At 39.5% G+C, this 57,671-nt stretch carries 48 protein-coding genes (1 of these 48 running past the window's edge); 33 read left to right on the top strand and 15 right to left on the bottom strand.

All coding sequences use genetic code 11. The features are described 5' to 3' along the window. Positions 1-604 carry the 3' portion of an efflux RND transporter periplasmic adaptor subunit gene (locus E7L28_RS06755; RefSeq protein WP_316711547.1) on the top strand. It extends 461 nt beyond the left edge of the window, so the window shows 604 of its 1,065 coding nt (coding positions 462-1,065); its start codon lies beyond the left edge, outside the window; its stop codon occupies positions 602-604. After that, a complete protein-coding gene (locus tag E7L28_RS06750) occupies positions 601-3,663 on the top strand; it encodes an efflux RND transporter permease subunit (RefSeq protein WP_278473080.1) in 3,063 nt (1,020 codons plus the stop codon). Before E7L28_RS06755 ends, E7L28_RS06750 begins: the two co-directional genes overlap by 4 nt. A gap of 209 nt (positions 3,664-3,872) precedes the next feature. Here E7L28_RS06750 and E7L28_RS06745 read toward each other — a convergent pair whose 3' ends face one another. From E7L28_RS06745 to dnaA, 9 genes are all read right to left on the bottom strand, one after another. Next, on the bottom strand, positions 3,873-4,190 hold the full coding sequence (locus E7L28_RS06745; RefSeq protein WP_004692937.1) for a YbjQ family protein: 318 nt from the start codon (positions 4,188-4,190) through the stop codon (positions 3,873-3,875). Between the two features lie 200 nt (positions 4,191-4,390). Beyond that, on the bottom strand, positions 4,391-5,872 hold the full coding sequence (locus tag E7L28_RS06740) for an amino acid permease (protein WP_004698078.1): 1,482 nt from the start codon (positions 5,870-5,872) through the stop codon (positions 4,391-4,393). Positions 5,873-5,882: 10 nt separating this feature from the next. Then, the gene (gyrB, locus tag E7L28_RS06735) at positions 5,883-7,784 is read right to left on the bottom strand and encodes a DNA topoisomerase (ATP-hydrolyzing) subunit B (protein WP_004698069.1); all 1,902 of its coding nucleotides are present in this window, start codon (positions 7,782-7,784) and stop codon (positions 5,883-5,885) included. Between the two features lie 77 nt (positions 7,785-7,861). Continuing rightward, positions 7,862-8,110: a DUF370 domain-containing protein gene (locus E7L28_RS06730; protein ID WP_077707873.1), complete on the bottom strand. Its 249-nt coding sequence runs from the start codon at positions 8,108-8,110 to the stop codon at positions 7,862-7,864. Between the two features lie 13 nt (positions 8,111-8,123). Further along, a complete protein-coding gene (locus E7L28_RS06725) occupies positions 8,124-9,026 on the bottom strand; it encodes a DciA family protein (protein WP_077707872.1) in 903 nt (300 codons plus the stop codon). Beyond that, positions 9,013-10,113 carry a DNA replication/repair protein RecF gene (gene recF, locus E7L28_RS06720; RefSeq protein ID WP_077707871.1) on the bottom strand — a complete coding sequence of 367 codons (1,101 nt, stop codon included), beginning with the start codon at positions 10,111-10,113 and terminating at the stop codon, positions 9,013-9,015. The genes E7L28_RS06725 and recF overlap by 14 nt, the downstream gene beginning before the upstream one ends. A 3-nt stretch (positions 10,114-10,116) precedes the next feature. Continuing rightward, a complete protein-coding gene (locus tag E7L28_RS06715) occupies positions 10,117-10,350 on the bottom strand; it encodes an RNA-binding S4 domain-containing protein (protein WP_077707870.1) in 234 nt (77 codons plus the stop codon). Positions 10,351-10,603: 253 nt separating this feature from the next. Further along, complete coding sequence (gene dnaN / locus E7L28_RS06710) at positions 10,604-11,716, bottom strand: DNA polymerase III subunit beta (protein ID WP_024061177.1); 1,113 nt, start codon at positions 11,714-11,716, stop codon at positions 10,604-10,606. A gap of 326 nt (positions 11,717-12,042) precedes the next feature. Then, positions 12,043-13,617: a chromosomal replication initiator protein DnaA gene (gene dnaA / locus E7L28_RS06705; RefSeq protein WP_316711546.1), complete on the bottom strand. Its 1,575-nt coding sequence runs from the start codon at positions 13,615-13,617 to the stop codon at positions 12,043-12,045. Between the two features lie 1,058 nt (positions 13,618-14,675). Between dnaA and rpmH the strand changes: the two genes are divergently transcribed. From rpmH to rsmG, 8 genes are all read left to right on the top strand, one after another. Then, positions 14,676-14,810, top strand: coding sequence for a 50S ribosomal protein L34 (gene rpmH, locus E7L28_RS06700; protein ID WP_004692946.1), 135 nt, complete (start codon positions 14,676-14,678; stop codon positions 14,808-14,810). 79 nt (positions 14,811-14,889) lie between these two features. Beyond that, positions 14,890-15,249 (top strand): ribonuclease P protein component, encoded by a 360-nt coding sequence (rnpA, locus tag E7L28_RS06695; protein ID WP_004692947.1) that lies wholly within the window; start codon positions 14,890-14,892, stop codon positions 15,247-15,249. 48 nt (positions 15,250-15,297) lie between these two features. Next, complete coding sequence (gene yidD, locus E7L28_RS06690) at positions 15,298-15,519, top strand: membrane protein insertion efficiency factor YidD (RefSeq protein ID WP_012865047.1); 222 nt, start codon at positions 15,298-15,300, stop codon at positions 15,517-15,519. Between the two features lie 170 nt (positions 15,520-15,689). Beyond that, on the top strand, positions 15,690-16,355 hold the full coding sequence (locus E7L28_RS06685; RefSeq protein ID WP_287506706.1) for a YidC/Oxa1 family membrane protein insertase: 666 nt from the start codon (positions 15,690-15,692) through the stop codon (positions 16,353-16,355). An 11-nt stretch (positions 16,356-16,366) separates the two neighbouring features. Beyond that, on the top strand, positions 16,367-17,164 hold the full coding sequence (jag, locus tag E7L28_RS06680) for an RNA-binding cell elongation regulator Jag/EloR (RefSeq protein ID WP_287517434.1): 798 nt from the start codon (positions 16,367-16,369) through the stop codon (positions 17,162-17,164). Between the two features lie 181 nt (positions 17,165-17,345). Next, positions 17,346-18,731, top strand: a complete 1,386-nt coding sequence (mnmE, locus tag E7L28_RS06675) for a tRNA uridine-5-carboxymethylaminomethyl(34) synthesis GTPase MnmE (protein ID WP_287506703.1) — start codon at positions 17,346-17,348, stop codon at positions 18,729-18,731. A gap of 50 nt (positions 18,732-18,781) precedes the next feature. Further along, positions 18,782-20,653: a tRNA uridine-5-carboxymethylaminomethyl(34) synthesis enzyme MnmG gene (mnmG, locus tag E7L28_RS06670; RefSeq protein ID WP_123138247.1), complete on the top strand. Its 1,872-nt coding sequence runs from the start codon at positions 18,782-18,784 to the stop codon at positions 20,651-20,653. Between the two features lie 119 nt (positions 20,654-20,772). After that, entirely contained in the window at positions 20,773-21,525 is a 753-nt protein-coding gene (rsmG, locus tag E7L28_RS06665; RefSeq protein WP_123138246.1) for a 16S rRNA (guanine(527)-N(7))-methyltransferase RsmG, read from the top strand. A 172-nt stretch (positions 21,526-21,697) separates the two neighbouring features. Here the strand turns inward: rsmG and E7L28_RS06660 are convergent, their stop codons facing one another. From E7L28_RS06660 to E7L28_RS06650, 3 genes are read right to left on the bottom strand one after another with little or no spacing between them, the layout of a single operon-like run. After that, positions 21,698-22,555, bottom strand: a complete 858-nt coding sequence (locus E7L28_RS06660) for a methylenetetrahydrofolate reductase (protein WP_123138245.1) — start codon at positions 22,553-22,555, stop codon at positions 21,698-21,700. 21 nt (positions 22,556-22,576) lie between these two features. Next, positions 22,577-25,012, bottom strand: coding sequence for a homocysteine S-methyltransferase family protein (locus E7L28_RS06655; RefSeq protein ID WP_316711545.1), 2,436 nt, complete (start codon positions 25,010-25,012; stop codon positions 22,577-22,579). Between the two features lie 47 nt (positions 25,013-25,059). Next, positions 25,060-25,827, bottom strand: a complete 768-nt coding sequence (locus E7L28_RS06650; RefSeq protein WP_004698043.1) for a hypothetical protein — start codon at positions 25,825-25,827, stop codon at positions 25,060-25,062. Positions 25,828-26,749: 922 nt separating this feature from the next. Between E7L28_RS06650 and E7L28_RS06645 the strand changes: the two genes are divergently transcribed. The 10 genes from E7L28_RS06645 (at position 26,750) to E7L28_RS06600 (ending at position 35,600) form a co-directional block, all read left to right on the top strand. After that, positions 26,750-27,520, top strand: a complete 771-nt coding sequence (locus E7L28_RS06645; RefSeq protein WP_004698040.1) for a ParA family protein — start codon at positions 26,750-26,752, stop codon at positions 27,518-27,520. 179 nt (positions 27,521-27,699) lie between these two features. Beyond that, complete coding sequence (locus E7L28_RS06640) at positions 27,700-28,629, top strand: ParB/RepB/Spo0J family partition protein (protein WP_120055203.1); 930 nt, start codon at positions 27,700-27,702, stop codon at positions 28,627-28,629. Between the two features lie 287 nt (positions 28,630-28,916). Continuing rightward, a complete protein-coding gene (gene hydF, locus E7L28_RS06635; protein ID WP_021148796.1) occupies positions 28,917-30,182 on the top strand; it encodes a [FeFe] hydrogenase H-cluster maturation GTPase HydF in 1,266 nt (421 codons plus the stop codon). Between the two features lie 223 nt (positions 30,183-30,405). After that, the gene (locus E7L28_RS06630) at positions 30,406-30,927 is read left to right on the top strand and encodes a DUF4446 family protein (RefSeq protein ID WP_004694397.1); all 522 of its coding nucleotides are present in this window, start codon (positions 30,406-30,408) and stop codon (positions 30,925-30,927) included. 9 nt (positions 30,928-30,936) lie between these two features. Continuing rightward, the gene (locus tag E7L28_RS06625; protein ID WP_021148795.1) at positions 30,937-31,893 is read left to right on the top strand and encodes a M23 family metallopeptidase; all 957 of its coding nucleotides are present in this window, start codon (positions 30,937-30,939) and stop codon (positions 31,891-31,893) included. 129 nt (positions 31,894-32,022) lie between these two features. Further along, positions 32,023-32,601 carry a cob(I)yrinic acid a,c-diamide adenosyltransferase gene (locus E7L28_RS06620; protein ID WP_004694402.1) on the top strand — a complete coding sequence of 193 codons (579 nt, stop codon included), beginning with the start codon at positions 32,023-32,025 and terminating at the stop codon, positions 32,599-32,601. A 29-nt stretch (positions 32,602-32,630) separates the two neighbouring features. Beyond that, complete coding sequence (locus tag E7L28_RS06615) at positions 32,631-33,770, top strand: hypothetical protein (RefSeq protein WP_278604939.1); 1,140 nt, start codon at positions 32,631-32,633, stop codon at positions 33,768-33,770. Positions 33,771-33,847: 77 nt separating this feature from the next. After that, positions 33,848-34,225, top strand: coding sequence for a GerW family sporulation protein (locus tag E7L28_RS06610; protein ID WP_004698027.1), 378 nt, complete (start codon positions 33,848-33,850; stop codon positions 34,223-34,225). Between the two features lie 280 nt (positions 34,226-34,505). Further along, positions 34,506-34,964: an OmpH family outer membrane protein gene (locus E7L28_RS06605; RefSeq protein ID WP_004698051.1), complete on the top strand. Its 459-nt coding sequence runs from the start codon at positions 34,506-34,508 to the stop codon at positions 34,962-34,964. Positions 34,965-35,072: 108 nt separating this feature from the next. Further along, positions 35,073-35,600, top strand: a complete 528-nt coding sequence (locus E7L28_RS06600; RefSeq protein ID WP_195213402.1) for a nitroreductase family protein — start codon at positions 35,073-35,075, stop codon at positions 35,598-35,600. Positions 35,601-35,637: 37 nt separating this feature from the next. Here the strand turns inward: E7L28_RS06600 and E7L28_RS06595 are convergent, their stop codons facing one another. From E7L28_RS06595 to E7L28_RS06585, 3 genes are all read right to left on the bottom strand, one after another. Next, positions 35,638-35,925 (bottom strand): cupin domain-containing protein, encoded by a 288-nt coding sequence (locus E7L28_RS06595; protein ID WP_155085745.1) that lies wholly within the window; start codon positions 35,923-35,925, stop codon positions 35,638-35,640. Between the two features lie 345 nt (positions 35,926-36,270). Further along, a complete protein-coding gene (locus E7L28_RS06590; protein WP_287510771.1) occupies positions 36,271-36,936 on the bottom strand; it encodes a hypothetical protein in 666 nt (221 codons plus the stop codon). A 1-nt stretch (position 36,937) separates the two neighbouring features. Continuing rightward, the gene (locus tag E7L28_RS06585; protein WP_287501394.1) at positions 36,938-37,894 is read right to left on the bottom strand and encodes a DUF1858 domain-containing protein; all 957 of its coding nucleotides are present in this window, start codon (positions 37,892-37,894) and stop codon (positions 36,938-36,940) included. Between the two features lie 395 nt (positions 37,895-38,289). On the opposite strand from E7L28_RS06585, the gene sfsA reads away from it, so the two are divergent. The 13 genes from sfsA to E7L28_RS06520 all read left to right on the top strand — a co-directional run bounded on the left by sfsA (position 38,290) and on the right by E7L28_RS06520 (position 55,506). Then, positions 38,290-39,555, top strand: a complete 1,266-nt coding sequence (gene sfsA / locus E7L28_RS06580; RefSeq protein WP_128114273.1) for a DNA/RNA nuclease SfsA — start codon at positions 38,290-38,292, stop codon at positions 39,553-39,555. A gap of 222 nt (positions 39,556-39,777) precedes the next feature. After that, positions 39,778-40,581: a hypothetical protein gene (locus E7L28_RS06575; protein WP_287510769.1), complete on the top strand. Its 804-nt coding sequence runs from the start codon at positions 39,778-39,780 to the stop codon at positions 40,579-40,581. A gap of 252 nt (positions 40,582-40,833) precedes the next feature. Further along, on the top strand, positions 40,834-42,009 hold the full coding sequence (locus E7L28_RS06570) for a hypothetical protein (RefSeq protein WP_024062478.1): 1,176 nt from the start codon (positions 40,834-40,836) through the stop codon (positions 42,007-42,009). An 11-nt stretch (positions 42,010-42,020) separates the two neighbouring features. Beyond that, positions 42,021-43,301 (top strand): DNA cytosine methyltransferase, encoded by a 1,281-nt coding sequence (locus E7L28_RS06565; protein ID WP_024062477.1) that lies wholly within the window; start codon positions 42,021-42,023, stop codon positions 43,299-43,301. 231 nt (positions 43,302-43,532) lie between these two features. Then, positions 43,533-46,001, top strand: a complete 2,469-nt coding sequence (gyrA, locus tag E7L28_RS06560; protein WP_316711544.1) for a DNA gyrase subunit A — start codon at positions 43,533-43,535, stop codon at positions 45,999-46,001. Positions 46,002-46,081: 80 nt separating this feature from the next. After that, on the top strand, positions 46,082-46,453 hold the full coding sequence (locus E7L28_RS06555) for a hypothetical protein (RefSeq protein WP_004694430.1): 372 nt from the start codon (positions 46,082-46,084) through the stop codon (positions 46,451-46,453). A 420-nt stretch (positions 46,454-46,873) separates the two neighbouring features. Further along, positions 46,874-47,917 carry a Fic family protein gene (locus tag E7L28_RS06550; RefSeq protein WP_101928896.1) on the top strand — a complete coding sequence of 348 codons (1,044 nt, stop codon included), beginning with the start codon at positions 46,874-46,876 and terminating at the stop codon, positions 47,915-47,917. 94 nt (positions 47,918-48,011) lie between these two features. After that, positions 48,012-48,386, top strand: a complete 375-nt coding sequence (locus tag E7L28_RS06545; protein WP_004694437.1) for a hypothetical protein — start codon at positions 48,012-48,014, stop codon at positions 48,384-48,386. Between the two features lie 437 nt (positions 48,387-48,823). After that, complete coding sequence (locus E7L28_RS06540) at positions 48,824-50,254, top strand: [FeFe] hydrogenase, group A (protein WP_316711543.1); 1,431 nt, start codon at positions 48,824-48,826, stop codon at positions 50,252-50,254. A 488-nt stretch (positions 50,255-50,742) separates the two neighbouring features. After that, positions 50,743-51,891: a glycoside hydrolase family 3 N-terminal domain-containing protein gene (locus tag E7L28_RS06535; RefSeq protein ID WP_316711542.1), complete on the top strand. Its 1,149-nt coding sequence runs from the start codon at positions 50,743-50,745 to the stop codon at positions 51,889-51,891. Between the two features lie 462 nt (positions 51,892-52,353). After that, a complete protein-coding gene (locus E7L28_RS06530) occupies positions 52,354-53,418 on the top strand; it encodes an AAA family ATPase (protein ID WP_316711541.1) in 1,065 nt (354 codons plus the stop codon). A gap of 293 nt (positions 53,419-53,711) precedes the next feature. Continuing rightward, positions 53,712-54,578 (top strand): sigma-70 family RNA polymerase sigma factor, encoded by an 867-nt coding sequence (locus tag E7L28_RS06525; RefSeq protein ID WP_278451873.1) that lies wholly within the window; start codon positions 53,712-53,714, stop codon positions 54,576-54,578. Positions 54,579-55,050: 472 nt separating this feature from the next. Then, a complete protein-coding gene (locus tag E7L28_RS06520) occupies positions 55,051-55,506 on the top strand; it encodes a hypothetical protein (RefSeq protein ID WP_316711540.1) in 456 nt (151 codons plus the stop codon). The last annotated feature ends 2,165 nt before the right edge of the window (positions 55,507-57,671 follow it).

Below are 57,671 nucleotides of genomic sequence, written 5' to 3'. Positions count from 1 at the left end.
AGCACAAGCAAGCCTTAATTTGAGCAGCAATCAAAATAGCTATACTAATTTGACGGCTCCTGATACAGGTATTATTACAGCTTTCAATATTGAAGCAGGACAAGTCGTAGCAGCCGGTCAAAGCGTTGGTACCTTAGCGGCCGGTCACGATCCAGAAGCAGTCATTGCCCTTCCTGAACAAGAATTGAGTAAAATTCATGTAGGTAGCCCTGCTACTATTACCTTCTGGGCCTTACCAGATGTAACAGTACAAGGCGTAATACGTGAAATTTCACCAGTTCCTGACCCTGTAGCCAGAACGTATACCGTAAAAATTACCTTGCAAAATGCACCTAAAGAGGTACAACTAGGTATGACGGTCAATGCTAATCTATCTACTACAGATAGTACCAATATTTCTATTCCGTTAACGGCTCTTGTAAAAGACTCTAACGGCAATAATGCGGTCTATATCATCCGCGATAAGAAGGCTCATCTCGTGCCTATCAAAACTGGTGAGTTCGGTAAGAACTCCGTCATCGTCACATCTGGTTTAGCTAAAGGTGACATTGTCATCACCGCAGGTACCCAACAATTACAAGAAGGGACGGCGGTTAGTCAATGAAACAATTTAACTTAGCCGAATGGGCTCTTAAACACAAGTCCATTATCTACTACTTCATGGCTGTGCTCCTCACCTTCGGTATCTTCTCATTCACCCATATGGGACGCATGGAAGATCCTGATTTTACGATGCGCACCATGGTGGTCGGTGTTGCTTGGCCGGGGGCTTCTCCACAAGAAATGTCGGATCAGGTAACGGACAAACTCGAAGAAAAACTACGCGACCTTCCTGGTGTAGATTATACAAAATCTTTCACAGATGGCAGTAAATCCGTTATTTATATCAATTTAAGAGAGGATTTGCCATCCGATAAGATTCGTCCCGCTTGGGAAGAAGCGCGGAATATGATCAACGACGAATGGAAATCATTGCCTGCAGGCGTTCAAGGACCGACCATCAACGACAGGTTCGACGACGTATATGGCATTATCTATGCCATCAGCGGTGATGAGTATTCGTACGAAGAAAAACGACAACAAGCAGAAGACCTAAAACGTCAGCTTTTATCTGTGCCTAATGTTAAGAAAATCAGCCTCATTGGAGTTCAACAGCAAACCCTCAATGTAACCATAAACAAGGATAAACTCGCATCCTATAAAGTCAGTACACAACAGCTGTTAACAGCGCTTAAACAGCAAAGTATGATGGTTCCAGCTGGTGTGATTACAACAGATACAAACAATGTATATCTCCGCGTCAACGGCCTATTCGATAGTCCTCAAGCGGTGCGAGATATGCCGATCCGCATCAATAATCAAACGTTGCGCCTCGGTGACATGGCTGATGTAACCATGACCTACCAAGACCCTAGCGATCCACAGTTCTATTACAAAGGTAAGCCAGCCATTGGCATCGCTATCTCCATGGATGCAGGGGGCAATAATATCGAATTCGGCGAAGCCATCGACAAAAAACTCGGGGAATTACAGAAAACGATTCCTGCCGGCCTCGAACTCAATCAAGTATCGAATCAACCGCATATCGTTAAGGAATCCATCGGCGATTTCTCTCAATCCTTATTTGAAGCCATCGCCATCGTATTGCTCGTAAGCTTTGCATCTCTCGGCTTACGAACCGGTATCGTTGTAGCCCTCACCATTCCAGTCGTTGTGTCTACAACGTTCATCTTGATGTATGAAAGCGGCATCTATCTACATAAGGTTAGCTTAGGTGCCTTAATCCTAGCTTTAGGCCTCCTCGTAGACGATGCCATCATCGTTGTAGAAATGATGAGCGTTAAGCTCGAAGAAGGATGGGGTCACTTTAAATCGGCTACCTTTGCTTACGAATCGACAGCATTCCCTATGCTATCTGGTACACTCATTACTTGTGCAGGCTTCTTGCCGTTAGCACTAGCACAAGGCATGGTAGCAGAGTTTACAAAATCCCTATCCATCGTTGTATTTATGGCACTTATTCTATCTTGGTTTGCCTCTGTTCTCGTCAGCCCTGTATTGGGTTATAAAATCATCGAAAACAAGGCTCCCAAGCCGGAATCGGAATGGACTAAACGAGACCGTATCATGCACAAGCTCAATGTGACCTTCTATGATAAGTTTGAAAAACTATTACATTGGGCTCTAGGACATCACAAGATAGTCCTACTGGCCACATTAGGAGCTTTCGTTTTATCCTTGCTTTCACTACCATTGATCAAACAGGAATTTTTCCCATCATCAACGCGTAATGAAATCATTATATCCATGCAATTTCCTCAAAGCTCATCTATCGAATATACTGCTAACCAAGCAAAACTCATCGATGAACATTTGAAAGACGACGAGCGCATTGCAACCTTCACCTCCTACATTGGACAAGGTTCTCCACGTTTCGTCCTCACCTTGGAACCGGAATTGCAACGGAACAACTTCTTGCAATATGTAATTGTTACAAAATCCTTAGAGGATCGCGATAAACTCTATGCTGAATTGACTCCGTATTTAAACGAGCAATTCCCATCGGCCCTTGTAAATACGCAATTCTTACAAATCGGTCCACCATCCAAATTTCCGGTCATGCTTCGCGTTACTGGCCCTGATCAAAAGGTGGTAAAAGAAATTGCAAATCAAGTAAAAGCTAAAATGCAAGACGATAAAGACTTACAAAATATCGCCTTTGACTGGCCAGATACAGAACCTGTAGCCAATATTCACATCGATCCAAACAAGGCACGTTTACTCGGCATCGATAGCTATGCTGTATCCTTGCACTTGCAAAGTCTATTGTCTGGTACTAAATCTGGTGAATACTATGAAGGGAACCAAACCATTCCTATTACCTTCCGTTTAGGTGACAATGAGCAACATAACTTAAGTGCTCTTTCATCCTTGCCAATTCAAACAGGAAATGGCTCCTATGTACCACTTAGCCAAATTGCAACCATTACCATGACACAAGAGGATGGTATTATCTGGCATCGCAATATGATGCCAACCATTAGTGTGCATGCCAATGTAAAAGCAGGTGTATTGGGTAATGCGAAAACGAAAGAGGTTTACAAATCCTTACAAGACATTCGCGATTCCTTGCCTACAGGCTATTCTATTGACCTAGACGGCGCCGCTGAAAAGAGTGAAACAGCCGTTCAAAAGCTATTAACACCAATGCCAATTATGCTCTTTGTAATCATGACAATCCTCATGTTCCAATTAAAGCGTATCGCCCTCATGATAATGGCTCTACTCACTGCTCCATTGGGACTAATCGGTGTTGTATTAGCACTCAATATTACGAGAACGCCATTAGGCTTTATGGCTATTCTAGGGATTATCGCCCTCTCGGGTATGATCATCCGTAACTCCATTATCTTGTTAGACCAAATCGAAATTCACAAGGCAGAAGGTCAAGAACCTCGTGAAGCGATTATCAACTCCGCTACACTTCGTTTCCGCCCTATCATGCTTACGGCTATCGCAGCGATTTTAGGCATGATTCCGCTCATGGGATCTGTATTCTGGAGCCCATTGGCCATCGCCTTCAGCGGCGGCTTACTAGTGGCAACGGTTCTAACACTCATCGTATTACCTGTCATGTATGCAAGCTGGTATAAGGTAAAATAGGATACCATAAGACAAGATAAGATAAAACACAATACAAAAACCCCCTTAAAAAAGTATTAGAAACTTTTATAGGGGGTTTTTAATAAATATCATATAAAAAAACAGCAGGGCTTTCCCCTGCTGTTTTTTTAGTCACAATAATACATTACGACTTACTTATTTCCCTTAGGATTATATTAATAATTATATCTGACTTAGTCTATTATTTATTAAACTACAACGGCTGTACCATTGCATGTAATCATAAGCATGCCATTTTGTGCACCTACTGTGCTGTATTGGAAGGATACGCCAATAATAGCATTAGCACCCAATTTAGAAGCTCGTTGAGACATTTCATCGAGAGCTGCTTTGCGCGCATTCATCAAAGAATCTTCATAGCTGCCACTACGACCACCAACGATATCGCGAATGCCAGACATGAAATCTTTCACAAAGTTACGGCCTTCTACGACTTCACCAAATACAATACCTTTGTACTCTTGTACAGGTTTGTTTTCAATATGCATAGTTGTAGTAATAATCATAATTGTATCCTTTCTAATTGATTACAATATATTTTAATTTATTATAACAAGACTTTTAGATAAAAACAAATATAGCTTTCACATAAAACAATTACATAGTATATCTCCAAAAATTACATACTATATATCAAAAATTTACATATTATACATCAAAAAAAGACCTGTTCACTACTTTCATAATGAACAGGTCTAATTTTATGTTATCTATCGAAGTCACGATCAAGGTTAACTTCTTTCAACGGCACAACTTTAGTTTTGTTGATGTATTTGTAACCAAGGTACACTGCGAAGAAGATTGGTAAGCCAATGTAGGCAACGGATACGCCGTACCAGTCGATGGTATCACCTGTGAAAGCGGAGTAGTTTTGACCACAGATGATGATGACGCAAAGAATGAACGCCAAGATTGGGCCAACTGGGAATAACCACGCTTTGTATGGCAATTCACTAAGATCTCTGCCTTGTGCGATGAAAGCACGGCGGAAACGATAGTGAGATACTGCGATACCAACCCATGCGATGAAACCACATAAACCAGAGATATTAACAATCCATGTATAAGCTGTACCTTCACCGATAAAGCTTGTTAGGAACGCAAATAAACCGATTGCTGTCGTTAAGATTAACGCAGGCACTGGAACACCGCGTTTATTTAACTTAGCAAAAATTTGAGGTGCTTGACCTTCCTTAGCGAGTGCGTACAACATACGCGTAGAAGAGTACAGACCAGAGTTACCAGCACTCAATACAGCTGTTAAGATGATAGCATTGATAAAGCTAGCAGCAAAGGCAAAACCAAAGCGGTCAAATACGAGTGTAAATGGAGAAATAGATACGTTCTCTACACTAGAGTTCAACAAATTTGGATCTGTGTACGGAATCAAGAAACCGATAACCGTGAAAGCACCGATATAGAATAATAGAATACGCCAGAAGATTGTATTAATCGCTTTTGGCACATTCTTTTCAGGGTCTTCCGCTTCACCAGCGGCTACACCGATCAGTTCAGTACCTTGGAAGGAGAATCCTGCCACCATAAAGATAGCAAGAATAGATTCCCAGCCACCTACAAATGGAGCTTCACCTACAGTCCAGTTTGCAAATCCTGGAGATGTGCCACCAATGCCAAAGATGAGCATAAAGCCACAGAATAGGAATACAAATACGGTAATCACCTTGATGCTAGAGAACACATATTCACTTTCACCAAAGGAACGAGTAGATAAATAGTTCAAGCCGAATAAAATGAGCAAGAACAGAGCAGACCATACGATGGCAGGTACATCAGGGAACCAATATTTCATGATGAGCGCCCCTGCTAATACTTCAGCAGCCAAAGTAATAGCCCAATTAAACCAGTAATTCCAACCTAAGGCAAAACCAAAGGCAGGATCTACATAGCGTTTTGCGTAAGTCCCGAAGGAACCTGGAATTGGCAAGTATGTAGCCATTTCCCCAAGAGATGTCATGAGAAAATACACCATGATACCAATGAGGCCATAAGCTACAAGAGCACCACCAGGGCCAGCTGTACTTACCACTTCACCACCAGCAACGAATAAACCTGTACCGATAGCACCACCTAAAGCAATCATATTCATATGACGCGCTTTTAAGGACCGTTTTAGGTGTTGATCTTTGTTAGACGTAAACTCTACGTTACTATTATGATTTTCAGACATGGGTCACCTCTTACAAATCTAGATTACGCACGTATTTCGCGTTATCTTCAATAAATTTACGACGAGGCTCTACCTTATCACCCATGAGGACTGTAAAGATTTTGTCAGCTTCGATAGAATCTTCTAAGCTAACTTGTAAAATCGTACGATTATCAGGGTTCATTGTAGTTTCCCATAATTGTTCAGGATTCATTTCACCTAAACCTTTATAACGTTGAATTGTAGTACCATCGCGACCTACTTCATCAAGTTTAGCAGTCAACTCTGCATCAGAGTATACATACCAGTGAGATTTACCCTTCTTGATTTGATACAAAGGTGGTTGAGCAATATAGATATGGCCTTCCTCTACCAATGGTTTCATATAGCGGTAGAAGAATGTTAATAACAAGGTACGAATGTGAGCGCCGTCAACGTCCGCATCTGTCATGATGATAATCTTGTTATAACGGGATTTTGTAATATCGAATTCATCGCCAATACCTGTACCAAAAGCGGTAATCATGGAGCGAATTTCGTTATTAGCCAAAATCTTATCTAGACGTGCTTTTTCCACGTTGAGGATTTTACCACGCAATGGCAAAATCGCTTGGTAACGACGATCGCGACCTTGTTTTGCAGAACCACCTGCAGAATCACCTTCCACAAGATAAATTTCAGTCATAGATGTATCTTTTTCGGAGCAGTCCGCCAATTTACCAGGAAGGCTAGATACTTCCAACGCATTTTTACGGCGTGTTAAGTCGCGGGCTTTACGAGCAGCCTCACGAGCACGGCTCGCCATCGTTGCTTTTTCGATGATTTTCTTCGCATCTTGAGGATGTTCTTCGAAGAATGTTTTAAGACCTTCTGTAACGATAACGTCTGTAATACCTTTAACTTCGCTATTGCCAAGTTTAGTTTTTGTTTGGCCCTCAAATTGAGGTTCCAACACTTTTACAGATACGACAGCTGTCAAACCTTCACGTACGTCTTCACCGGAAAGATTAGACTCACTTTCCTTGATCAAACCAGATTTACGGCCATAATCATTGAGGGTACGAGTCAAGGCAGCACGGAAACCAGATAGATGTGTACCACCGTCAATCGTATTGATGTTATTTACGAAGGACAACAAGTTTTCGCTATAGCTATCGTTATATTGCAATGCTACATCTACCACAACATCGTCTTTTGTATTTTCAATGTTGATAACAGTTGGATTAATTGCTTCTTTATTTTCGTTCAAGAAGGTAATGAAAGAAACCAAACCACCTTCATAGTGGAAGCTTTCAACACGAGGTTCCTCTAAGCGCAAATCGCTCAATGTAATGCGAAGGCCTTTGTTAAGGAATGCCAATTCTTGTAAACGCATTTTCAATGTATCAAAGCTAAATACGGTAGTTTCAAAGATTTCTGCATCTGGCTTGAAAATAACTGTAGTACCAGTGCCTTCGGCCTTGCCAATTTCGTGCAACTCGGAAGTTTTATGACCACGAGCAAAGGAAATCTCTTGAACAATACCATTTTGAGATACTTGAACCTTAGTCCATTCACTCAATGCATTAACTACGGAAATACCTACGCCGTGAAGACCACCAGATACCTTGTAGCCGCCACCACCGAATTTACCACCGGCATGCAATTTCGTTAATACTAGCTCTACCGCAGACATACCAGATTCATGCATCCCTGTTGGGATACCACGACCATCATCGACAACGGTAACACTATTATCTGGATTGATGGATACTTCGATATGTGTAGCATAACCAGCAAGCGCTTCGTCTACAGAATTATCTACAACTTCGTATACGAGGTGATGCAAACCACGCGCAGACGTACTACCAATATACATCCCTGGGCGTTTACGCACCGCGTCTAGACCCTCAAGAACCTGAATATTCTGAGCGCCATAATTTTGTTCAGGCATGAAACAAACTCCTCCTAACAATCTATCATACTGCACTTGATTGAAATAAAGTAACAAAACATGTACAGGATTAAACTTTATCTCTTTATTATACTATAAAACTCATCAATCCGTCTCATTAAAGTCTTAATACTGATACCAGATCCATACACACAATCATCTGTGACCACATAAGTCTTGATTTGCTCCTCTGGCACCATGGCGATATATTCTAGTGTTTCATAGTAATGAATAGGACTTTTATGGGACTTTCCACCCTTAGCATGCACCATCGTAATAATGGATTCTATGGGCACGGAAATGGTATCTCCAATATGAACGTACATAAGAATGCCCCCTCTACTTATCTAATGTCCCATTAAAGGCATCGATTTTGCGCTGTTCCTCTTCAGCAAGGAACTTTGATCGATATTTATTACACAAATTAATAACGTGCTGATCCGTCAACTCATCAGGCTTTTTGTGAGTGATGAGCATGGCCACCATAAACATATGACGGCGATTGATAGATCCTTTATAAATCTTATCAAGGTAAAAGTATATGGATTCTCGCATCGCTTCTGCAAAGTCTGAAAAACTACACTGTATAAATTGCTGGCAGTCGCTATATTTAAAGTACGGATACTTTCTAATAACCGCCTTAATCTCCTTGATATGAGCCCGATGCAATTCATATTCACAGGTTGGACAAATTTCCTTTTTAGATTTCATATGCATGCCACATCGTTTACAACGATGGTATCCATGCTGCTCTAAATAAATTTCTCGCTTTCGAGCCGTAATCTGTACTTTTCGGAAAGCAGCTTTTAATGCTTCGTTATCCGTTTGTTTCAACGATGTATCGATGGCGTCTACATCCTCTTTTGAAAGCACGATATCTGCAAAATTAATACGTTTTGTAATAATTTGTTCATCAGGAATCGTGAGAGATGTGTTAGTTTCTACTTTCACATAGCTTTGACGTTTCATGATGAAGCGAATATCAGTGATTACATCTTGGCGATAATACTTGTTGATAGCCTCGATAATACGTCGTTTTTGCATCTGTAATTCCTGCATCCACATGGAATTATCTGCACTAATAACCATATTTGGAGGCTTGATGGACACAATTTTTGTATGATCCGCAATGACATCACCTACTACATCACGCCACTTGTGAACAAGGGTATTTAATTTATATTGTTCCAGTAAATTCAGTTCTGCTAAGGCCTTTGGTAAACAAAGATCAAGGCTGTCCATACTGAACTTGTCCCCCTTCACAAGAAATAAATTGAACGGATTTCAAATCTTTAAAATCGTGAATATCTGTAGTGGTAATAAATGTTTGAATTCGTTTATGAATAAACTGCAATAAATTCGTTCGTCTCGACTCATCAAGTTCGCTCAATACATCATCCAAGAGAAGAACTGGATATTCTCCTACCTCTGACTTGATAAACTCAAGCTCACTCAACTTTAAGGACAATACAGCGGTTCGTTGCTGACCTTGCGATCCAAATTTCTTTAAATCCATAGCATCGGAAAAGAATCTTAAATCATCGCGATGAGGACCTACACTAGTGCTCAAACGATGACGATCTTGCGGCAACGCTGCTTTGATGCGTTCGTAAAAGCCTTCCTTTGTATATTCTAGTGAACCAATGTCCATATACGGCTGTTCATAACCGATGGTCAAATTCTCGAGTCCACCCGTCAATTTACGGTTCATCAAATCGATGAGCAGATTAATTTTCTTTAAGCTTTCTAATCGTTTCTTTACGATAAAGCTCGCCATATCTGCTAGCTGCAAATCCCATTCTTCAAGAGGAATAGTATTCTTTCCTCTATATTCTTTTAGGACTGCATTTCGTTGCTGTAACAGCCGATTGTACTGCATCAATTGATGATAGTATATAGCACTGGTCTGAGAGATTTCCATATCGAGGAAACGCCTACGTCCAGACGGAGTCCCCTTGATGAGCTGTAAATCTTCAGGACAGAAGATAACTGTATTTAATGTACCAATCAGTTCTTTTTGAGATATTTTTGTGTCGTTTAATCGAATATCCTTAGGGCCCTGACGGAATAATTTAATATTTACCTTTTGAGGCGTATCTTTTTTCTCGAATTTTACAACTATGCCTGCTTCTTCGGCATTGAACATGAGCATATCTGACGTATCGTTCGTACGATGGCTTTTACCAATCGTACCAACATAGATAGATTCGAGGATATTCGTCTTACCAGCCCCATTAGTGCCATATAGAACAATAATCTCAGGATTAAACTGTATCTGTACATCCTTATAATTACGAAACTGAAATAACTGCAGTGAGTCAATTCTCACCGATTATGCCTCCTCTTGTTTAATCACGAGGTCTACATCGAGACCTTCACAAGAAATCACATCACCAACGCGGCATTTCTTGCGTTTTTCCGTTACGACCTGACCATTCAAGGTAAGGATGCCTTCATCGATGAAAGATTTAATTTGACCACCTGTTTCAATGATGCCTTCTAACTTCAACAACTGATCAATTTGAATGTACTCCGTATGAATGGGTACCTGCTGTTGCTCTTTCATAACGTCCTCCTAAAGTAGACAATTAACATAAGCATATATATCATACTGAGTCCAGGTCGCTCGCTGAGCATTTTTCTTTGAAAAATTGCACGCTCCGACCAAAGTGATATTTGGTTGGAGCCCAAAGCACAGTTCTTCACTGTGGATTTTCTTAGATAACTTTGTTATCTAGAAAATCTTACGTTCAGAACAAAGCGATGCAGTGTCTCTGTCGTCGCAAGCTCCTCCATTGACTACTGCCCTGCTTTTACTTTTATGCATTCGTGCGAACTGGTGTTACTACGTATGTATAGTTCGGATTATTATCTTGGCGAATGACAACAGGACCATTTTGTTTTAAGAACAAGTGAATATTATCTCCTGTGCTGTGACGCAAGATGTCAGAGATGTAACGACCATTGAAGGAGATTGTAAAAGGTGTACCTTTAAATTCAACAGCTACGTCTTCTTTAGCCATACCGATTTCAGTATTTTGAGTAGACAATGTGACATTGCTTTCAGACCAATCATAACGAATTACGTTATAGCTGATGTCTTTAGCCAATAAGGATACGCGATCAACAGCACCAGCGAATTCGCGGCGGTCGATTACAGCGCTAGAATCGAATTGGGAAGGAATTACCTTTTCATATTCAGGATACGTGCCTTCGATTAAGCGAGAAATAATATAAATAGATTCAAAATTAAATACGATTTGTGTGCGATTCCAAATGATATTGATCATGGCTGGATTATCTGTTGGTAATAAACGAGATACTTCAGCTAACGTTTTTGTAGGAATGATAGCGCGCATTGGAGTAGTTGCTGGCTCATCGATAGTGATTTTTTTAACAGCCATACGGTGTGTATCGGTAGCAACCATAGTGACTTCGTTTTCATTGATTTCAAGAAGAGCACCCGTAAATACAGGACGATCTTCATCAGTAGCTGCTGCGTAGTTTGTTAAATCGATAAGTTCTTTCATAGCAAAGCTATCGATGTTTACATGATCTTGGTCGTGAATTTGTTCAACCAATGAGAAATCATCTGGGTGTAATGTAACAAGATTAAATTCGGAAGATCCAGATGTGATTGTCAAAGAATTTCCGTCTTCTGGTTTGTAAAGTTCGATAGTATCGCCAGGTAATTTACGAATTAATTCTTGGAAATAACGGGAACCTACTACTAAAGTACCAGGTTCTTTGATGTCTCCGTCAATTGTTAAACGGATACCTAGTTCAAAGTCGTTACCTTGCAATTCTACTTGACCATTTTTTGTAGTCATGTAAATAGCGCCTGGTAAGTTGGAACTTGTTTTATTTTGAGATACCTTTTGCAATACGTTAATTGCTTTTTGGAGATTTGCTTTTGGGAATGTAATATGCATATGTTACTCCTTTATAATTTTTATATATTGTAAAAGCACTAATAATTACTTGCTTTGTTTGTAATATTCAATGTTTACTATCGTAGATTCTCTATAGATATTCTGCGGTAGATCTATTTCTACTGATTTTTTGATTGTTTGTTAGTTTTAGTAGTAGTAATAGTAGGGGCCTGTTTATATGTGTAAAAGTGATTTGGCGCCACTAACTGTGTGAATTATGAATTGTGTATAACTATGTTGATAGTTTGTACCTACTTATCCACATATTAACATCAAAGTATGAGTTTTAGGATATCCACAAAGTTATTCACCGTATATCCACAGAGTTATCCACAGGTTGTTAATTTCTGTTTAATTTCTGTAACCATTCGTTTAGTTTCTTCGTTTTTTTCAATTTCCTTCGTTATTTTATCGTACGCATGGAGAATTGTCGTATGATCACGAGAAAAAGCTGCTGCAATTTGAGGATAGCTTTCATTGATCATATCGCGGCATAGATACATGGCGATTTGCCGTGGAAATGCGAATTGGGCTTTTCGTTTCTTGCCGAGTAGGTCTTGCTTTTTAATATTGAAATAAGAACTTACAAAATTCTGGATGCTTTCAATATTAACCATATTCACCTCTTCGGTATGAACGAGGCCCGCCAAGGCGTGTTTTGTGTATTCTAGGTCGATAGATTCGAGACGTTGATCGATGGATGCTGTACCGATGAGCTTGGTGAAAGCACCTTGCAATACGCGGACGTTTTCGCTAAATTGCAGCGCTACATAGTTGATTGAATCATTATCGATACGAATAATGCGATTCTTTTTATATTCTCGTTCGAGCAGTGATCTGAAGATGGCGATGCGCGTTTCTAAATCTGGATTTTCCATTGTGGCAATGTAACCAGCTTGGAAACGAGAGCGAAGACGATCTTCGAACTGTTCCATATCGTTTGGCATCGTATCAGAGGTAAGTACGATCTGCTTGTTATTATTTAGTAATTCATTGAACGTATTAAATAGCTCAGTTTTCGTACTTTCTCGGCTTTCAAGAAACTGAATATCGTCAATCATGAGAACATCGATATTGCGGAATGTGTTGCGGAATAATTTACCTTGATTGCGCTGTAACGTTTCAACGAAAATATTCATAAAGTTTTCGCTCGTAATAGACATGACCTTCATATGTGGATGATTTTCCTTGATAGCATTACCGATGGCGTGCATCAAGTGTGTTTTGCCGAGGCCAGATGGACCGTATATAAAGAGCGGATTATAGTCTCCACCAGGAAATTCAGCTACATTTTGTGCAGCCCCAAATGGTATACGGTTGGCATTACCCGTTACGTAGTTATCAAAACGGTACGCCGGATTGAGATTAGATAACGATAAATCTACAGGTACATTATCAGACTGCAATGTTGGCGTTGTTTCTGTAGATTTCTTTGGTGTCGCTATCATTGGTTCGTCTGGAATCTCCACAGGCGCTGGTGTGCGGTCAATATAGATCGGATCTTGATAGACTGGTGTGTAAAACTCCTCTTGATGAGCCTTTTCCTCTACTATAGGTGGTAAAGGCATCGGCGGTGCTACAACTGGTTTATCGATGAGACTTTCATCAACAAAATTTGTATCTATACTTTCTTGATTAAAATCGAATAAAACCATATCTCGAGGAGAGCCGATGACCGTGGTAATCGCATCTTGTAAAGCCTTGCTAATTTGCGGCTGCTGGTCGATTAAGTTTTTTACAAATGTTTGCATGACCCCAATATGGATCGAATGACTTTCGAGAGACATGGGAATCAACGATGACGTGACGCGCAAATACAATGCATCAGGTAAATGTTGCATATTCTTTTTCGCCTCTTGCAATATATGCTCCCATATATTATTTAAATCAAATGATTGCATGACGTGCCTCTTGTGAATAACTATTGCAATAAATGTGTATAACTTTAGGAATAATGTGCATAACCATTGTAAAAGCTGTGGAAAAAACTATTATTCCTGTGAATAACTTGTGTATAACCTGTGAATAAGTAAAAATAAAAGTCTATTTTATATAGATAATTACTGACTTTTCAGTTTTTATAAACTAAAAGAGAAAAAATGTGGATAACTTCGAAAGTTATCCATCAAAAACCTATAAAAATATATAATTTTTCCTAATTTCAAGTATGATTGTACCAAAAAATAAGTAATTTGTCATTCAATCTGTGGATAACTTTTGATTATCTGAAGGAAATGTGTTAATAAATCAATAATTATCTTATCATTTGTTCATCAATTACTTTTGGGGGAGGAATGAAAACTACTTTTATCGCTCCATTCTAACGCAAGTCGCTCAAAAAGTAGTTTTCATTCCCCTCCTCCAATAAGATAATTTTTATGATTATTATACACATAGATGGAAAAGTAATTGATGAACATAACAACATCAACCTTCAGATAATCAAAAATAAATGATAGATAAAAATGACAAACTAGTGATTTTTCTAAAAGGGAGTCTTAGGAGCAGGAATAGATGTGGATTTTTGACCGACTTACGATGAGTATGGAGGGAGAAAACCACATCTATTCCTCCCCTCTCTTCAACTGGAGATCAAAACATAAATTTGCCAAAGTATAAAAAGATTTGAATTGTGAGTTCTTGTATGTTGATAAATTGATGTTACGTTTACATCGTGTAGTGGTGTTGAAGGTGACATTAGGGTTGCCTTAGGGAGGGAATATAGGGTCCTTTTGAGCGACTTTACGATGAGTATGGAGCGATGAAGGAGCCCTATATTCCTCCCCCTGGAAACGTAACATCAATTACAGGATAAAATGTGTAGTAGAATTATTTTCAAAAATACAAGAACTCACAGCAGAACCCCTTTATTATATTGACAAATTTACGTTTTACCTCTATAATTACCCTGTTATGGTATAAGTAAAACAATACAGAATGACGAGGAGGTGTTTTACTAATGAAACGTACTTACCAACCAAATACTCTTTGGAGAAAACGTACCCATGGTTTCCGTGAACGCATGAAAACTATTGGTGGCCGTCTCGTTTTGAAAAGAAGACGTGCAAAAGGCAGAAAACGCTTATCTGCATAATATAATAGCTGTTAGGCAGGAGAAAAAACTTGGCGCTGCTGCCAAGTTTTTCTATTCTTAGGACTTAAGGACAATGCATATGGATTATTGCCTTGATAAAGCAAGACGACTGACGCACAATAATGAATATCGCCTTGTGTATAAGCACGGAAAATACGAAGTAGGCCGTATGTGTGTACTGTATCGTATGCCCGTGGCAAAGCAACCTACGCGCATTGGTTTTGTAACAGGTAAAAAGGTTGGTTGTGCAGTGGAGCGCAACCGAGCTAGACGCCTTATGAAAGAGGTATATCGCCTCAATCAGCACGCCATTCGCGAAGGGTATCATATCGTAATTGTTGGACGTGGCCCTCTGAAAAACGCTACCTACGAAAAAGCGGAAAAGGAGATTTTGTATCTCTTGCGGAAAAGCAAATTATTGATACAAAATGATAAATAGGACCACAAGTTAGAGGCTTTGGTCCTTTTTGTGTATATGGAGGTTTCCATGAAACGCTGTATAACCATGCTTTTACGACTTTTAATTAGGTTTTATCAGCTCGCCATATCTCCCTTAAAACCTGGATGTTGCCGTTATTATCCGACATGTTCCACATATACTCTGCAGGCCATCGAAAAATATGGTCCTTTGAAAGGTAGCTGGATGGGTTTAAAACGCATTCTTCGCTGCCATCCTTTCCATAAGGGTGGCTACGATCCAGTGCCATAATCTATTTTAGATTAGGCTAGTTTTGTGGTCTGTGAAAGCAACTTTTACAATAACCATCTAGCACAATTTTGGAAATACCTGAGCATCTGTATGGATGAAATTTAGACCATACCATAACGATATATAGATGCGCAAAGGACGGTTTCGGACTGTAAGAAAAAGGAGAAACAATGGAATTTTTAAGTAGTATATTCCACCCTATCGTTGAATTGATGAGCACATTGGTAACCTATGCGTTCCAATTGACTCAAATGATAGGTTATCCAAGCTACGGTGTGGCTATTATCCTTTTAACAATCGTTATTAAAGCGATTTTGGCGCCACTTACTGTTAAACAAATCAAATCCATGAAGGCTATGCAAGAGTTGCAGCCTCGCATGAAAGAATTGCAAGATAAATACAAAAATGATCCTGCAAAACTGCAAGCGGAAATGGGTGCATTGTACAAAGAAATGGGTGTTAACCCATTAGCGGGCTGCTTGCCTCTATTGGTGCAAATGCCATTCTTGATCGCTATCTTCTATGCTTTACAAAGCTATCCATACGATCAAAACTATGTACAGTTCTTATGGCTTCCTAGTCTTGGCGAACCAGATCCAATGTACATCTTGCCAGTTTTGAGTGCATTATCCACATGGGTTATGTCTCGTCAAACTAGTAGTGGTGCAACTGGTGCTGCTGCGCAACAACAAAAGATTATGACAATCTTTATGCCTCTATTCATTGGTTACATTTCTCTTAACTTCCCTTCTGGCTTAGTTATTTACTGGATCGTATCCAATGTGTTCCAATTTGTACAACAACATTTCATTTACAAAGGCTTAGAAGCTAAATAATAGGAGGCACTATGGAATTTATCGATGTATCTGCTAAAACCATTGAAGATGCCATTGCTAAAGGTGTAGCTCAATTGGCCTCTGAAGGTCAAGAATTGGTAGAAACTAAGGTCTTAGAACAACCTTCTAGTGGATTTTTAGGCATTGGTCGTAAACCAGCAGTTGTTCGTTTATTCTTCACCGCTTTAGCTAAATCTGCTACTGCAGAAGAAGCAGCTAATGTTAAAGAACAATCTATAGCTATTGCTTCCGAACCAGTGGCAACAAGCGAAACAGAAGTACAAGATACGGCAGCTGAAACTTCTGAAAGTACTGTAGAAGAAAAACCTTCTAAAAAGGAACTTTCAAAAGAGGATCAACAAGAAATTGCTGAAAAAGGTAAACAATTCCTCGATGATATGTTTACACAAATGGGCCTCACTGTTGTTATCGAAAAAATGATGACGAAAGATAAAATTACATTCCAAGTACACGGCGAAGAGCTAGGTATTTTGATTGGTAAACATGGTCAAACATTAGATGCTATTCAATACTTAACAAATCTTGTGGCTCACAAGGATGTATCTGGCCATTGCCATATCGTGGTAGATGTGGAAAATTATCGCTCTCGCCGAGAAGAAACATTGGTGAATCTCGCGAAACGCTTGGCTTCTAAGGTGAAACGCAATCGTCAAAAGGTTTCTTTAGAACCGATGAATGCTTTTGAACGTAAAATCATTCATACCGCCCTTCAAGGGGATAAAAATGTTATTACCAACAGTGAAGGGGATGAACCATTCCGTCACGTTGTGATTTCGTACAAAAAATAAAATATAATGGTGCAGCTTTCAGGTAACTGGTATTCTCCGTTACTTGAGGGCTGTTCCCTTTATTCTTTAGGTTATGGTGAAAGCTAACCTAAGTTAATCTTCGCGCGGGTAAGATTGGTTTAGTTTAACTTTCACAGGCGAAGAACATATAAAAGATAATAATCGAAATACGGAGATATGTATGTATATAGATGATACAATAGCGGCCATTGCGACACCGCCCGGCATCGGTGGGGTTGGTATTATTCGTGTTAGCGGCAAGGATAGTTTTCCTATTGTAAATAGCCTGTTCAAGAGCACTGGCACCGTTCCTTTGATGGATCGCCAAAATAGAACGATACAATATGGGACCATTGTGGATCCTACAATGAACAAGACCATCGACGAGGTTCTTGTATTATTAATGAAAGGCCCTCATTCTTACACGGCGGAAGATGTGGTAGAAATTCAGTGTCACGGCGGTATTGTGCCAGTTCGACAAATTCTAAAATTGCTCGTCAATCACGATGTGCGCATGGCTGATGCCGGTGAATTTACGAAGCGTGCCTTTATGAACGGACGTATCGACCTCACGCAAGCGGAGGCGATCATTGATATTATTGAAGCAAAAACAGAGGACTCCCTCTCCCTCGCTGTGGCTCAGCTAGATGGAACTGTTTCATCCTTTGTAAAAGATGTGCGTGAACAGCTCATCGCCATGATTGCTCATTTAGAGGTAACCATCGACTATCCTGAGGAGGATATAGAAGACGTAACGAGCCAAGAGGTTCGCGAACAGTTGCAGCCTATTTTGAAAGCTATGGATGAACTCTTGTCCACAGCAAACACAGGTCGCCTTATTCGGGACGGTATTACAACGGTTATCGTAGGCCGTCCAAATGCAGGTAAATCGAGCCTTATGAATGCTCTCTTGCGCGAAAATCGCGCTATCGTAACGGATATTCCGGGGACGACACGCGATAGTATTGAAGAATATATGACCGTAGAAGGCATTTCCTTGCGCCTCATCGATACAGCAGGTATTCGCGACACACAAGATACGGTGGAAGCCCTCGGTGTTGAGCGTGCTCGTGATTATATTAACAAAGCAGACATCGTGCTTTGTGTTATAGACGGGTCTACTCCTTTAACCCCTGAAGAAATCGAAATTTTGACCTCTGTGAGCGGTTTGAATACTATCGTACTCCTTAATAAGTCCGATGTGGCACAAGTCGTTACAGATGAAAATATTAAAGAACACGGAACCTTCACGGCTATCGAACGAATCAGTGCTAAAGAAGGCGAAGGCTCTGCGGTTCTTGCCAAATGGGTGCAAGAACTCGTCTACGGCGGTCGCGTAAAACAAGACAATAGCGCCATGATCAGTAATGTGCGCCACATCAGCCTCATGGAACAAGCGAAGGCTCAAGTAGAACAAGCCCTCTCCTCTATCGACATGGGCATGCCTGTAGACTTTGTGGCCACCGACTTGCGTAGCGCTTGGGAACTACTAGGCGACATCACGGGCGATACCATCCGAGAAAGCATGATAGATGAATTGTTTAGTCGTTTTTGCCTTGGTAAGTGATTTAAACTTTCACAGTAAGATAAGTAACAAATATAAGGAATTTAATTGATATGTACACAGTAGATAATTATGATGTCATCGTCATCGGTGGCGGTCATGCTGGTTGTGAGGCGGCTCTCGCTACTGCCCGCATGGGTCATCGCACGTTGATGGCGACTATCAGTTTAGATAATATTGCGCTTATGCCGTGCAACCCTGCCGTGGGTGGCCCTGGTAAAAGCCATCTTGTTTACGAAGTTGACGCATTAGGCGGTCAAATGGGTATCAATGCGGATGCTACGGCTATCCAAATGCGTATGCTCAATATGGGCAAAGGGCCTGCCGTTCATTCTTTGCGCTGCCAATCCGACAAGATTAAATACCAACATTTGATGAAACAAACATTGGAGAATACAGATAATCTTAATGTTAAGCAAATCATGGTGACAGAACTTAAGGTTGAGGATGATAAGGTAATAGGTATCGTTACAGAGCTTGGTGAATTTTATGGTGCTAAGGCTATTATTCTTTGTACAGGTACCTATTTGAAAGGTAAAATCCTCATCGGTGATATCGATTATGTGGGCGGTCCAAATGGTCAACGCGTAGCGGAACATTTCTCTCAATCCTTACTCGATAATGGTATTGAATTGATGCGCTTTAAGACGGGTACACCAGCACGTGTAGATAAACGTACTTTAAACCTCGAAAATATGGTAGTTCAAGAAGGCGATGCACATCATCACGCATTTTCCTTCATGGATGAATGGATTAATCGTAATGAAGATGTATGTTGGTTGACCTATACTAATAAAGAAACGCACGAAATCATTCATAGCAATATTCACCGGGCTCCTATGTATAGTGGCAAAATCGAAGGCGTAGGCCCTCGTTACTGTCCTTCCATCGAAGATAAAGTAGTGCGCTTTGCCGATAAAGAACGCCATCAATTATTCGTAGAACCAGAAGGCACGGGTACAAATGAAATGTATGTACAAGGTATGAGTACGTCTCTTCCAATGGATGTACAATATGCTTTCTTGCGTACCATCCCAGGTCTTGAGAATGTTGAAATTATGCGTCCTGCCTATGCTATCGAATACGATTGCTTGAATCCAACGCAATTGACACCAGCACTTCAAGTGAAACATATTGAAGGTCTCTACTCTGCAGGTCAAGCCAACGGTACATCCGGCTATGAAGAAGCGGCTGCTCAAGGCCTCATGGCTGGTATCAACGCAGCATTGTGGATTCAAGGAAAGGAACCGTTCATCCTTGCTCGCTCCGAAGCGTACATCGGTGTTCTTATCGATGATCTTGTAACAAAAGGTACAAATGAACCGTACCGCATGATGACAAGCCGCAGTGAATACCGTCTATTGCTTCGTCAAGATAATGCAGACCTGCGTCTTACAGAAAAAGGCCGTGAAATCGGTCTTGTAAAAGACGATCGTTGGGCCAAATTTACAGCAAAGAAAGCTGCTATCGAAGAAGCAATGGATATGTTACGAAATACACCTGTCAATCCATCCAAAGAAACACAAGTTTTGCTTGAAGGTTTAGGTACAGCACCTATTAGAACAGGTATTCACGCTTATGATTTAGTAAAACGTAATGAACTCTCTTACGCCAATGTAGCTGATGCATTTGGTTTGAAACGCTATACACCTGATGTAGAAGAGGCTGTCGATATTTCCATTACCTACGAAGGGTACATTAAAAAGCAAATGGACCAAGTCGATAAAGTTCGCAAACTAGAAGAAAAAATTCTTCCAAAAGAATGGGACTACACAGAAATTAAGGGCATTTCTCTTGAAGCTCAACAAAAGCTCAACAAGATTCGTCCTCACTCCATCGGCCAAGCAAGCCGTATCTCTGGCGTCTCCCCTGCAGACGTATCTGTTCTATTGATCCAATTAGAGCAATACAACAGAAGTAAATAAAAATAGCATGTAATAATATGAATTCATGTAATAACATGCAATTTATATGAACTTTTTAAAAGATATTTCCTACAAATCTTATTGTCCTATACATATTAGACAATTCATTAGGAGTACTTATGAAAGAAAAATACGATGTGCCTATAGCACCTCAGTCTGAATTTGTTTCGTATATGATGGAGCAAATGAGTCATTTTGGTTTGCCCTGTACAGAAGAACAGGTAAAAGACTTTTACTTGTATTATGTGCATATGATTGAAACAAATAAATATCTCAATCTAACGGGTATTACAGACATGAAAGAGGTCGTGATTAAGCATATGATTGACTCCCTCTCATGTTATGATTCTGAAATTATCAAATCTGGCATGACGATTATCGATGTTGGTACCGGTGCAGGTTTTCCTGGTATTCCATTGGCTATCTATGACCGTAGCCTCAAGGTTACCCTGTTTGATTCTTTAAAAAAGCGGCTTAACTTTTTGGAATCGGTTATAGATGAACTAAAACTGACGAACTGTACTACCTTACACGGACGTGCGGAGGATTTGAGTCATCAAGATTACCGTGAAAGCTTTGATATTGCTACGAGCCGTGCCGTGGCACGTTTGCCGATTCTTTTAGAATGGACTGTGCCCTATGTAAAAGAAGGTGGATATGTAGTTGCTTTAAAAGGAGCTATCTACGAAGAAGAAGTTAAAGAATCTAATAAAGCTCTTAGCATACTAAAAGCCACTATCGAAGAAGTAAGAACCATTACTCTGCCAACCCTAGATGATAAACGAGCAATCATATATATAAAGAAAACGGGAAAAACGCCAAAACAATACCCACGGAAACCAAAAGAAATCAAAGATAAACCATTAGTATGATTTTCACTAGTACATACCGTGTGAAACTTAATAAAACTAGCAATACAATACAAAACAAGTACAAAAAGAGGATGCAAATCTTATATTTGCATCCTCTTTCCTTTTCATTAGGAATGACTTAGCTCGCTTTGGAGTCCGTGGGAAAGGTATTCTATGCAAACATTAAAATGACTTATACGTGGTCAATAATATGTAACGTTGTATCGATATCATTTAAAGGCATAATATGTACGCCTGCTGCAATTTTCTTGATTTGTTCAAGTGTTTCAATCGCAATTTCTGTACCCGCTTCTTTACCACCTTTTTCCATGCGGTCCAAGATTTCTTGAGTAAGGTTAATTCCAGGCACTTTTTCATGGAGGTATGTAGCCATTTTAAAGCTTTTAAGTGGAATCAAGCCTAGCATGATAGGTACATCGAATTCAGACATCTTGTCAATGTAGCGTTTTGCCTGTTCTAAATCGTAAATTGGTTGTGTTTGTACAAAGTGAGCGCCATTTTGAATTTTAGCAGCTAATTTTTGGCGTTCAATCTCTAAATCTGGAGCACCAGGATTACCAGTGGCACCGATGTAGAAGTTTGTAGGTGCGTCTAGGTCATTACCTGCAAGGTCTTTGCCTGCATTTAATGTCTTAGCGATGTTGAGTAGTCCCATACAGTCGACTTCAAATACGGATTGTGCAAATGGATGGTCCCCATTATCTGGTTTATCACCAGTGAGTGTTAAAATATTATGCACGCCCAAAGCTGCTGCACCGAGTAATTCAGATTGCAATCCGATAATATTACGGTCGCGGCATGTAAGGTGGAAAATAGTTTCAATTTCTTTGTTATGTTGTAATAAATAAGAAAGAGAAATTGGGCTCATGCGCATTTTGGACATAGGGCTATCAGCGATGTTGATAGCATCCACCTTCCCTTTCAAACGGGCTGCTTGTTCGAAGGTCTTTTCTGCAGAACTGCTTTTAGGAGGATCCAATTCAACAGTAATGGTGAACTGCCCTTGTTGATGTTTTTCTCTTAATGTCATCATGTACCTCGTTACTATACATTATTTTTCTAGTGTTTCAAAGAAATCGTTAGCATGGTTAACAGCAGCGATGCCGTCCTTAGCGTAGATATCCGCGCCTGCTTGGTCTGCGTAGTCTTGAGATACTACGGCGCCACCAACCATGACCTTAGTTTTAAGGCCTGCTGCACGGATAGCAGCGATAGTATTGTCGATTTGTGGCATGGTTGTCGTCATCAAGGAACAGATGCCAACGAGGGCAGCTTTGTTATCTTTAATAGCTTGTACGATAACTTCTGGGTCAACGTCCTTACCAAGGTCGACGATTTTGTAACCATTGTTTTCGAGCAATGCTGCTACGATATTTTTACCTAAATCATGAATGTCGCCTTTAACTGTAGCTACGACAACGGTGCCTTTATCTAAGCTTTCACTAGCAGGAATAATTTCTTTAATGGTGTTGAAAGCAGCCTGCATTGTTTCAGCAGCAAGCATTACTTGTGGTAAGAATAACTTACCAGAACCAAACTTATCCCCCACTACGTTCATCGCTTCAGATAAGCCTTTTTTCGTAAGATCTAATGGATCGATACCATCTGCTAAGGCTTTTTTTACAAGATCAATGATAGCTTCTTTTTCGCCTTGTTCTACACATGCGCGAATATTGGCTAAAGGATCATTACTATCGAAGGATTTTTTATCTGGCCCTTTAGGAGCAGTGTTACCAGGAGCGGTAGTTTCGTCTTCATAGCCGTATTCTTTAATAAATTCAGCAGAACCTGGGTCCCAGCCTAGTAAGGTAGTACTAGATACAAATGCTTTTTTTGCTGGATAATTGAGTGGATTCATAATCGGTGTTGTTAAGCCACATGCGAGAGCCATTGTTAAAAATTGGCCGTTCAAATATGGACGCTGAGGCATACCGAAGGAAATATTGGACAAGCCCATTACTGTTGGGAAGCCAAATTTTTCTTTATATAATTGTAGTGTACGCAATGTTTGGCGTGCACTATCTTCACCGCTGGCAAGTGTTAATACCAATGGATCGAGTAATAAGTCATGTGGTTGAAGACCATAACCATACGCGCGATTTACGATACTTTCAGCTAAAGTAACGCGGTCCTCTGCTTTTTCAGGAAGGTCACCACTGGATAATGGCAAGCAAAGCAATGCTGCACCGTATCGTTTAGCTAAAGGCATAACTTGAGTGATGGACTCCTCCTCCCCATTTACGGAGTTAATAAGAGCGCGGCCTGGGTAGTTTTTAAGAGCTACTTCCATAGCTGCTGGGTCCAATGTATCGATAGACAATGGAGTTTCAACGAGCATGGATAATTCAAAGATTGCTCGTTCCATCAATGGAGTTTGATCCATGCCAGCTACGCCCATGTTTACATCGAGGATATCTGCGCCTGCCTCTACTTGATCTAAGGCATCGCGCTTTACACGAATGAAAGAGCCATCGCGCAATTCTTGAGCGAGTACTTTACGACCTGTTGGGTTAATACGTTCACCAATGATAAGCGGTTTTGTATGATGGCCCAACTCTAAAAGTTTAGTACGACTTGTAATAATTGTTTTAGGTGTAATGTGGGTACGTTCTTTTGGCGTATGAGCTTTCACCGCATCGGAAATAGATTGAATATGAGCTGGTGTCGTACCGCAGCAACCACCAACATAACTAGCGCCTGCATCAACGATATCGAGCATCAATGGTCCCATTTCTTCTGCTGTAAGTGGGAATACAGTTTGTTTATTAATCAGTTGTGGCATACCGGCATTTGGTTGACAGCTGATTGGTAAGTTTGTAACGCTGGCAATCTCTTCGATTAGCGGTGTGATTTGCTCAGGTCCAAGAGAACAGTTAATACCGATGATATCAGCACCCATAGCTTCAACAATTGAAGTTGCTACAGCTGGCGGTGTACCAGTAATAGTACGACCATCTTCACTGAAAGAAAATTGGCAAATGATTTGTACATCTTCTTTCGTTTTGCCTGCTGCTTCGCGCGCATCTAAAGATGCTAATAAAGCGGCACGCATTTCTTGTACGTCAATAATAGTTTCAATGATGATGAAATCAACACCAGCTTCGATTAAAGCCTCGGCTTGCTCGCGGTATGTGTCGTAAATAGCATCAAAGCTCATATTGCCTAATGGTTGTAAAAAACGACCTGTAGGTCCCATAGAACCTGCTACACGAGCAGTTGGTTTAGTCTCTGCAATGGCTTCTTTTGCTACCTTCACAGCTGCAATATTGATTTCTCTTACGCGATCCTGTAAATCATAATCTTCTAATTTAAGACCACAAGCACCGAATGTATTGGTAGTGATTACATCACTGCCATGTTGTAAGTATTGAGCATGAATATCCTTTACTACTTCTGGTCTTTCAATATTAAATAGCTCTGGACAATAGCCTTCTTCTAAGCCTGCCGCTTGAAGCATTGTGCCCATAGCACCGTCAAATATATACATAAACATCTTCCTTTAACATCCTAAATTACAATGTTTCACGTGAAACACTATTGTATTGGTTGCCCCTTCATGGCAATACCAGAAATGTCGGCAGTAGTTTTACTACCTTCCTCTTCTCCCCCATCTTGGGTGTTGACTGTTGCTTTCTCTGGTAATTTTCGAGATGCACAGTTTTGTTGTGAACAAGATGTACAGCCTCGTTTAGTTTTAATATCTTCGTTTGCTGGCATTAAACCGATGATAGCCGTTACAGACTTACGTGGGAATAATAAATAGTTCTCTGTTACTTGTAAGCCAATCATCTCTGTTTTGATGATTTTAGCTAATTGTGGTTGGATTTCTAGTGGCCAGTTGCCATAACCAGGGCTAAAACGCCAAGTTGGCTTATAGCCTTGTTTTTTAGCAATTGTATTGATTACTTCGTTTACCTGATCAGCTACCTGTTCTACAGCAGTTGTGGCTGCTGCATCAAGTAATAAACCCACCGTATAGTTACCTTGTTTAAATAACTGTTCACTACGAATTTCTACATCTTCTCCAACTGTTACGCCTAATACGTATACTTTAGTAGATTTTTCTAGATGCTTTTCGATGATAGACCCTTCAATTTTAAGTGGTGGATTGCTTAAAATTGTTTTTGTTTCTGCATCGTAATCATATTCTTGATATACACCCCTAGGTGTAGCCAATAATTGGATTTCCTTACATGCTTCGTCAACATAGTTTTGTGGGAAATCCTCAGCGTGACGAAGTCCTGCGTATCGTTTTACTTCTGCTTTGTCGATGGCAGGAAGCATTCCGTTATAGATGGGCATAGAAACGCCTCCTCTTCAAAATAAAAAGCTCTGCGTATCCGTAGAGCGTGTGCTTACTGTTATCAATTGTATATATAGATCTTATAAAGTGATTTTTCTAGACTCTTAAGATTATCAATCTAATTACTATCTAACTAATAGTATATAGATATGAATAATACCTGTCAAAGTATATGGGGCCTGTATTCTCATATAATTTAGTAGTATATAGGTATAGTTTAAAGTTATATCAAAATGATTTTTGTTCATAAAAGTTATTGATGATGAAGGTTTTATATGTTTAATGTTAACCATAATGTTTCACGTGAAACAATTTATTAAATATAATCTAATAATTTGTTATGAGTATATAAGTATATTAATATTAGTTCATTACATTTCGTATATTATTGTTATATATAATGTTACCGATCAAAAGTTGATTACTTTATACCTTTCGCTAATGGTGTTGTTCTATAAATAAAAAAAATGATATAAAATAATTTTGTGTATATTTGTCTATTGGTATAGATTTATATTAATATGATAATTTTTTACTGTAAAATTTTTTATTAATTTTATAACTTAATTTTTGCGTTAGATTTTAATCCTTAGATGTTTCACGTGAAACATTTAATCGTAAAACTTATAAAACATTTGATGTAATTTTTCTTATTTTGTGTTGTACTATATAGTAAAGGAATAAATTGCTATGTTTCACGTGAAACAATAAAAAATAAGTGTTGTAATTATATTAATGAAGTTATTTACCTATAAGTTTATGTGCGTAATATAAATGTAAGTGGGAAAAATGTAGTAGATAAATAAAATAATATAGTAGATAAAAAATTAATGAGAATTTGATTTATAAATACCGTAATTAGCATTGTTTTATGTTATAATGGAAAAGAAATATTTTGAACGAAGATGTGAGGTGAATTAAGTGGGCAAAGTTATAGCTATTACTAATCAAAAAGGCGGTGTTGGTAAAACTACAACATCAGTAAATTTGAGTGCTTGTTTAGCTGATGCAGGTAAAAAAGTATTACTGGTTGATTTGGATCCACAAGGTAATGCTAGTTCTGGGTTAGGTATTGAAAAGGATGATTTAGAGCTCTGTGTGCATGATGTTCTAATTGATGGAGAACCAATTGCTGATATTGTACAACCTACAATGCTTGAAAACCTATTTGTGGCGCCTGCAACAATTCAACTAGCTGGTGCTGAAGTAGAACTAGTTTCCGTTGTTTCACGTGAAACAATGTTGAAAAAAGCATTAGCGTCAGTAAGAGATACATATGATTTTATCGTTATTGACTGTCCACCATCTCTCGGGTTATTAACATTAAATGCCTTCACTGCTGCTGATAGTGTATTGATTCCGATTCAAAGTGAATTTTACGCATTGGAAGGGGTTAGTCAATTAGTTAAAACGATAACAATTGTACAACAAACATCAAATAAGGATCTTGAAATTGAAGGCGTGCTATTGACTATGTTTGATGGCCGCACAAATTTATCGATTCAAGTAGCCGATGAAGTAAAAAAATTCTTTGGCAATAAAGTATATAAAACAATTATTCCTCGTAATGTACGTTTAAGTGAGGCACCTAGTTATGGGGAGCCAATCATTGTATATGATCCAAAATCCAAAGGTGCTGATGTATATACGAAATTAGCTAAAGAGGTAATTAAAGCATCTAAAACTAAATAAGCACTAGAGATAAATAAGTATTAAAGCTCAATAAACACAAAAGCGAAGTAAGTACCTAAAGGTAATAAGTATCTGTTATATGTATGTATCTAATGCTAAGAATATTAGTTTTTGGTGGTTTGCGTGATTTACATATTTTAAATTTGTAAATATTTGTAAGGCCGAGAGAGGTTAGTTGTATGCCAAGAGAAATTAAAAGCAAAAAAAGCAAAGCGTCTGGATTGGGGAAGGGCCTTGAGAATTTAATGAAGGTTGACTCTGTAGAGTCTGTATTGCCTGAAAAGGAGATACATGAACTGCCAATTTCTGAGTTAGTTCCAAATGTAGATCAACCGCGTAAAAGTTTTGATGAAGATAGTCTAGCTACATTGGCTGAATCAATCAAGAATCTTGGTATTTTCCAACCGATTGTAGTTCGTAAACAAAAGAATAAATATCAAATTGTAGCTGGTGAGCGCCGTTATCGTGCTGCTATGATTGCTGGATTGAAAACAGTACCAGTTATTGTTAAAAAATATAATACCGAAGAAATGACAGAGGTTGCTCTTGTAGAGAACCTACAACGTGAAGGATTAGATCCCATTGAAGAAGCATTGGCTTATCAAGGATTGATGGATACTTATAAGCAAACGCAAGAAATGATTTCTGCTCGTCTTGGCCGTAGCCGTTCATATATTGCTAATATGGTTCGTCTTTTAAAATTATGTGATTCTGTACAAAAGGATCTTATCGAAGGTGATTTAACGGTTGGTCAAGCTCGTCCATTATTAGCGTTAAGAAGTGCAGCTCAACAAATAGAAGCAGCTGAACGTATTAAAGAGGGTGAGCTAAGTGCTAGACAAGCAGAGGCCCTTGTTAAGTCTATGCAAAATAAATCGTCTAAAGCAAAGACTGGTAAACCTCAAAATACGGCAGAGGTTCGTGCCCTAATGGACCGTTTAAAACTAAGCTTAGGGTCCCCTGTGAATATTAAATTCCGTGCAGGCAAAAAAGTACAAGGAAAAATTGAAATTGCTTTCTCCTCTGAAGCTGAATTAGAAAGACTTATTGCATATATGGATGGGCAAGATCAAACAGAAGATACGGAAACAATAGAGTTTAGAGTATAATTGGCTAGCAAAAGCAATAGCAAAAGCAATAGCAATAGCAATAGCCGTAACACCAACAATAATAGTAACGATAATAGTAACAACAATAACAATAATAACAGCTATAGCAATTGCAATAGTCGTAATAGTAATAATAACAATCTGCAGTAAAAGTGTAGTCTACGGGCTGCGCTTTTACTGTATTTTAAGAGATTATAATAAATAATAGGATAAGTTATTAGATAATTTATCAGAAGCTTTATAATATATTTGTAATATATGTGAAGGTTAAGTAACAAGGATAGGTTATGGAACAAACACCTAAGGCAAACCGCATACATATTGGCTTTTTTGGCCGTTGTAATGCCGGTAAGTCTACATTGATCAATATGTTAACTGATCAGCCTGTATCGTTAGTATCCGATGTGGCAGGGACTACAACAGATCCTGTAAGCAAAGCTATGGAAATCTTACCACTTGGCCCTGTGGTGATTACTGATACTGCTGGTATAGATGATACAACTGAATTAGGTGCATTGCGCATGGAGAAAACAGAAGAGGTCGTGAAAAAGATTAACTTGGCTGTTTATGTGCTTCGTACCGATGAAGAGCCAACCTCCGACGATATGCACTGGTTAGGTCTTTTGAAACAAAATAATATACCTGTTGCACTTTTCATTAATGAGATTAATGCGGTGCCAAACAATTTAACGGAGTCTAAAGCTAGTGTAGGTAGAGATATACTGGGAGAGCGTTATATAGCAGAGCATACGGGTTTATCTGATTTGGTTACTGTCATTGGCTCTGCTGACTTCACATCTGATGCGAAACGATTAGAGTTGCTTGATCTACTCGGTGGGCTAACACCACTTGATGTAGAAGGGGAGCAAACTCTTTTACAAGGTTTAGTTGAAGAGGGGGATACAATCATTCTTGTATGTCCTATCGACAGTGCCGCACCAAAGGGGCGACTCATCTTGCCACAGGTACAGACTATCCGAGAAATTCTCGATCATAAAGGCCTAGCTTTAGTCTGCCAAACAGAAGAATTACCGGCTATGATTCACTCGCTTAAGAATCCCCCTAAAATGGTAATCTGTGACTCCCAAGCGTTTGATCGGGTTGATGAGTTAACACCTGATTCGATTCCGTTGACGTCTTTTTCTATTTTGATGGCGCGGTTCAAGGGAAAATTACAGGATTTAGTAGCTGGTGTTAAGGCTATTAAGAATTTGAAAGCTGGTTCCAAGGTTCTCATCAGTGAAGGTTGTACACATCGCCGTCAATGCGATGATATTGGGACTGTAAAAATACCTAATCTTTTAAAGAAGCAAGGCTATACAGATTTACAGTTAGAATTCACTAGTGGGGGAGCATTCCCTAAGGATGTATCACAGTATGATTTGATCATCCACTGTGGTGCTTGTATGTTAACACGCCGTGAGGTGTTACGTCGTATAGAATGCGCTGTTGTACAAGGTACACCCATTGTAAATTACGGTGTACTCATAGCAGCTCTACATGGTATACTAGAACGAGCAATAAGCCCATTTGTTGACGAACTAGAGGGCTGATAAATAGCCTAATAAATAGCATTGTAATATGTATGTAATACATACATTTAGATATACATTACATGCTTGTTATATACATTATTATATAGGTATCATTTATCTATATTAGATATATTAAATATTAGATATATTAAATTAAATTGCATGCAGTCATTTAACTTTCACAATAGGAGTGGTATAATTAACTGTTGGAGTTTTGATGATTGTATAGGAAGGAAAATACATGTTCGAATCGATTCAACCGTGGATAGGCATGGTTACCATCGTTCTTGTTATAGTGTTATTCGTATATTGTGTAATCTTACACATTCGTTTAGGTAGCTTGAAAAAGAAATACGATTTCTTTATGCAAGGGGAGCATGGTGCGAGCCTAGAGCGTAAATTATCTGTAGAGGTTAGTGAAATTCGCGATGCTGCGAAGGGCCTTGAGTCCTTGTTATCTGAGCAAGTGGCAATCCGCAATATTCAGAGTAATACGATACAAAAAATTGGCTTTATTAAGTATAATGCCTTTGAAAATATCGGAAATGATCTGTCCTTTGCGCTTACCTTGCTAGATGGCAACAATAATGGCATCTGTATCTCCAGTATTTACGGTCGTAGCGAATCTCGTATTTTTAGTAAACCTATTGTGAAAGGTAAAAGTTTAGTAAGTCTTTCACAAGAAGAATTAGAAAGTTTGAACGAAGCATTGGGTGAGCGTACCAATGAGGAAGCGTTAACGAGCGCTATCGTCTCGAAATAAGGAAGTTTTATGTTGAAAATACCGGCATTCATTTCAAACAAAGTTGAAAGAAATGGTGACAACTGCATATTGACATTAACTACCAAGCAAGCGAAACTCGTTGCCATTATTGGTTCCGTAGTATTGGTCTTGGGATTGGTACTCGGTATTTGGGGCATCGTGCGCCAAGCTGAGATTGTGCAATTACGTCAACAAACGCAATTGCAATCGGAACAGTTGAAATTGTTACAACAAAAAACAGAAGTTCTGGATAAGAAAATTCAAAACTTAAATCAAATTAGTGAAGAGAATAAGCAAATGCTGAAGGGCGCTGAATCTGGCACACCAGCTCAAGGTGGCGGGGATGGTAGCGACCCAAAGCAGGAAGCCGCTGATAATAGTGAAGCACAGACGTTAACAGCGGCACAATTATCGGCTCGACTATCCAAAATGGATAAGGAAGCACAAAAATTGCTTGTTAGTTTCTATACGATGCGCAATATCCTTCGCGATGGTGGCGCACAAGATTTGATGGCATTACAATCCATCAATTTCTCCGCTGGTTCTGGTGGTGCTGTGAATAGTACGACACCTAGTATTTGGCCAAGTAAGGGCGTTATTACATCTCCATTTGGTAGCCGTGTTGACCCTGTTACGGGTGCTATTGGTGCATTCCATGAAGGTATCGATATTGCCGATGACTATGGTTCCCAAATCGTGGCTACTGCGGCAGGGGTGGTAACCTTTGCGGGGTATACAAGCGGCGGTTATGGTAATCTCGTTGAAATCGATCATGGCAATGGCTTTGTTACCCGTTATGGCCATAATAGTGCCGTATTGGTAACGGTAGGGATGAGCGTGAAACAAGGTCAAACCATAGCTTTGATGGGTAGTACTGGTAAAAGTACGGGTGCCCACGTTCACTACGAGGTACGCCTTAACAATACGCCTGTAGACCCTATGATCTTCTTACCAATTAGCAATTAGAAATATAAAAGCTTATATAAGACCTAAAAAGAACTTGTTATGCGTGCATATGCGCTTATAGCAAGTTCTTTTTCTTTCCTTTTGTATATATATATTGTAAAATAAAAGTATATGAACGGAGGTATATCTATGAAGGCCTATGTACAAGTTTATACCGGCGAAGGCAAGGGCAAAACAACTGCCGCAATCGGCCTAGCCATTCGTGCCATCGGCGCTGGCAAGAAAGTCCTCTTCTTACAATTTATGAAATCTAAAGTATATAGTGAGCATACTATTTTACCTACCTTAACAAATTTAACCTTAGAAACTGTGGGCAAGCCATTCTTTATCATCAAAGAAGGGATGAAGAGTAAGGATGAACTTGCTAAATGGGGCGATGAAGTCGTTGTCTTTGAGTCTGGTAATCCTCCGAAGGATTATGTAGCGCTCATCGAAAAAGGCTATGAACGTGCACTCGCTGCTATCAGCAGTGGTGAGTACGACCTCGTTGTACTTGATGAGTACAATATGGCTCTCTTCTTTGAACTCATTACATGGGATAAAACTAAAGCTTTACTCGATGCTCGTCATCCAGAAACGGAACTCGTATTTACGGGACGTGGGGCTCCTCAAGAATTAATTGATGAGGCCGATCTCGTAACGGAGATGAAAGAGATTAAACATTACTACCTACAAGGCGTAATGGCTCGAAAAGGCATTGAAAACTAATCATAGGAACACCTAAGGAGGTGATGTGGTTGAGTACAGTGGCTATTGTGGCCCTCGTTATTGTGGCCATCATTGTAGCACTCATCTTGACTATCCTACTGGCACCAATCACATATAGCATCGAAATTGATGGGCGGACACCATATCGTGGCGAGCTGCGCATCAAATGGCTGTCGCGCGTATTTTCACTCCACTTAGCGTACATTCAAAATAAACCATTTTTTAAGGAATTATACGTTTTAGGTGTACTTAAGATCGGTCCTGTGAAAGACTATGAACAATGGCTTGAAAATCGTGTAGATGAAGAATATCAAAAGGTAATGGATGATGACGGCGACATATCACAGGCAGAAGCTTTTGCAAAGGCTATGCAAGGAGGCGGACAAGGTCCAACTGCAAGCTCTAGCGGCACAAGCTTTGATGACTTGAAGAGCGCCCAAGGCTCCAATACAATCTTTGATGATGACGAATCACCAGGGGCGGGGAGCGCACCTAGGGCAAAGGAGCGTATTGAGCGACCTGATGCGGTTTCTAAGGATATGGATGCACAAGCTCGTGCTGAGCGGTATGATTCGATACAACAGGATCCAACGGCTCATATTCAAGATGATGATGAAGTAATAAGTCATGTTACTTTCAATAGTGACGGATCTATCAAGGAAAAGGTATTTACAAAGGTAAATGATATTAAAACGACTGTGAAACAACGTTTTGGAAAGCCTGATCCCAATGATCCGGTAGCATCATTCAAGTCTGAAATTCCTACATTCTGGTTCATGAAACACTTGGGAAATATAGAGTTGTGGCGTCAGATATTCCTTGTGTCGAAACGATGCTATAACCACTCTAAACCACGTGATATGGCTATAGAGGGCCGATTTGGTATTGGTGATCCGTATCGGATGGGGCTTATTGCATCTATGTTGTATAGCATTTGGCCTGAGCAAGCAGAGTCTATTGAGATAGATTATGTGAACTGGGTAGCTGAAGGCAGCGGCCATATTAAAGGTCGTATGATTCTTGCCGTATTGGCGTGGTATGGTACTAGATTCTTGGTATCTAAACCTATGCGTTCCCTATTGGGTGAAAGTGCTCGTGTCTTCTGGGTTAAACGGAAGGAAGCCAAGCAACTAGAAAAGCTAAAAGCCGAACAGGGTCAAACAGCGTAAGGATATATAAAGTCAATTGAGTATATGAGCTGTATTATTATAGCTATAATACTTTCACAAAAAGCGGAGGTACTGTGATGGAGAACAGTAATGTAAAAGAGAATTTGGAAGTCCTATTCGAGAAGTTTAAAAATATGATCAAAGTGGAAACTGTAGTTGGTGAAGCTGTGCAAATTGGCGATACTACACTCGTTCCATTTGTTGATGTAACCTTTGGCTTCGGTACTGGTACAAACCACTGCACAGCCAATAAGAGCCAAGAATCTGGCGGCGGTGGCGGTGGTGCCAAAATGGAACCAAGCGCAATCCTTGTTATTAAAGGTGACCGCATCGAATTGTTCAACATTAAGGGCAACCCTTACAGCAGCAGCTTTGATCGTCTTATCGGTTTGGTACCTGATCTCGTGTCCAAATTGAAATCCGATAAATACATCTATTTAAATGATGAACAATAATTCGGTGAATAATAAACCATAATTTGATGACAAATTATAAATAATTGGTGAAAGTTGAAATGCCCACATGTGTGTTCTGAATATGTTTGTATCGACTGCTTTAAGGGTCTCAGAGTATGCTTGTGGGTATTATTTTAAGTTCTAATAACTTTCATAAGTGGTTCATAGGGCTTTATTATGCTATTTATCATAGTCTTGTGAAATTTAGCAAGATTTGCTATAGTAAAAATAGTACACTATTGGATTGTATAGTGACACTTTTAATCGAGGAGGATTTCAGATGAAATTATCTAAAAAATTGACTACCTTAGCTATCGTTGGTGCTATGTCTGCTACTGCTGCAGTAGCAAGTGCTGCTAACATTGGCTTAGTAAATATGAGCCAAGTAGTAAATAGCTACCCTGGCTATGGTGCATTAGATATGAAAATGCAACAAGTAGACGCTCAATACCGTCCACAAATTGAAAAAAAAGTACAAGAAATTGAAAAGATTAAAGACTCTGCACAAGCAGAAGCAGAATTCAACAAAACTGTAGCTCCATTGCTTCAAAAAGAAAACGAAGAAATCAATAAAATTGCTCAACCTATGATGCAAGCAATTCATAACACTGTTGAAGCTATCCGTGTTGAAAAACAAATGGACGTAGTATTGGATGATCCATACACAATTCGTGCTGCTGACGCAAACAGCAAAATCGAAAACATTACTAACGAAGTAATTAGCCGTCTTAAAAAATAATAAGCACAAAACCCCCTAACTGAGTAATCAGATAGGGGGTTATTTATTATATAAGATACTTACTGTTTAAAATATATTTTGATAAATCCGATAAAGGAGTGAGATCTAATGAAAGAATTTAAAGCATTAGCCACAGAGCGGTATTCGGTTCGAAAATTCGATACTCGACCAGTGGAGCAAGAGAAGGTTGATATTTTGTTAGAAGTAGCTAGATTAGCACCTACGGCTCATAACTACCAGCCGCAAAGACTGCTTGTATTAAATACTGAAGAGAGCTTAAACAAATTAAAAGGCTGCACAAATGGTCACTTTAATGCACCGTTGGCAATCATTGTTTGTTACGATAATACGGTGAGCTGGAAGCGGGAATACGACGATGAAGACTTAGGCGTTGTAGATGCCAGCATTGTAGGCTCTCACATTATATTTACCGTAGCCGATATCGGTTTAGGCACAACGTGGATTGCTCACTTTGATCCTGCTAAAGTGCGGGAAGCTTATGCTTTGCCTGATAATATCATTCCTGTAGCCATCTTCCCAATTGGTTACCCTCATTCAGACTGTGTTCCTGCACCAGGTCATACGAAACGCTTTGATGTGGGGGAATTTACAACTTATAACTCCTTCACCATATAAAAAGGACAGTTGCTTGTATCAACTGTCCTTTGGTATTTTATTCAGGTTTGTGAATGAGGTTTACAACGAATTCGCTGTCTTCTACAAGTGTTGCTTGGATGTAGTTATCGCCGTTGAATTCCAATACTTGACCTGGTACGAGTACATGTTCTTCAGTTTCGTTAAGAAGTACTTGTACTTTACCTTTTACTACTGTAAAAATGACATTAGCTTCTGGGTGGTTGTGTTTTTCCACCTTTTCACCAGCTTTGCCGCCTTTTTTTACGATTACATAGTTAGGACCTTGGAATAATAAACCTAATTCTTGATTAACTGTGCCTGCCATAATAGACCTCCTAATTCTAGCTTTTTATGTTCTGAAAGCTTACGCTAACACTTAATTTTACATTGTGTAATTACCTTATGATTATATTATAAATGATATTGCTTATCAATGCTGTGCCTATAGCTACAGTTTTGAAAAAATATGTTACATTCAACATTGTATGCTTTTTTTACCTATATTGAGTAAAATAGGGTGGAGTAAATGTTGGTAGATTGGATATATAAAGATTAATTAAATATACAACGATATATTTACTATATAAAAAACGAACGTAACATGTTACGTTCGTTTTTTCGTCCATTTTCATCCGTTTATATTTTCTTAATCAAACGAACTGTTATGGATTTATTTTTTCTTAATTGTATATAAACGTATGCCGTTTTCTTCAGTCGTTACAAGTTCAAAGGCTGGATCGATAGCTTTTACAAAAGCTTCGAACCATGTTTGGTAGGCTAATGCCATGAATTTAGGGTCAACGCCCGCTGTACGCCAGTAGCCTGCTTGTAATCTGTGGTCGCCAACCCAGGTAAATTCATCTGGGCTTTCAGAAACCACTTGGTCACCACCATCGCAAGGCATGCCATTTACGTAGAAGTTTTGTAACGCATTGTAAATCGCTGGTGCAGTGTGTTCTTCAAGGTTATCTTGAGCCACAACGCCACATGCTTGGCCTTGTACTGCAAAGGCATCTAGAATAGCGGTTACTACGTGTACTGCTTCATCGCCGGAATTTGTGTCGAGCATATCTTTGATGAAAGCTGCTTCACGAACGGAAGCAATGTTGATTTGGTTAGCTAACCAGCCGTGAATATTGCCATGGTCGATGATATTTTCCAAGGGAATGCTTGGATTAATTGGCTCGCCGTATGTATCTACGGAGATGGAGTGTAGTTCCTCCGCCAAATCATCAACAACTTTAGAAGTTTTTTCTAAAATCAAATTTTCACGCTCAACGAGCAATTGAATTTTGCGATATAACCAGTAATGGATGTGACCTAAGAATGCGGACATATTAAGCTCCTTTTCGTGCTGTTTCTAATTTCTCTACTAAATCGTATACATTAAAACCGTGGATTTCTGCGGCTTGCCATAATGGCTCAGCTGTTGCAGATGGGCAACCTAAGCAGCCCATACCAATACCTTGTAATACAGGTACAACATGTGGGTAGGTTTCAACGATGTCGCGAATAATTGTGTCTGGAGTGATAGGGGAACCTGCTTCGAGACGTGGTGCTTCTACTTCAGGATCGTTACCTTGACCAGGCAAGAACACAGCTGGTTCTTCGGATTTGCTTTCAGCTGGAGCCCCTTCAAGGTCGCCCAATACAGCTACTTTGAAAGCCTCTAAACCAATGCGGTCGATGAATTCGCCCATGCGTTCGATTTGTGCGTTTTCTTTATAGTATGCGATGATTCGATCAACTAATGCAAGAGCTTCTTTTTCTGTTTTAACTTCTGCGATGAGGTCGCCGATGCGAGGATGCGCGCCGCCGCTACCGCCAGCGTATACATTCCAACCATCTACAGTACCGATAACGCCCACATCTTTCATGCGGCTTTCAGTACAAGAGTTTGGACAACCGGACACACCGATTTTCATTTTACTTGGCATTTCAAGAGATAAATATTTGCGTTCGATTTGCATGCCAAGGTGTACGCTGTCTTGTTTAGCGCGTTTACAGAAGGTAGTACCTGGGCAGATTTTTACGCTGCGCACGCGGTTGGACACAGTGTATGCTGGCTCCATGCCAAGCATTTCCCATGCTTTATCTACGTCTTCTGCTTTCAAATTCGTAATCATAATGCGTTGGCTGCCAGTTAATTTGAGAACAGCGCCGAACTCATTCGCTACGTCGATATATTTTTGTAATTGATCTGGTTGAATGAAACCTGCAGGAACGCGAGGTGTAATTGCATAACGGCGTTGACCGTTTTTTATGCGTTGTAAATTTGCTGCAATTTGTGCCATATTAAATCCTTTCTCGAGCCCTCTCTGCGGAGAATAGTGGCTAAAACTACTTAGTTAATCTATAAAACTCTTTATATATTAATTATTTACGCCCTAGGGTTTTGTGAAAGCTTCGCACATATATACGGACAAGTGGGATGAGATCAACTAGGCGATGCCTCATCAAAACCCGGCGTAATGATCAGTATGGGTATTTAGAATACTGACCCGACGCTCTTAGTATAAACCATTTTAACAAACAATAATGTAACTCAAGCTACAAAAATAGAACTTTTTTAATATTAATTATTGATTGTTTACTAACTATCATTATATACGATACTGTTTACAGATGAAACCCATGGGTTATATATCGTATAATAGACATATAGAATGTTCTTGATGTAGGAGAAACGATGAAAGTCCTTTACGATACTATTTTAAAAGCAACATATATAGGTCGCCCAAACCGTTTTGTGGTGACTTTAGATTTGAATGGTGAAAGTGTACTCGCTCATTTGCCAAATCCTGGTCGCATGTGGGAGCTCTTGTTTACGGGGGTAACGATGTACATCGTGCCTCATGATAAACCGGATGCGAAGACGAAATATCGCGTGGTAGGCATCGAGCGCGATGGCGTTGTTATCATGCTCGATACAAACTACAGCAACGATGTGGCGCAACATTTGATTGAAAATAAATGTATCCCTGGTTGGGAGGAGTGGCGCGTAGTGAGACGGGAATATACGGTTAAACTACATGGCACATCATCTCGATTTGACTTGCTCCTCACCAATGATAAGGGGGATGAGTTTTTACTAGAGGTTAAATCCTGTACCTTGTTCTCTAAGATGGGAGCCATGTTCCCTGATGCTATTACAGAGCGAGGCCGCAAGCATTTATTGCATCTGAAAGAATTACAAAATGAAGGCTACCACACGGGTGTTCTATTCCTCGTACAATGGGATCAAGCGCAGTGGTTCTTGCCAGATTATCATACGGATTTGGAATTTGCCAAAACCTTTAAAGAGGTGGCACCTTCATTAGATTGGAAAGCTGTGGCTGTGGCGTGGGATGAGACTTTCACCATGCCTACGGTGACACATGAATGTTCCTATCCTAGTTATATCCTCGACACAGAGGCTCATGATAGTGGCGTGTATGTGATGGTCATGCACCTCAATCACGATCTAGATCTCGAAATCGGTTCTAAAGGGATGATGCATTTCAAACCTGGTTACTATATGTACGTAGGCTCTGCAAAGGCAAATTTAACGAAACGCATTGAACGGCATAAACGAAAACGGAAGAAAATGCATTGGCACTTAGATTACTTCCGCGGTCACTGTGAAATGATAGCGGGCTTGCCGATTCGTACTAGTGGGAGGCCGCAGGCTATGACAACTTCTGCTCAAGAACGGCGTAAAGGTAAACTCTCTGACGATGCTCCAGCTGCTCGTGAAAGCGCAGATATAGAACTAACCAAAATTGACGTAGAATGTGCTCTCGCTGATGCAGTGCGAGCTATTGCGGAATGGAATGTACCGAACTTTGGATGTAGCGACTGTGACTGCAATAGCCATCTATTCGGAATGAGCGAAAACCCGATACACAATCAATTCTTTATAAACGTAATAGAAAATTACAGGATGAATATGCTAGATGAACTAGTTAATAGGTAATTATTATTGATGGGGCCTGAGAACTATATACGTAATTAATTAAAAAGTGCTATTACCTATCTCTTCGCTCCATAGTGACCTAAGTCGCTCATCAATAGGTAATAGCCCTTTTTAATACGCTAGTTATAAAGGTGTCCCATCAATAATAATATAGTCCTATCCATAGTTATCCCAGCATATTCATTCTATAGTTTCTACATAGAGAGAGGGGAGGTTTTGTGTATGAGGTTGTTTAGGTATGTGTTGTTAGGTATCGTTGGTGTTTGTAGTGTAGTGTTGAGTGGTTGTTCTTTCATTTGGACGACGGAGAATGGTGATCCTGCGACACCAGAGGATATCAAGTCTAGCGTGGAGAAGGAGTTCTCGGTTGTGCATCCGAATCTTGTTCTTCAGTCATCTGTGGTGGAGAAGGAGAAGCCATTCCAGCGAAATGTGTATGTGTTTTATGATGAAAGTAATGGTATTTCCTTTACTACAAATTCTGTAGTCAAGTGGCCAACATTGCCGGCCCCTGGTGGGGAGCGAAAAAATGATGCGGATTTTGCGTATTCACAAGCGTATTTAGTTCATTTGAATGGTTCGTTAGTGGAACGTGCTAAGCAGTATGGCATGCGGATGGCGACGCACGAGGAAGTCTTGGAGTTAGCTAAGTCTAAAGCGACACGTGTGGCAGGTACTAATAAGATATCTCTATTCACATATGATGAGATTATCTTTGTAGACGAATCTGTAAAGGGTGGAGATATTCTAACCTTTATGAAATCTATATATAGCCTGTATAAACCGCAAGACAACCCAGCGTTATTGCACCCTCGTTCTGATAGAAGCGTAGGCTTTTATTATCTACCAAAAGGAGAAGCGGACAAAACAAAAGCTAAGTATTTGATCGCCTTTCGATTTATGGCAAAAAAAGATTGGAAAGAAACCATGCTAACAGGTATTGGCAGTACTGGTAACGACACTTCGGCTGTAGAACGAGACTTTGTTAGCATTTTAGATGATATGATACAACATGCGGTGCATTAAATATGAAGTTTATAGTAGTAACAGCAAGATGTAGGTAGGCTAAAGTAATTCATTTGCTAAAGGATTTAAGATGATGACTGACATAGGATAATATTCATAGTTATGGTATAATACAATAGAAAGAGATAGTGTATTATTTTATAAGATTTAATTAAATAATTAGCGGTCTGACAAATTTGTCGGACCGTTTTTAAGTATTTTAATTTTATGTGGGGAGTACGTAGGATTATTTTAAGGTGAGGTGTTATTAAGATGCCAGATGAAAGAATGCTTGAACGAGAGTTTCAAGAAAAAATTTATAATAATCGAGAAATTCAAGAGAACATAATTAATGCACTTGAAATAGACCCAAATAATTTTTTGTTTAATCGAGAAATTGAATTTGTTAATGGGATAACTTCAGATTTTATTATATCTAATACAGAAACGAATCAAATGCAAGCAATTATAGAATGTAAGCGTGCAGATATTGGTGTTACAGAATATGTTCGTGGCGTTGGTCAGTTATTTCAGTATGAACATTTTCAACGAAAAGGTATTCGACCTAGAAATTTATCACATATTATTTATGATAATGAAGAAAATAGAAATGTATTAGTTATACCCTCAAGTTTTATTGCTAATACAAATCTTAATATAGGGCTTTTCTGCTACCCTGAAACTGCTAAGATACTTGAGATTCATGTTAATAATAATAGAGTTAGAGAAATATCTAAAGATGAAATTACAAAATTAGCAGATGCAACAGTAGATAGTCTTAAAACAATTTCTCAATATTATGTTCGTGATAATCGTTTATTTGAATGTTATATAGCATTACGTGTTATTGGAATATTAAAGCATTTACATATAAGTCTTAATAGAGTTGATATTGAAAATAAAATTCTAAGGAAGATTGAGGTTATAAATAATCGTAACTGGAGAAATGCTTTCATAACTTTATCTAGTTTAGGTTTTATGAGTAAAAGAGCTGGGCTTAGTAATACTGAAGCTCAATTGATACCAGCAGAAGTATATAGTTTTATATCATCTATGTATAAAGACTATTTGTATCCATATATTGATATACTAATGGATATTTTGATAGAGAATAGTACAGATGGTATGTGTAATCTTAATAATCAACAAATTAGTAATTTAATAAGAAATCGATATGATGGTAGAGATGTTCTTTTCTTAACAGAAAGTAATGGACGATATATTTCTAGTTGGCTTAATATTATGCGAGATGATTTTGGTTGTATCCAATTTGCAGCAAGGAGCTCTGAACGTAAGATAATTTATAAACCTAGTGAGCTACGGCAACCAGATTTGACTAGAAAAATTAAAGAATATTCAAATGCCAAACAATATATAGATAATTTTGAATCAAAAATTAATGATATCATTGTTGATATATTGGCTCAAAATAGAATACATTTTAGTTAGGTGGTGAGTAGATGTCAGCAAATACAGGATATACTATATTCGAAACCTTCGTTGGTGCAGGTGGCTCTCATATAGGGTTTATGCAGGAAAATTTCAGAACGGTTTATGTTAATGATTTTATTGACGATTGCCTAAAGACATTAGTATATAATAATCCAAATTTAATTGAAGAGGGGGCTTATATAGATAATACCTCAATTGATAAAATTGATGCTGTAGCATTAAGAAATAAACTAGGTGTTACTATTGGTGAAATCGATGTTTTTTTTGGGGGGGTTGTTTGTAAGGGGTTTAGTTTAGCTGGAGAGAGAAATCCAATAGATGAGCGTAATTATTTATACCATGCACAGCTAAATCTAGTTAATGTATTTAGACCTAAGATTTCTATTATTGAAAATGTACCAGGAATGCGTAACGCTAAAGTTTTAGTTGGAGATGACGAGGATCTTCGTAGTGAGATAGAAAATCTATGGCAAGCATTAGAGAATTACAAGGGGAAAAAAGCTGCATTACGCAAAATCAATAAAATTGATGAGGCTTTTGAGGCTGAAGGCAAAGCATTAAAAAAACGTAAAGAATTGCTTTTAAGGCGTTTACAAAATTCACCGAATTATATATCTGTAGTAGAGGATATTAAAAGATTGTATGAGGAGATGGGATATACTGTTCATATGGATATCCTAAATTCTGCATGGTATGGTGCTGCAACTAAACGTGAAAGATTGATTATTGTGGCAATAAGAAATGATGTTGAGGATATATTTGAGTATCCTCAACCCCAATACATGGATCAGTCGATATATAAATCTGGGCTTGATAGAGATTTATTAAATTTGCCTTCACCTAAAACTGTTAATGATGCACTTAAATTAGTAGATTATGAAGATGAGGATGATATAGATAATTTGCCTATGAATCATAGCGAAAAGACTATTAGAAGATTTAAATATATTCCTGAAGGTGATAATATAGCAAATCATATGGATTTATTACCTGAAGAGTTGAAAATCAGTAAGTTTTATTCACGTGGTGCTACGATGCGATTGGATGGCACTCAACCAAGTCCAACTTTAGTACCTGGGCATAGCAATTTTCCAGTTCATCCTAAAGAACATAGAAGTATAACTGTGAGGGAAGCTGCAACAATTACTGGCTTTCCTTTGAAGTATAAGTTTTTTGGAAATCATTCTAAAAGATGTGAACATGTTGGGAATGCTGTACCACCACCACTCGCAAGAGCTCTTGCTCAATCATGTAAAAAAGTCTTAGATAATTATTACAAAAATCAATAATTAGTAATATTTAATCTAAAAGTTTTAAGTATTAATAGGAAATATTGAAAGCGGTATATAATCATTAATATCTATAAAGTAATCTTTATATAGAATGATTAATACCGTTTTTTAATTTCAATATTCAATATAAGGGATTCATGTATTTTCTATAAATATGGTTTTCATTGTCTAAAAATGCTATAATTATATGATGAATTAGTATCAGTGTTAGTAAAATGAGGTGAGATTGTGGCAGACCAACAATGGTCCCACGGGAATATTCATCCCGTTCAGATTGATAAAGAAATGAAGAATGCGTACATCGATTATGCAATGTCCGTAATCGTTATGCGTGCGCTTCCAGATGTGCGCGATGGTTTGAAACCAGTACATCGTCGTATTTTGTATGCGATGCACGAAACAGGTATGACGCCAAATAAACCGTACAAGAAATCCGCTCGTATCGTCGGTGATGTACTCGGTAAGTATCATCCACATGGTGATAGCTCCGTTTACGATGCGACAGTTCGTTTGGCACAGGATTTTAATACGCGCTACCTCTTGGTAGACGGTCACGGTAACTTCGGCTCCATCGACGGCGATAGTGCCGCTGCGATGCGTTATACCGAAGTACGTATGGCGAAGATTACAACGGAAATGCTTGCCGATATCGACAAGGAAACTGTTGATTTCATGCCGAACTATGATGAAAGCTTGCAAGAACCAACTGTATTGCCAGCGAAGATTCCAAATCTTCTCATCAATGGTTCCAGCGGTATCGCTGTAGGGATGGCGACAAATATTCCACCACATAATCTCAACGAGGTATGTAATGGTCTAGCGATGCTAATCGACAATCCGGATGTGACTGTAGATGAATTGATGACCGCTATTAAAGGTCCAGACTTCCCGACTGGAGCACTCATTTTGGGTCGAGAAGGCATCAAAAAAGCGTATTCTACAGGTCGTGGTAGCGTTAAAATGCGTGCTCGTGCGACCATCGAAGAGATGTCCAAGGGTAAGCATAAGATCGTAGTGACTGAGATTCCGTACCAAGTGAACAAGGCTCGCGTAATTGAAACCATTGCGAACTTGAGCCGTAATAAGGTCATCGATGGCATTACAGCACTTCGCGATGAATCTGACCGCCAAGGTCTGCGCATCGTTATCGAATTACGGGCTGACGTGCAACCAGACATCGTACTTAACAAATTATATAAACACACTCAACTTCAAGAAACATTCGGCGTGATTATGCTCGCTCTCGTAGATGGTCATCCTCGCGTATTGAATTTGAAAGAAGTATTGGGTTACTACTTAGATCATCGTCTAGATGTTATCGTACGCCGTACTCAATTCGAGCTTAACAAAGCAGAAGCGCGTGCTCACATCTTGGAAGGCTTGTTGATTGCCCTCGACCACATCGATGAAGTAATTGCTACAATCCGCAGTTCCCAAACTGACGAAATTGCACGCAATGCATTAATGCAAAAATTCGGGCTTTCAGAAAAACAAGCGGTAGCCATCCTCGACATGCGTTTACGCCGTTTAACAGGCTTGGAACGCGAGAAAATCGAAGAGGAATACAAGGAATTGTTGGCATTGATTGAAGATTTGAAAGCTATCTTGGCTAGCGAAGCGCGTCAACGTCAAATCATCAAAGACGAACTCGATGATATGAAGAAGAAATACGGCGACCCTCGTCGTTCTGAAATCACCATCGATACGTCCGACCTTGATGTAGAAGACCTCATCGCTGACGAAGAGATGGTTATTACCTTGACTAAACAAGGCTATATCAAACGGATGAATGCGAACGTATATCGCAACCAACATAAAGGCGGCGCTGGCGTTATCGGCATGAAGACGAAGGAAGATGATTATGTAACGCAAATTATGCATGTGCGTACCCATAATACATTGTTATTCTTCACATCTGCAGGTCGTGCATATCGCCTCAAGGCGTATGAAGTGCCAGAAGCAGGCTCCCGTAACTCTCGTGGCACCGCTATGGTTAACGTATTGCCACTCGCGGTAGGTGAATCCGTTACGACTATGATCGACCTTGAACGGGTCCATGAAGATGTAAATTTATTCATGGTCACTGAGTTCGGCGTTGTAAAACGTACAGCTATTGAAGAATACCGCAATATCCGTCGTTCTGGCCTCAATGCAATTAACCTCGACGAAGGTGATCGTTTGATTTCCGTTAACGTAACGACTGGCAACCAAGACATCTTGATTGGCACTAAATTAGGCATTGCTATTCGCTTTAGCGAACATGATGTGCGCCTCATGAAACGGGCGGCTCATGGCGTGCGCGGCATTAAATTGAATGCAGGCGACGTGGTTGTAGGTGCTGGTGTTCTTAATACTGATGAAAGTGAAGCACAAGTGTTTACTATCTCTGAAGAAGGTTTTGGTAAACGCAATGATGCGGAAGCTTACACATTGCAAAAACGCGGTGGTAAAGGCTCTAAGAACTTCAAGATTACGAACAAAACCGGTGATGTAGTAGCCGTAGAAGTTGTTCATAACGATGACGAAGTCATGCTTATTTCTGAGCAAGGCAAAATCATCCGCTTCAATATGAATGATATCGCTGTGAAGAAGGGCAAAGCTATCTCTGGTGTGAAAACACAAAATCTCGACGAAGGTGATAAGGTAGCTAGTATTGCTGTTATTCCAGGCGCTGAAATCGAAGAAGAAGTAGAATAATATAAAACACTATATTAACTATTGAGTAATTATGGGCGACCATCTAAGATGGTCGCCTCTAGTGTTGGGGGAGTTTAAAAATGAAAAAATGGCTAGCTGCTATGTTTGCAGCAGGAGTTTTCTTTGTAGGTGGCTTTGGTCAAGCTAGTGCTGCTGACTGGTACTATATCGATGCTGATGCTGACGATGCGGCATGGTTTATTGACAACTCTTCTGTATATAAAACAGATGATGCGGCTACAGTACTTGTTAAAATTAACAATGTAGAAGGCTTTACATATATCTACACAGTACGGATCGATCGCAAAGAAAAAACATGGACAGAACTTGATACAACAGTATATAGCAATGCTGGTATAGCATTGCTATCCAGTAAAGAAGCACAAAAACCTACGAAAATTGAACCAGATACCATGGGGGCGGAAGTTATGCAGGCCCTATGGGGTAAATAATCCAACAATTTAATAGAAGCTGATATTCGCTTTGTCTATTTAGATACTCAGAACGTATAAGTAGCCCCGAACTATCCTGAAAGCCTCCATAGTGACCTAAGTCGGTTTCAGAATAGTTCGGGGCTTTCTATATTATTAGTACTCTTACAGGGCGAATATCCGCTTTCAAATCCGTTGGATTATTTAATCCCATTAGGGGCCTTGCTAGACTTCCTAGGGAGAAAAAGTGATCTAAGTCGTTTTCAGAATAGTTCGGGGCTTTCTATATTATTAGTACTCTTACAGGGTGAATATCAGTTTTCAAATTCGTTGGATCATACATGGTAGAGAAGTAGAGAGTTATTTATTCCCTTATTTTATGGTATAATTTAAGGGAATAGTTTTATTTATAAGGGATTAGAGCGGAATGGAGGTGTGTGTATGCGTCGTTTTGAGTATGGCCAGATTCAATCTTTGTCGTGGAATATGGATATTTTGAGTCTTATTGGGGGGATTTATCGGGCAAATGGCAAGGAGGAGGTTTTGCTTTCACAGAGTCCTGCCATATTAGACTCGCTTGTGGAGTTGGCAAAGGTACAGAGTACAGAGGCTTCAAATGCGATTGAAGGGATTGTGACGACGAGTACACGTCTCCGGCAGTTAGTGGCTGACAAGACGATACCGCGAAATCGGGATGAGCAGGAAATCATGGGATATCGTGATGCATTAAATGTTATCCATGAGAGTTATGATTCCATATCGTTGTCGCGGAACCATATTTTGCAGTTGCACAAGATTTTGTATAATTACCAGTTTAATGCTCGTGGTGGGCAGTTAAAGAGCGTACAGAATTATATTAGTGCTACATATCCAGATGGTCGAACAGAAATATTATTTACTCCGCTAGCACCTTATGAAACGGCGGGGGCTCTTGATCAGATTTGCGCGGAATATAATCGGGTTGTAGGTAATGGCGAGGTGGAACCACTTCTAGCAATTCCCATTTTTATTCATGACTTCTTATGTATTCACCCATTTAATGATGGAAATGGTCGCATGAGTCGATTGTTGACGACGTTATTGTTGTATCGCAGTGGCTTTATGGTTGGTAAATATGTGTCCTTAGAGGCTAAAATTGCAGCAAATAAGGACATGTATTATGCGGCTTTACGCGAGTCTAGTGATGCGTGGTATGGTGAAAGCTCCTGCCCTACGGCTTTCATTCGGTATTGGTTACAAATGTTATTGGCCGCTTATCATGACTTTGAGGACCACAGTGCTTTGCTAGTAAATAGCGGTTCTGCGATGAATCAGGTGCAAGCTGCCATTGATAGGCATTTAGGGGCTTTCACAAAGCAAGATATTAGAGAATGGTGCCCAAATATCAGTGATAGTACTATTGAAGGTGCAATACGTTCTCTTGTGAAGGCTGGTCGTATTCAGCGTAAGGGTGGCGGCCGTTCGACCTATTATGTGAAGCTTTAAGATTCGAGTTCATAAGTTTGTCTTTCATAAAATATTTAGTTTTCCCTTATATACTAGTTTGTATATTTTTGTATTTTCTTTGAGAGGTATTAATATGAAAAAAACATTGGCAGCTGTTTTGGCAGCAGGTGCATTATTAATCGGCGGTATTGGTAGTGTTGATGCGGCTAATTGGTATACAGTAGGCACTGATAGTAATGGTGTTACTTGGTCTATCGACAATGATTCCGTTAAAAAAGATGATAAAAAAGCGGTAATGGACATTAAAGCTATGGACTATGAAGGTTACCACTACATCGTGACTGAAGAGTTCAATCATAAAAAACGGGAAGTTAAGGATCTTAAGGTGACTCTATATAACCCACAAGGTTATGTTGTGAAAGAGGAACAAGTTAATAAAAATAGCCGTAAAGTTGAGCCAGGTACGCCTGCGTACGCTGTATTCCAACTTATTTGGGGCGGTAAATAATTGAATCCTACAGACGAGTACACTGTTGATCAGTACAGGTTTGTCTGGATTGAATGATTTTGTGAAAGCTTCACTTGCGCACGTTCTTTTAAAGAGCGTGCGTTTTTTATGTACAATATAATTTTGTTTTAGCTCTTATAGTATTAACAATTAAGCCATTAGTTTTTATAGCGCTATAAGTAAGTCACTTATTAAGGCACATTAGTTAACGCCCTTAAGAAAGATGAATTATTCATCTTTCTATGGTAAAATGTGATTTATATTACACTTTTTCGGAGGTTTTGTGCAAAAGTGTAACAATTCTACATAGTATAAACTTTCACCATAGCGTATACTATAGGTAAGATGCAGAAGTATGGCTTGGGCGCAGTGCTCCGTAGTTTAGCATATTTCGCCCCAATAGGTTTGGTAGTTATAGTTTGTTAGAGGAGGTCCTCATGTCTCAATACGAATTTATCGATAAACGCGTGCCGATTGCACTCGACAATCCATCCATTTATCACGACATTTCCAAGTGCAAAAACTGTACGTTATGCCGTCGCGCTTGTGCGGATGTAATGAGCGTACTTGATTACTACGACCTTGATGCAAACGGCGATGTGCCTGTATGTATCCATTGTGGCCAATGTGCGGCAGCATGCCCATTCGACTCCATGCATGCTAAATCCGAGCTTGAAAAGGTAAAAGCAGCCCTTGCTGATCCTGAAAAAATCGTCGTAATCCAGACAGCGCCAGCAGTTCGTGTATCCATCGGTGAAGGCTTTGGTTATGAACCAGGTACATTCTTGGAAGGCAAAATGGTTGGTGCCTTGCGTAAACTTGGTGCAGACTATGTAGTAGATACTAACTTTGGTGCGGACTTAACCATTATGGAGGAAGCATCCGAGCTTGTGGAACGCCTTAAAAATGGCGGTCAAATTCCTCAGTTTACAAGCTGTTGCCCAGCGTGGGTACGCTTTGCGGAAATTTATTTCCCTGAATTGATTCCTAACTTGTCTTCCACACGTTCTTGTATCGCTATGGAAGCGGCTATGATTAAAACGTACTTTGCAGAGAAAAAAGGCATTGATCCTCGTAAGATCGTATCCGTATCTGTAAACCCTTGTACGGCTAAAAAAGCAGAAACGAAACGGGAAGAAGAAAATGCAGCGGCTCGTTACCACAATGACGAATCTCTTGGCATGGACACAGATATTTCCATCACAACTCGTGAGTTTATTCGTTGGATTCAAGAGGAACATATCGACTTCAACACAGTGGAAGAATCTCAATTCGACGACTTAATCGGCATGGAAACTGGCGCATCCATCATCTTCGGTAACACAGGTGGTGTTATGGAAGCAGCGATGCGTACGGCTTACAAGCTCATCACTGATAAAGAGCCACCTCCATACGCGTTGACTCACCTTGAAGACGTTCGCGGTATGGAAGGCGTAAAAGAGGCAACTGTTCAATTGGGTGATGACGTAACATTGTCCGTTGCCGTTGTTCACGGTGGTAAAAACACACGGGACTTCTTGAATGCATTAAAAGATAGCGGTAAACATTACGATTTCATCGAAGTTATGGCTTGCCCAGGTGGCTGTATCGGTGGCGGTGGTCAACCGCGCACTAAATTGCCGCAAGCTGTGAAAACTAAGGAAGCGCGTATCGGCGGTCTTTACGAAGCTGACGAAAACTACAAATGGGTTGCGTCCTATGAAAATCCTGAAATCCAAGCGTTGTACAAAGACTTCTTGGGTGAACCATTGGGTCATAAAGCACACGAACTTTTACATACACATTACACAAATCGTAGTGCGGTTCTTGGTACACGTAAGGACGTGACACCTGAAACATGCCCAACATCCCCTAAATTTAAAGGCTAATGATAGCCGATTGCTTGAATATGGTGCAAGTTGGTGTTGACTATGTGCCAGTAAACAAAGAAAAAATTTAAAGATTAATAATAGTCGATTACTTAAATAGTAGGCTGTTACAGCAACTAAATGTTTATAAACATTTAGTAATGTTTGCTATTTAGGGTACAACAATATAAAATAGAAAATCCTACGGGTCATGAGTGACTTGATACTCACGTAGCCTTTTGTTACAGTGCGGTCACTTTTTAAACGATTCGTAGGATTTTTTTATATAATTATTCAAAATTCACATATTTTTACTGTATAACTTTATTATAATAATTCAGTATAAAAAAATTATTTTATTATGAGGAAAAGATGAATCATTTAGTGTATAATATAAAAATATACTGTACGGATCAAGAGGGGACTTATGGGTGTTGCATTGGGAGAGCAACATAGAAAGCCCATAATATTCATAATATTGCGTAAGCATTAAGGAGCTTTTAGGAGAGATGAACCAGTTTTTTCGGCGGGTCCTGAGTGGCCTTGCCTTACTAGTTGCTGTCGTTGGTACAACTGGATGCCAACATGAGAGTCAGGCAGAACAAGAAACGGTACGAACCGTATCGTACCGTGCCGTCCTGGAGTCCAATAAACCCGTGTCTGAAAAGGTGGACACTTGGATTGCGGCCATGTCTCAAGAGGATAAGGTGGGGCAGCTGATGATGATCAGCCTTCATGGTAGTACGATAGGACAATCCCAAAAGGATGTGATTCGAAAATACCGTGTCAGTGGCGTGATGCTAACGAATGAAAATCTTATTAATAAGAACCAAGTGAAAACTTTCACCAGCGATATTATGCAAACGGCGATAACCTCTAGCATGGTGACACCCTATATTGCGGTGCATCGTGATCGCATATTGCATGGGAATGAAAGTTTCTTGCGGTTGCCGAAGCCCAATCGGTGGGGGCAATTGCCTATGGATCGTATCATTAATTTGGCCACGCGATCTGCTATTGAAATGCGGGATATGGGCTTTAACTTGGTTATTGGGCCTAATGCTAACCTTGGCGTACCGAATATGTCCTATACATCGGACCCCACGTGGGCAGGCCATATAAATCTTGCCATGGTGGAGCGTTACCAAATTAATCATATGTGGTCCGCTTATAACTACTTTCCGGCAGTGACCTTAGGGGATGCGTCCTTTGGCTCAGCTAATGAGGCAAAAGCATATCTCAGCAATAATGATGTAGCCGTCTTTAAACGTCTTATCGCGCAGACAACGGCGAATAGCTATATGCTTGTGATGAGCCACATTCAGATTCCCGCTATCGATAATGAACACTTGGCGAGTTCCTCTAAGCCGATTATAGACGGTTGGCTTCGCAAGGAGCTCGGCTATAAGGGTATCGTTATGACGGATCGCATCGATGTGGGTGCGTTGCAATCCAATCAAAAGATAGGCGATTACGCTGTGGCTTCCATTTTGGCGGGCAGTGACCTCATTCTTGTTGATGCGGATACGATTCATATCGATGAAGTCCATCGTGCGCTGGCGCAAGCGGTGGTGGATGGAACGATTACGACCGAGCGCCTTAACGAATCGGTTAAGCGCATCTTATTGATGAAAATGCAAACACAAATTGATCCATAAGATATTTAGGAATATTAGATTTTGTAATTAGGAATTTACGAATTAGATATTTACAAGTTAGATATTTACTATTAAGAAACTTAGTATAAGAAAATTCAGTAACAATTTAATATACTTAACATGCAAATGACGTGCTATACCTTTTAGGTAGCACGTCATTTTTAAAATATATGGATTAAACTATATAGATTAAAATCTATAGTTTAATCTATATAGCCTATCTTATAATGTATAACTTATATAACCATGCCTTATAGGATATATTGATATCAAACGTATCTGGGAATAAAGTAATCATAAGGCCTTTTATGATGATAAGACAACATGTATCGCATAAAAGCTCTGATTTGATGCGTAAAAAAATTAACATAATAAAAAGCTATGTTAACTATATGAAAAAAAGTTTAATAATGATTTAAAATTATGATATAATAATTTCCGTAAATAGTTGGAGGTGAGTATATGAATTTTGTGGGACGTGCTGAAATTATAGAGCGTATCCAGTCCCGAATTGCAATGGGCCAAATGAGTTTATGTGTTGTATATGGTCCTCATCGCAGTGGTAAATCCTATGTGGCTTCGCAACTTGTACGCCGTCATAAGGCGATATATTTGGCGGGGCGTATGGCTAATGAATCCGTCCATGTGGCTGATATAAATAGAGCTCTTGAGGCACGTTTTGTTCCTGCTAATGCTCAGGACACATTCGAGCCTGTAGAGAGTTTGCAGCAGGCTTTTGTGAGACTTTTTGAAAGCAGTGTGAAAACACCTCAGACTGTGGTGATTGACGATTATCCATCCTTGGTGGAAGCAGTTCCTCAGTTTCCCATTCACTTGCGCGATTTATTAGATACCTATAAAGATACGAGCCGTTTGAACATCATTTTGATGGCGAATGGTATGGAACAGCTCGATGGCCGCATCATTGGCGATCGTAGCCTCATTGCTCCTTTCGTGTCCGAATATCTTGAGGTGAAACCATTTTCCTTGGTTGATATGAAATCCTTGGGCCTTCACTATGCAAAGGATGATTTGCGCACCGTCTTTGCCGTAACCGGTGGGTTGCCTGCCTATGTGCAATACTTTGATAATGGTGAAAGCATCGATACGAATATTATTAACTTGTTCTTTTCAGTAACGGGAGCTCTCTTTGAAGAAACACAATATATCTTGCATCGAGATATGAAGAATATAACCGGTGCCAATGCCATTTTAACGGGCCTTGCTAGCTTGGAAAGACCGTATTACGTGGAGCTTTTACAAGAAAGCCAAATTAAAAGTGGTACCTTTACATCTCGTTTGAACGATCTCATGTCTATGGGACTCGTGGGTCGCATTCAAGCAAGTAACCGTGGGAACGCAAAGTATGCGGATTACCATTTTACGAACAGTATGTTCCATTTCTGGTATCGCTATGTATATAAATACTGGGGAGACATCGTGCGCGGCTATGGCGCTGATGTATATTATAATCATGTAAAACCGCAGCTAAAGGACTTTGTCCAAGCCGCGTGTATTGCGATTTAATCAGACAATTTCAGATTGAATACTACTACCTAAAGATGGAATACTATTACCCAATGATAGTATATATTTCCTCTAAAAAATGACACCACATTACATATGTGGTGTCATTTTTAGTAATTATATATTTTCAGTAATTATCCTTTGGATTACATACTTATGTTGTACTTTGGATAGAAATTAAGGTTCAAATATAACAGAATATAGGGAAATTCCAAGGAATTGCTGATTTGTCAAAACACTCTTTCCGCGGTATTGTGTACATAAGCGCTATGCCATGGCAGGAAAGGGGATTTATGTTATACACAAACGAAGAACCTTTAGTACAAAGAATATGTATTAAAACTGCAAACTTACAAGGTGACAATTATCAGTCAGAAAAGCTAGAAACACAAGCATTACCATCTCATTCTTTACTATCGAAAGCTAATGAGTCTAGGGAAAGTATTCCAGAGGAGTTGAAATTACAGACTCTCGTCTGTGGTCATCAAGTTTTATCGTCCTTGTCGGACAAGAGCCTCGTGTCCATCTGTCAAAAGCCGAATATGCGGATTCAGACGGTAGGATATCAGCCGTGGTCCGCTGATGAGCTTCGTCATGATGCGGCACAAATCGAGCTTTGTCGCAGGTATCGACCGCTCATCTTGCACTATACGAATCGCATGGGAAACCGTGAGTTCCGCGAGGACGTAGAGAGCTATCTTTGGGCCATCCTCATAGAATCGATTTATAGCTTTGATTTGAATGGGACCGTACCGTTCCCAGGCTTTGTGAAAGCTGGCATTATGTATGGTTACATGCGGTACTGGAAGCGTGAGAGATTGCGTTATCGCCGTGAAATACACATCCCAGATCGCACCACCGATGATGGAGAAGTCGCTTTTGGTATGGATATCTTCGCATCTGGCGAGAATGTAGCGGATATGGTGATGAGTGCCGATGAAGAGCATAGACTGCGAGCGCGCCTCGTGTGGGCCTTGGGCAGACTATCTTCTGATCAACGAGACCTATTGCGCCGTGTCTACGGTGAGTGCCAAAGCTTGGTATCGGTTAGTGAAGAACTGAACTGTAGTCGCCAAGCCATCCAACGGCGCCACGAACGAGCCATTCGGAAGCTGCGCAGGTATTTGAGTACGGACTTTGAACACTTGTGTGTGCATTAGTTATTATAATTTAATTTCTTATTTATATCCTATATATTGCATATTTCTTTTAATCTCGATTAACAAATATACATAAAATATGCAATTCTCAATTTAAATGAGAAAATAATGACACATCAAGGTATATATAACTTTTACAAGATCATAAAGTCTTTAAATATACGTAAATTTCTATAGTTTTGTATATATATTTACAAATTATACAGGCTGATATACAATTAAGTTAGCAGCAGATTAAAGCATGCTAATCTGCTTTCACAGAACACGTGTTCATTGTATTGTTGAAAGGAATGTTCCTGATTAGATTGGAGAGGATTCCATGGCAATAGATGATAAACTAACAGATTTGATGGCCGCTCGGCTATCTAAGGGAGAAGATTTGGATTTGATCTATACGAATCCAAAGAATCATATTGTTTGTTTTATTCCTACCTATTAACCTAGTGGTGGGGACAGTACGAAGTGTTATTTTGTGGATGGACGGGAAGAAATGGTTCATCTGCCGATGCGCACGATTACGCGAGAGCTGGCGATGCAGGAAGGGCTGAGACCCAATTACATCATGACCAGCGACGGTCGACGCAGCAGCTATACCGCACCTAAGACCTATGGTCCGCATCTAACCTTTGCTCATATTAAATGTCGCCGCCCTATCGGCAAGGACGTGGTGTATGGCCTTTTTAACGTGGCTATACCTTATGAATATATCGTTACAGAAGGTCCGGAACCCGATACGAGCTATATTCATGTGGCGGACTTTGCACCCATCTTGGTGTACCAATCCCCGCGTCATGTCAAACACAAACTGAACGAAGCGATGCTAGAACACTGCAACTACGTGCGAAAAATGCTAGCCCGCATCAAACTCAGCCAAAACCCTCAAGTCGTGGCCGAACTATTTATCGCCTGGAGAGACCTAACGAGATAATTCGTTGGACGGTGAAAGTAGAAATAGGAGGGTGGAGAGAAATCTGGAAAAGGAGGATAGGCGTATAAGAAAATAAACGAAACTGCGGGAGCAGATGAATTATTAAAAACGAGTTACATATGGCACCTCAATAGAGCTACCTTATATAAGGTGGCTCTATTTTCATATGTTTTTCATTAATGCTAGTGATGTGCTATAATAGACCTAGATTTAATCTTTTGAGAATCGAATCTGCGCCGTTGTGATAGTGGCGCGGTTAAACGGTATTATTTTAGCTCGCTAAAGTGCCTTTCGGGGTGGATTTACAATCTCCGCCGTTTTTGGTATTTTAGAACCAGTAAATATCTGTTGTTTCAAAGACAGAGTTAAATTAAATAATCCCCTAATGGGGACGGAAATCTTTCATAGATAATTCTTTAAATTCCTCCCAATTAGTCCAAAAGTTAAATTAAATAATCCCCTAATGGGGACGGAAATCTCCTTATATTGTGCAGGTGTTAGCACTTCAAACTCTGTGGGTTAAATTAAATAATCCCCTAATGGGGACGGAAATTTCTAATTCAATGTATGCATAGATTAATTCTGGAATATCTTGTTAAATTAAATAATCCCCTAATGGGGACGGAAATCTTTTTTATGGCGAAACGATGCACCAAATACCGAAGTACCGAGTTAAATTAAATAATCCCCTAATGGGGACGGAAATAATCCTTCACCGTAATAACCAATACTACGTAAGTCAGTACCAAGTTAAATTAAATAATCCCCTAATGGGGACGGAAATAGCACTTCTTTGAAATAATCATTCTTAAATTTCTTCATTATTGTTAAATTAAATAATCCCCTAATGGGGACGGAAATTCTCATAATTATGCCTCCAATCCTAAAAAATTACGCCAATAGTTAAATTAAATGATCCCCTAATGGGACGGAAACCGTAACATTCTGCATGATTGTTATAATAGTCTACATACATATGACGTTAAATTAAATGATCCCCTGATGGGGACGGAAACCCCTTTGTTATCCATTTCATTAAATGCGGTCTCCGGCATCTTGTTAAATTAAATAATCCCCATTAGGGGACGGAAACTAATCAACGTCTATGCCGTCATAGGTAATGTCAGCCGCCACACGTTAAATTAAATGATCCCCATTAGGGGACGGAAACTTTGTTGATTATCATTGTACATATAACTATGACGAATGCCTGTAAGTTAAATTAAATAATCCCCATTAGGGGACGGAAACAAAGAACCGTCATGCTTGCAGTACCAATGACTGAATTTACGTTAAATTAAATAATCCCCTGATGGGGACGGAAACTTGGATGCTTCTATTGAGTTCAACGCTTTCTCGTTTTTGCTTGTTAAATTAAATGATCCCCATTAGGGGACGGAAACCCAGTCGGAAGAACCAATAATGTCTTATTAACCGTTTCCCATGTTAAATTAAATAATCCCCTGATGGAGACGGAGACTTAGCCGTCAAAAAGAATTGATTCAATCGTCTACTTAAAGACGTTAAATTAAATGATCCCTTGATGGGGACGGAAACAAATTATGGATCACATCTTTTTTGAGTGCACATGCGACGTATAGTTAAATTAAATAATCCCCTGATGGGGACGGAAACTACTAACTGGTCGTGTTGTTGAAGGAGATATTACTGTCAAATTCGGGTTAAATTAAATAATCCCCTGATGGGGACGGAAACCATTTCATCAAGATTTTCACGAAGCAAAGCTTTTTCACTATCATGTTAAATTAAATGATCCCCATTAGGGGACGGAAACAAAATCATTTTTGAAAGTGTATTCCTTCCAGTATTTACGGTTTGTTAAATTAAATGATCCCCATTAGGGGACGGAAACCATCGTAATTACTCCCCATGGTTGATTTGTTAATATGTTATATCGTTAAATTAAATGATCCTCACTAGGGGACGGAAACTTACGATATGAAAGTTGCTTATTGACGTGAATTTGGTGATTTTGTTAAATTAAATAACCCCCTGATGGGGACGGAAACAATCGCATATCAGGATTGTCTTTCCATTTGTTTGCATATTCTGGTTAAATTAAATAATCCCCATTAGGGGACGGAAACCTAATTCCGAGTACAGTCGCCATTTGGGCGACCGAAATCACTTTTGTTAAATTAAAT

The organism is Veillonella parvula (genome assembly GCF_032575955.1).
Lineage (GTDB): Bacteria > Bacillota > Negativicutes > Veillonellales > Veillonellaceae > Veillonella > Veillonella parvula_J.
This window is presented reverse-complemented; position numbering and strand designations above follow the sequence as displayed.

Excerpts from the sequence above, each read along its gene's own strand:
- E7L28_RS06535 (WP_316711542.1), top strand. The coding sequence starts at position 50,743 with ATGAACCAGTTTTTTCGGCGGGTCCTGAGTGGCCTTGCCTTACTAGTT.
- E7L28_RS06745 (WP_004692937.1), bottom strand. The coding sequence starts at position 4,190 with ATGATTATTACTACAACTATGCATATTGAAAACAAACCTGTACAAGAG.
- jag (WP_287517434.1), top strand. The coding sequence starts at position 16,367 with ATGGAATTTATCGATGTATCTGCTAAAACCATTGAAGATGCCATTGCT.
- E7L28_RS06555 (WP_004694430.1), top strand. The coding sequence starts at position 46,082 with ATGAAAAAATGGCTAGCTGCTATGTTTGCAGCAGGAGTTTTCTTTGTA.
- mnmE (WP_287506703.1), top strand. The coding sequence starts at position 17,346 with ATGTATATAGATGATACAATAGCGGCCATTGCGACACCGCCCGGCATC.
- E7L28_RS06640 (WP_120055203.1), top strand. The coding sequence starts at position 27,700 with ATGCCAAGAGAAATTAAAAGCAAAAAAAGCAAAGCGTCTGGATTGGGG.
- E7L28_RS06730 (WP_077707873.1), bottom strand. The coding sequence starts at position 8,110 with ATGTACGTTCATATTGGAGATACCATTTCCGTGCCCATAGAATCCATT.
- E7L28_RS06625 (WP_021148795.1), top strand. The coding sequence starts at position 30,937 with ATGTTGAAAATACCGGCATTCATTTCAAACAAAGTTGAAAGAAATGGT.
- rnpA (WP_004692947.1), top strand. The coding sequence starts at position 14,890 with ATGGATTATTGCCTTGATAAAGCAAGACGACTGACGCACAATAATGAA.
- dnaN (WP_024061177.1), bottom strand. The coding sequence starts at position 11,716 with ATGCATATTACATTCCCAAAAGCAAATCTCCAAAAAGCAATTAACGTA.
- E7L28_RS06590 (WP_287510771.1), bottom strand. The coding sequence starts at position 36,936 with ATGTCCGCATTCTTAGGTCACATCCATTACTGGTTATATCGCAAAATT.
- E7L28_RS06610 (WP_004698027.1), top strand. The coding sequence starts at position 33,848 with ATGGAGAACAGTAATGTAAAAGAGAATTTGGAAGTCCTATTCGAGAAG.
- E7L28_RS06565 (WP_024062477.1), top strand. The coding sequence starts at position 42,021 with ATGTCAGCAAATACAGGATATACTATATTCGAAACCTTCGTTGGTGCA.
- E7L28_RS06575 (WP_287510769.1), top strand. The coding sequence starts at position 39,778 with ATGAGGTTGTTTAGGTATGTGTTGTTAGGTATCGTTGGTGTTTGTAGT.
- yidD (WP_012865047.1), top strand. The coding sequence starts at position 15,298 with ATGAAACGCTGTATAACCATGCTTTTACGACTTTTAATTAGGTTTTAT.
- E7L28_RS06540 (WP_316711543.1), top strand. The coding sequence starts at position 48,824 with ATGTCTCAATACGAATTTATCGATAAACGCGTGCCGATTGCACTCGAC.
- E7L28_RS06725 (WP_077707872.1), bottom strand. The coding sequence starts at position 9,026 with ATGGACAGCCTTGATCTTTGTTTACCAAAGGCCTTAGCAGAACTGAAT.
- E7L28_RS06655 (WP_316711545.1), bottom strand. The coding sequence starts at position 25,012 with ATGTATATATTTGACGGTGCTATGGGCACAATGCTTCAAGCGGCAGGC.
- hydF (WP_021148796.1), top strand. The coding sequence starts at position 28,917 with ATGGAACAAACACCTAAGGCAAACCGCATACATATTGGCTTTTTTGGC.
- mnmG (WP_123138247.1), top strand. The coding sequence starts at position 18,782 with ATGTACACAGTAGATAATTATGATGTCATCGTCATCGGTGGCGGTCAT.
- gyrB (WP_004698069.1), bottom strand. The coding sequence starts at position 7,784 with ATGCCTGAACAAAATTATGGCGCTCAGAATATTCAGGTTCTTGAGGGT.
- E7L28_RS06530 (WP_316711541.1), top strand. The coding sequence starts at position 52,354 with ATGAATTTTGTGGGACGTGCTGAAATTATAGAGCGTATCCAGTCCCGA.
- E7L28_RS06660 (WP_123138245.1), bottom strand. The coding sequence starts at position 22,555 with ATGACATTAAGAGAAAAACATCAACAAGGGCAGTTCACCATTACTGTT.
- E7L28_RS06605 (WP_004698051.1), top strand. The coding sequence starts at position 34,506 with ATGAAATTATCTAAAAAATTGACTACCTTAGCTATCGTTGGTGCTATG.
- E7L28_RS06715 (WP_077707870.1), bottom strand. The coding sequence starts at position 10,350 with ATGAAAGAGCAACAGCAGGTACCCATTCATACGGAGTACATTCAAATT.
- E7L28_RS06620 (WP_004694402.1), top strand. The coding sequence starts at position 32,023 with ATGAAGGCCTATGTACAAGTTTATACCGGCGAAGGCAAGGGCAAAACA.
- E7L28_RS06650 (WP_004698043.1), bottom strand. The coding sequence starts at position 25,827 with ATGCCCATCTATAACGGAATGCTTCCTGCCATCGACAAAGCAGAAGTA.
- E7L28_RS06545 (WP_004694437.1), top strand. The coding sequence starts at position 48,012 with ATGAAAAAAACATTGGCAGCTGTTTTGGCAGCAGGTGCATTATTAATC.
- rpmH (WP_004692946.1), top strand. The coding sequence starts at position 14,676 with ATGAAACGTACTTACCAACCAAATACTCTTTGGAGAAAACGTACCCAT.
- dnaA (WP_316711546.1), bottom strand. The coding sequence starts at position 13,617 with ATGCAATCATTTGATTTAAATAATATATGGGAGCATATATTGCAAGAG.
- E7L28_RS06570 (WP_024062478.1), top strand. The coding sequence starts at position 40,834 with ATGCCAGATGAAAGAATGCTTGAACGAGAGTTTCAAGAAAAAATTTAT.
- E7L28_RS06550 (WP_101928896.1), top strand. The coding sequence starts at position 46,874 with ATGCGTCGTTTTGAGTATGGCCAGATTCAATCTTTGTCGTGGAATATG.
- E7L28_RS06600 (WP_195213402.1), top strand. The coding sequence starts at position 35,073 with ATGAAAGAATTTAAAGCATTAGCCACAGAGCGGTATTCGGTTCGAAAA.
- rsmG (WP_123138246.1), top strand. The coding sequence starts at position 20,773 with ATGAAAGAAAAATACGATGTGCCTATAGCACCTCAGTCTGAATTTGTT.
- E7L28_RS06585 (WP_287501394.1), bottom strand. The coding sequence starts at position 37,894 with ATGGCACAAATTGCAGCAAATTTACAACGCATAAAAAACGGTCAACGC.
- E7L28_RS06750 (WP_278473080.1), top strand. The coding sequence starts at position 601 with ATGAAACAATTTAACTTAGCCGAATGGGCTCTTAAACACAAGTCCATT.
- sfsA (WP_128114273.1), top strand. The coding sequence starts at position 38,290 with ATGAAAGTCCTTTACGATACTATTTTAAAAGCAACATATATAGGTCGC.
- E7L28_RS06630 (WP_004694397.1), top strand. The coding sequence starts at position 30,406 with ATGTTCGAATCGATTCAACCGTGGATAGGCATGGTTACCATCGTTCTT.
- E7L28_RS06595 (WP_155085745.1), bottom strand. The coding sequence starts at position 35,925 with ATGGCAGGCACAGTTAATCAAGAATTAGGTTTATTATTCCAAGGTCCT.
- E7L28_RS06525 (WP_278451873.1), top strand. The coding sequence starts at position 53,712 with ATGTTATACACAAACGAAGAACCTTTAGTACAAAGAATATGTATTAAA.
- E7L28_RS06740 (WP_004698078.1), bottom strand. The coding sequence starts at position 5,872 with ATGTCTGAAAATCATAATAGTAACGTAGAGTTTACGTCTAACAAAGAT.
- E7L28_RS06685 (WP_287506706.1), top strand. The coding sequence starts at position 15,690 with ATGGAATTTTTAAGTAGTATATTCCACCCTATCGTTGAATTGATGAGC.